We start from the raw sequence: 57060 nt of genomic DNA on the forward strand, positions 1-57060 counted from the left end.
CAGCAACGCCGAGGACACCACGACCACACTGAGCGAGGTGACCACGCGCATCCGGTGGGTCCGGATCTCCCGCAGATTGAGCACCCGGATGCGGGTGAAGCCGGCGAGGAAGCCGGCGACGAGACCACCGGCGCCTGCGCTCACGCGATCTTTCCGTCCCGAACGGTGATCGTGGTGTCGGCGACCGCCGCGGCGTGCTCGTCGTGGGTCACCATGACGACCAGCCGGCCACTGTGCTCATCATGGGCGCCGGAACCGTGGGCGACGTCGGAGAGCAGTTGCAGCACAGACTGACCGGTGGTGGAGTCGAGATTGCCGGTCGGCTCGTCGGCGAGCAGGATCGCCGGCTCCATGATGAGCGAGCGGGCAATCGCCACGCGCTGCATCTGCCCGCCCGACAGCTCCGACGGCCGGTGGTTGATGCGGTCACCGAGACCGACCCGCTCCAACAGCTCGACCGCGCGGGGTTTGGCCCGGCGCAGCGACTTGGAGTCGAGAAGTTGGGGCAGCGCAACGTTTTCCCACGCCGACATCGTCGGGACGAGATTGAAGAACTGGAAGATGAAGCCGACGCGATGCCGCCGGAACTCGGAGGCGGCGTTGTCGTCGAGGGCACCGAGATCGACGCCGTCGACGCGGATGGAGCCCGATGTGGGGGTGTCGAGTGCGCCCATCACGTGCAGCAACGTCGATTTTCCGGCGCCCGAGGGGCCGACGATCGACACGAACTGCCCGCCGGGCAGTGCCAGGTTCACCCCGTCGAGGGCGCGTACCCGCTCCTGTCCCAACTGGTATTCACGGACGACGTCGACTGCCTCGACGAGGTTGCGCTCCCCCACGGCCATGGGTCGATGGTAGCGAGCGCGGTGGCGCGGGCGTCGGTGTACGTCGGCCCCGGATCAGCCGGTGAACCGGCCGGTGGCGAAGAACTCGTCGAGCACCGTGGTCGGTGCGGTGAGGTCGAGCTGCTGAGCGGTGAGCCAGTCGTCGTCGAAATATGTTGTGCTGTAGCGCTCTCCGGGATCGCACAGCAGGGTGACGACGCTGCCGGACTGTCGTCCGCCAACCATCTCCGAGACCAGTTTCAATGCGCCCCACATGTTGGTGCCGGTGGACCCGCCCACGCGGCGGCCCAGACGTTCGCTGACGCAGCGCGCGGTGGCGATGGAGGCGGTGTCGGGAACCCCGATCATGCGGTCGATGACCTGGGAGACGAAGGAAGGCTCGACACGCGGGCGGCCGATTCCCTCGATGCGCGAACCGATCTCGGAGGTCAGGGTGCCGTCGCCGCTCTCGTAGGCGGGCAGGAACACCGAGTTCTCCGGGTCGACGACGGCCAGCCAGGTGGGGTGACGGCGGTAGCGCAGATAGCGGCCCAGGGTCGCCGACGTGCCGCCGGTGCCCGCGCCGACGACGATCCACGTCGGGATCGGGTGCTCCTCGTCGGCCATCTGCGCGAAGATCGACTCGGCGATGTTGTTGTTGCCACGCCAGTCGGTGGCGCGCTCGGCCATCGTGAACTGGTCGATGAAGTGTCCGCCGAGCTCGGCCTCGAGACGCAACGCCTCGGCGTACACCTGCGCCGGCCGTTCGACGAAATGGCAACGGCCGCCTTCCCTTTCGATCAGGGAGGTCTTGGCGGGCGAGGTCGACGACGTCATCACCGCGAGGAACGGCACACCGATCAGATGCGCGAAATAGGCTTCGCTGACCGCGGTCGATCCCGACGACGCCTCGATGACGGTGGTGCCCTCGGTGATCCAGCCGTTGCAGATCGCATACAGGAACAGCGATCGCGCGAGTCGATGTTTGAGCGAGCCGGTCGGGTGGGTGCTCTCGTCCTTGAGGTACAGGTCGACGCCGCCCGGCGTGCCGTCGGCGTCGGTCCAGCGCGACCACACGGGTAGCTCCACCCGCAGCAGATGGGTGTCGGCGCTACGGCGCGCGTCGGCCTCGATCAGCCGGACCGCGTTGTCGGCCCAGGAGCGGTCGGCGCGACGATCGATGTCGATGGTGCGTGCGGGGCTCATCGTCTCGGGTCGGCTCGGGTCAGCTGCCACGCAGCTTCGACTGCAGCTCGTCGTGGCGCTTGCGGCGCTGCTCGTCGACGGCGGAGATCTGGGTGTTGACGCGGGTGCGCAGCGACTTGAACACGACCATGCCCAGCGGCAGCGCGATCAGGACCCCGAACACCGGGGCCACCAGCAGTGGGACGTTGACGCCCGCGAGCTTGCCGATGCCGATGATGATCGCGGCCACCACGACCACCAACACGAGACGGGCCAGGGTGTACAGGCCGATGGACGCCAGGAGGCTGCCCATACCGACCTGCGGTTTACGCTCTTCACTCACGGCGACCAGCGTACGTTGTGGCGCGGCCCGGCGACCCGCCGCGGTCTGCCCGCTCGGTGAGGGGCGAGCGCCCGATCGACGCGAATCGACGCACAGTCGGGGCGAATGAGCGCACGGTCGGCGGGATTGAGCGCACGGTCGACGAAATCGGACGCCCGATGGGCGGATATGGGCGCCCGATCGACGCACAAGTGCGCCCGGTCGGCGTGCACGTCGAGGAGCGGTCGAGGGCCCACTTTGTACCAAGGGTGTCACCGGGGTCGGCAAAGGGGACGTAAAAGGCACTGGTCGGACGTGTGCGCAGGTCACAGGCTTCTTTGCACTCTCTTTACCTACCGCTGACGGTTCGAGTACCTGGGCGTTTTGCGTGTATTCATTGAGTCAGCGCGCGACTGCGCGCGAAGGGTCCGAGAGCGTCAGGTTCTCGGCACGGACACACGAGGGAGTCCTCCCATGACCGCAATTCACTCCAACCCGCTGTCGATGATCACCCCGGGCATGGCGAGCCAGCACACGCTGACCCCCGGACAGGTGGCGTCGATGTTCAATGTGAATCCCAAGACCGTCGCGCGGTGGGCCAGCTCGGGAATCCTCGGCTCGATCCGTACCCCGGGTGGGCATCGTCGCTTCCGCGAGGAAGACGTCGTCGCCCTGCTGAACCGCCGCGTGCCCTGAGAGACAGCACAGCCTCGGCAGGCTCGGTCGGTGTCGCCGTCCACACGACGCCGACCGGGCCACGCCATCGGCGCACACGCCGTACCACCTCAGTGCCGCCCGACACCTGCACTTTTGACGTCGGTCGGACGACGCATCTCGCGTCTACCGTCGCGTAATGTGGTGAGTGGGAGGTTGCCATGGCATTTCTGCTCACTTTGGTCGGCATCATGGCCGTCGGTTTTCTGTTGTGGCGCGTATTCGGTTCCAGCCTGATCGATGACGACGGCACACGCGTACCGGCCGTCAAACGCGGCCCAGTCGGCCCCGACGACGATCCCGAGTTCCTGATGGATCTCGACCGTCGCAGCCGCGGAACCAACGGGTCCGACCCGGACGATCACTGATCGGCCTCACCCCGATACCGACACGAATGCGCCCCCGGAGTCTTCCTCCGGGGGCGCATTCGTGTGCGTGCGGGCTACTCACAGTCCTGCATAGGAGTGCAGACCGGAGACCACCAGGTTGATGATGAACAGGTTGAAGAGCATCGCGACGAAGCCTGCGACGTTGATCCAGGCGGCCGCGGTGTTGCGCCAGCCGGCCGTGGCCCGCGCGTGCAGGTAGGCCGCGTAGATCACCCACGCGATGAACGAGACGGTCTCCTTGGGGTCCCAGCCCCAGAAGCGTCCCCACGCGGATTCGGCCCAGATGGCGCCGCAGATGACGCCCAGGCCGAACAGCGGGAAGCCGAAGACGACGCATTTGTAGGCGAGGCGGTCGAGGGCGTCGGCGCCCGGGATGTGCGCGACCAGCCGCATCACCGCACCCTTGGCACCGGTCTCGGTGCGTTCGAGGGACTCGGCCTTCTCGCCCCACTGCATTTTGACGAGATAGAGCATGCTCGACACCCCCGACACCAGCAGGACGCCGGAGCTCACCGAGATGATCGAGACGTGGATGGCCAGCCAGTACGACTTGAGCGCGGGCACCACCGGGGCGGCCTGGGTGTAGAGCTCGGTGCCGGCGATGAACATCAGCAGCGCGACCGGGACCAGCACGAACGACAGCAGCGGCCGGTTCGCGGGTTTGCGGAGCACGACGACACCGGCGACGACACCGGCCGCACAGGTCAGCGAGATGAACTCGTACATGTTGCCCCAGGGCGCACGATCGACGGCCATCCCGCGGCAGACGATGGATGCGATGTGCGCGGCCAGACCGACGAAGACCACCGGATAGGCCATCGCGCCCAGGGTCTCGGAGAAGGTCCGGCGGCTCCCGGTGTCGGAGATCTTGCCGGGGGTGCGTTCCCCGGAGGCACCGGCTCCGGCGGTGCCCGATCCGACGGACGCCCCGACGAGTTCCTTCGACGCCAGACGCCTGGTCCGCGCGCCGGCGAGGGCCGCGAGGAACAGCAGCATCGCCAGCACGTACACGGTGATGGCGGTACCGAACAGCAGGTCGGAGTACCGGGCGAGCGTCTCGTCGACGTGCTCTGTACCAGTGTTCATCGATTCACCTCATCAGTCCTGCGGAAGAACATGCGGCCGCCGTGGGTGCGCCCGTGTCAGAGTTTGCGCCATCTCGACATGCGTTTCGCCGAGCCACCGCCGGGCTCCACCAACCCGGCCGCCTGCTCGTCGAAACCCTCGCCCCAACCGGCCTGATCGGTCCGGGCGAGGCCGCCGATTTCTACTACCGTACGTCGTTTGCCGTTGTCGGTGCCCGTCCGGTCCGGATCGGCCGGCACCAGCCGCACCCAGATCCGGCGTCGGCGCACCAGCAGCGACACCAGCAGACCGATCAGCATCGCCACCGCCGACACCAGCACCCAGTCCTGGGCGGGGTCGTGCGAGACCTGCACCGACACCCAGCGCTGGTAGCCGTCGAAGCTGACGACGGTGCCGTCGGCCAGGGTCGTGCTGGCGCCCTTGGCGAGGTTCACCTGGGCCTGTCGTTGCAGCCTGCCCTGGTTGATGAGGCTCTGGTCGAGCGAGTAGGCGTTCTGCGGGAGGCCGGTGTCGAGTCCGGTGTCGCCCTTGTAGATGCGGATCGCGACCTGCGGGTCGTTGGGCACCGGCGACGACGAACTGAGCAGGGTCCCTTGGTAATCCGCGGTCGGGGCGAAAAGTCCCTCGATGGCGATCTGGTTCTTGCGGCGCACGTCCTCGTCGGGGTAGAGGCCGGCCGGGGTGTCGAAGCGCACCGCGCCCGAGGAGAGCATCGTCTGCAGCTCGTCGGGGATGAACAGGGCGGTCTGGGTGCGCTTCTCCCCGTTGGGGAAGGTGACGGTGAAGGTGGGGGCGAATCCGTTGCCGAGGACGTAGACGCGGTCGCCGGCGACCCGCAGCGGGTCGTTGACCTTCACCGACCTCTGATGCCAGTCACCGGCAGAGGTGCCGGCGCCCTTGGTGTAGGACATCTTCGCGTCGTACATGTCGGGCTGACCGTTGGGCAGGAAGGTCGCCGAGAACGCGTCGACCTTGAAGCAGAAGTGGTTGAGGTCGGTGCCGTCGACCATCGCGCCGGCCCGGAACGAGTCGTACACCGCGGTCGAGGTGTTGCACAGGCCCTCGCCGTCGGCGACGAGACTGCGGGTGCCCTCGTAACCGTAGAGCTTGCCGAGCGCGATCGACACCAGCAGGGCGAGGAGGGCGAAATGGAAGACCAGGTTGCCGAATTCGCGCAGATACCCCTTCTCCGCGGAGACCTCGACGACCTTGCCTGTTGCCGCGTCGTCGCCCGCTGCTGCGTCATCACGGACGACGATGTTGCGGCGCCAGCCCCGCAGGTTCGTCGAGACCCGCTCGGCGATCTCCTCGGGATCACCGTCGACGGTGGTGGTGAGGTGACGCGGCAGTCGACTCAGATTGCGGGGCGCGGCAACCGGTTTGGCGCGCAGGCTCTTGGCGTGCTCGATCAGTCGCGGGGTCAGGCAGCCCACCAACGACACGAACAGCAGCACATAGATCGCGGTGAACCAGGCGCTGGAGAACACGTCGAACAGCTGCAGCTTGTCCATCCACGTGCCCAGGGTGCCGTGGTCGGAGATGTACTTGAGCGTCTTCTGCTCGTTGAGTTCGCGCTGTGGGAGCAGTGCTCCCGGGATCGCGGCGAGCGCGAGCAGGAACAGCAGCACCAGCGCGGTGCGCATCGAGGTCAGCGACCGCCACAGGTTGCGCAGCGGCCACAGCACCCGGCGCAGCACCCAGTGCGGGCGGCGCGGCGGGGTGGGCTGGGCCGGGTGGTCGGCGAGCGCGGTGTCGGCGCGGGTCATACCGGCAACACCTGATCGGTGATGAAGGCGTCGCGCACCCAGGCGATGAACTGATCCCACAGTCCGGTGACCAGCGCGATACCGACGAGGATCAACATGACACCTCCGAAGACCTGGATGGCGCGGGCATGATTGCGCAGCCAGCCGAGGCTGCGCAACGCCCACGCCGAGGAGAACGCAAGTACCACGAACGGGATACCCAGACCCAGGCAGTACGCGATGATCAGGGTGACGCCCTTGGCGGCGGTCGCCCCCTCGGTACCCGACGCGGTGGCGATGACCGCGGCCAGCGTCGGCCCGAGGCACGGCGTCCAGCCGAGCGCAAAAACCGCACCGAGCAACGGGGCACCGACGATGTTGGACACCATCCGCGGGGCCATCCGGACCTCGTGCTGCATCATCGGGATCAGACCGATGAACACCAGCCCCATCACGATGGTGACCACCCCGCCGATGCGTTGCAGCAGTTCGTGATTGACGATGACGGTGCTGGTGAAACCGATCACCGTCGCGGTGGCGGCGACGAAGACGACGGTGAACCCGAGGACGAACAGCAGGGCGGCCACCGCGACGCGCGAGCGACCGCGTTTGGCGGGTTCGCCGACGGTGACCGCGGGGGCCTCGGCACCGACGAGTCCGGCGAGATACGACAGATACCCCGGGACCAGTGGCACCACGCACGGCGAGGCGAACGACACCATCCCGGCGACCGCCGCCGCGGCCACCCCGAGCAGCAGCGGCCCGGAGGACACCGTGTCGGCGAAGGTCTGTCCGATACCGCTCACTGGGGCACCTCGGCAGACGACGGAGCGGCAGACGCAGGGGTGGGCGCCGGAGCGGTGGACGACGGGGCGCCGGAAGCGGGTGCCGTCGAGCTGCCCGGTGCCGGGTCCTCGGCGATCACCTTGCCGACCATCGCGCCGAGTTCGTCGGCGCTGACCGCGCGCAGGAACACCGCGGCCGGGCGATGCTGCCGGTCGAGCACGATGGTCGTCGGCACCACCGACGTCGGGGTGGTCAGCGCGGCCAGCGAGGCCCCGGCGAAGTCGTAGATCGACGGGTACCCGACGTGGCGGTCGTCCACGAAATCCTGTGCCGATTGCTGATTGTCGCGCAGATTGATGCCGAGGAAGTTGACGCCCTGGTCCTTGTACTGCTCGTAGACCTGCTCGAGGGCCGACGCCTCACCGCGGCACGGGCCGCACCACGAGCCCCACACATTGATCACGACTGCTTTGTCGGCGAACTCGGGGCCGCTGAGCGACAACGGCTTTCCGGTCGTCAGGTTCTCGCCGGAGACGTCGGCGATGTGTTTGCGGTCGGCCTGATCGTAGGTGATGACGGTCTGCCCACCGGGTGAGACGAACTGGAAGGTGTCGCCCTGCGAGACCGCGTCGTCGCCGGTACCGCACGCGGTCAACGCCACCCCGAACGCCAGTGAAACCAGCAGCGCGGCAACGATTCTCACGATCGGCGCGTTTGCGACAAGTCGGGCGCGGGGTCGCGAGGGGTGCCGGTGGCCTCGTTCCGACGGGGTCGGACACACGTCACGACCACCACGATCTCGCACCCTCACGCGTTCAACACTCTCCTGCTCAGGCCCCGGTCACGAGTGGATCCGACGCACCGGCCGGCTCGGAATAGATGATGTCGACGAGGGCGTCGTCGTCGTAGATGAGGCTGGTCAACGACGCGAGCGAGCACTGGCGACGACGCGGATCGTGCCAGAGGCGCTGGCCCTCGAGGAAGCGGCGCAACGTGTACACCGGCAGCTGATGACTCACGCAGACGGCCTCGTGGCCGCGGGCGGCGTCGCGGGCCTTGTTGGCCGCGGCCAGCATCCGGTGCGCGAGCTGGATGTACGGCTCGCCCCACGACGGGGTGAACGGGTCGCGCAGCTTGGGCCAGTGCCGCGGCTTGCGCAGCGCGCCGTCGCCGACCGAGACCTTGAGTCCCTCGAAGATGTTGTCGGCCTCGATGAGTTCGTCGTTGGTGAGGATCGGCAGGTCGTGGGCGGCGGCGATCGGTCCGGCGGTCTCCTGTGCGCGCTGCAGCGGGGAGGCGAATACCGCGGTGATGTCGTGGTCGGTGAGCGCGTCGGCGACCTTGCGGGCCTGCGCGCGACCGGTGTCGGAGAGATGGAAACCGGGCAGCCGTCCGTAGAGGATGGCGTCGGGATTGTGCACCTCACCATGGCGCATCATGTGAACGATCGTGTGCATCAGCTCTCCCCGGGAGTGGGCGCGGTTGCCGCGGCCCGCGCAGCGGCCGGCAACGCGTCGGCAATTCGAGTGAAAGCATCCTCGTCCAGCGCCGCCGAGACAAACCAGGCCTCGAACGCGCTGGGCGGCGGGTACACACCGGCGTCGAGCAGTGCGTGGAAGAACGGTGCGAAACGCCAGGTCTGGGTGGCCTTCACGCCCGCGTAGTCGACGATGCTGGTGTCGGCGGCGTCGTCTGTGGTGAAGAACACACTGAGGAGGTTGCCGGCCTTCTGTACGCGGTGGGCGACCCCGGCGGTCTGCAGGGCGTCGGTGAGCAGGCCGGCGAGGCGGTCGGCGTTGGCGTCGAGGGCCGAATAGACCGCCGCGTCGGCGGTTCGCAGCGTGGCCAGGCCGGCGGCGACGGCCACCGGATTCCCCGACAACGTGCCCGCCTGATAGACGGGGCCGGTCGGGGCGAGTCGCTCCATGACGTCGGCGCGACCGCCGAAGGCGGCGGCGGGCAGGCCACCGCTCATCACCTTGCCGAAGGTGTAGAGGTCGGCGCCGACACCCTCGAGTCCGTACCAGCCGGCCGGGCTGACCCGGAATCCGGTCATCACCTCGTCGATGATCAGCAGGGCACCGTGACGGCGGGTCAGCTCACGCAGGCCTGCGTTGAAACCGTCGACCGGGGCGACGGCGCCCATGTTGCCCGCGGCGGCCTCGGTGATCACCGCGGCGATGTCGTCACCGAACTCCTCGAAGGCCTTCGCGACGGCCTTGAGGTCGTTGTAGGGCAGCACGAGGGTGTCGTGGGCGGCGGCACCGGTGACGCCGGGGCTGGTCGGCAGGCCGAGGGTGGCCACACCCGAGCCGGCGTCCGCGAGCAGTGCGTCGACGTGGCCGTGGTAGCAGCCGGAGAACTTGATGATCTTGGGGCGGCCGGTGAAGCCGCGGGCCAACCGGATCGCCGACATGGTCGCCTCGGTGCCGGAGTTGACCAGCCGCACCCGCTGCACCGGGTCGACGCGGTCGATGATCTCCTCGGCCAGCTCGATCTCGGACTCGGTGGGCGCGCCGAACGACAGTCCGCCCGCGGCGGCACGCTGCACGGCCTCGACGACGGCGGGGTGGGCGTGACCGAGGATCATCGGCCCCCACGACGACACCAGGTCGACGTAGTCGTTGCCGTCGACGTCGGTCAGCGTGCAGCCCGTGGCCGACGCGATGAACCGGGGATCGCCGCCGACGGCGGAGAACGCACGCACCGGCGAGTTGACCCCACCGGGGATCGCATGTTGCGCCCGTTCGAACAGCTCACTGGACTTCACGGCGACGTCGGCGGATCTGCTCACGGCCTCCAGTGTTCCAAATGGCACCGAGTGAGAGAAATTCGGCCTGGTCAGGGCGCTGCCGGGGCGTGCTCACCGCCCCAGCGCGGCCTCGATCCGCGCCGCGATGACCTCCTGGCCGCGGGCGTTGGGATGCACCGTGATCCGCGCCGTGGTGCCCTGCTGCGGTTCGATCCAGCGCGCCGCACCCGCGCACGCGTCGTGGCCCTGCGACACCTGCGACATGTCGACGAAGGTGACGCCGGTCTTCTCGGCGGCGCGACGCACGGCGTCGTTGAGGTCGGCCTGCAGTCCACGCAAATACGGCACGTCACCGGGCGCGACACGCATCGCCGGGTAGCAGCCCTGCGTGGCGGGCAGAATCCACGGATAGCCCACGATGACGACGCGGGCGTTCGGGGCGCGGGCGCGAATCCGGGTGAGGCCGTCCACGAGAGCGGGGTAGATGTCGGCGTCGATGGGTGCGGTCAACTCCGAGCCGTATCGATCCCGGCACGGTGAGCCCGTGGGGACGCCGGTGCTGTCGGCGATCACGTCACCGCACTTGCTGATCGCCCCGCCGAAGGTGTTCTCGTCGTTGCCGCCGAGCATCAGCGTCACCAACCGGGTTTGCGGTCCGAGTGCGTCGAGTTGTGGTGGTATGCCGAAGTATTGGCTCGTGGTCAGGTCGGCGGTGTCGGCGCCCGAGCAGCTCACGTCGGTCAGCGGTAGGCGGCGTTGCGCGGCGACGAGGTGCGCGAAGTTGATCGCCGACCGCTGACACAGGAATGGTGAGTCCGCTTGCACCGGAAGCGCTCCGGCGCCCGCGGCGTAACTGTCGCCGAGGTTCACATATGGGGTCGCGGCCGGGGCGGTGCTGGTCGAACCCGGGGCCGACGAGGACGACGACGGCGCGGGAGATCCGTCGTCGGCGCCACAGCCGGCCACGAGGACCAGCAGCGCCGCGAGCATCGTGGCGAGCACCCCGCGCCTCATGCGTCGGCCCCGAGCATCATCAGCAACAGTTCCGCGCGGGTGCGGGCGTCGGCGAGGTCGACGGCGAGCATGTCCTCGACGCGCTCGATCCGGCTGCGCAGGGTGTGCCGGTGCACGCCGAGCGCGGTGGCCGCACTCCCCCAGTTGCCGTTGGCCTCGAGATACGCCAGCAGACTTTGATGCAGCGCGGTGCCCTGGAGACGATCGTGGTCGAGGATCGGCGCCAGACGCCGATCGTGGTTGTCGGCCAACGCTTGTCGCACCGGGTCGACCGCCAGCAGCGACTGCGCGTCGTCGAGGTCGACGAGTTGCCCCACCGCGGCCGAGCGACAGGCCATGCGGGCCTGCGTGACCGACGCGGCGACGGCGGTGGTGTCGGGCACCTCCGCCGCGTCGGCCAGGCGGACCGGCGGGCCGATCCCACCGCGCACCGTCGCGGCGGTCGCGAGCACGTTCAGCAGGCCGATCGCCACATCGACGGTGTCGTCACCGCGCAGCAGGGTCGTCACCTCGGCCCCGGCACGGTGCACGAACACCGGCCGCCACCGGCGTTCGAGTTCGTCGGTCAGGCGTGCCTGCCCCCGTTCGGCATCGGCGTCGTCGGCGAAGGTGAACACGACCGCCCGTACCGCGTCGTCGGGGCCGGCGGCTCGCCGCAACACCCGCAGGGCGGTGGGCCCGACGACCCCGTCGAGCGCCGAGCCGAGCACGTCGGTCTGCAGCAGCGCCATCTCCCGACGCACCTCCTGCGGTTTGGCGTACTCGATGGCCAGCAACGAGGTGGCGTGGCCGACGAGCATCCGATTCACCTCGTCGAGCGGCGCACCGACGACCCCGAGGAATCCGAATGTCCTTGTGGCCGAGCCGATCCGGGTGACCATGAAGGTGACGTCGTCGGCGACGAACACCGCGCCCGCCGACGCCGGGTCGCGGGCGACGAGGGCACGGACCCGGGCGAGATCGTCGGGGTCGGGCGGGGCGGGCGCGGACGCCACCTCGGCGTGGTTGGCGTCGAGGAGCAGCACCCGACGCTCGATCGCGTCGCCGAGTTCACCGACCACCGCGGCCGGGCCGCGGGCCACCGCCGCACGTGTCATGCGGGGTTGCGCGCGGGTCGCCGACACCAGGCGGGCCGAGCGGCCGGCGGCGATCTGGTCGAGCAGGGCGCGGGTGATCGCCGAGAACGGGATGTGCAGCGGAACCTCGAACAGAGGAAGGCCCACGTCGTCGGCGGCGCTGATCATCGCCTGCGGTATGGCGTCGAAACCCAGGCCCACCCCGAAACCGAGCGCGGCGACACCGACCTCGTCGAGCGAACGCACGTAGCGTTGCTGTTCCGCGGGGTCCTCGGTGAGCCGGAGCCCGGTGGTGAGCAGCACCTCGCCGCCCACCATCCACTCGGCGGCGGTGAGCAGTTCGGAACTGACCGCACTGTCGATGGGGCGTTCGAGGCCCGCACCGCCGGCATGCAGCACCAATTCGAGGCTGCGTTGGGCGATCAGCCACCGAACCGACGTCGACACCCGTTCACCGTACGCCCGGACTGGACATTCTGGAGTGTCACCGGGAAATCGATGGACACATTGTCAGGCGCGTGAACCGGGTCACTGGGCGAACACTGATCACCAGCAGCGTCCAGTGCGGCCGCGCACTCCAGGCCCCCACAACAACAGGCCCCCCAACATCGAGCACGAGGTGACACCCGATGACCGCTTCCGCCACCGAAATCGTCTACCGCCTGCCCCAGGAGCGGCGGCTGGTGACCGACCTGCCGGGCCCGCGGTCGATCGAGCTGGGTGCCCGCCGATCCGCCGCGGTGGCGGCCGGGGTCAGTTCGATCCTGCCGTCCTACGCCGCCGACGGTGACGGCGGCGTCCTCGTCGACGTCGACGGGAACTCGCTGATCGACCTCGGCTCCGGTATCGCGGTCACGTCGGTGGGCTCGGCCAACCCCGCGGTGGCCGCCGCCGTCGGCGCACAGGCCGCCCATCTCATCCACACCTGCTTCATGGTCGCGCCCTACGACAGCTACGTCGCGGTGGCCGAGAAGCTCAATGCGCTCACCCCCGGTGATCACGACAAGCGCACCGCCCTGTTCAACTCGGGTGCCGAGGCCGTCGAGAACGCGGTGAAGATCGCGCGCCTGGCGACCGGGCGTGACGCGGTGGTCGCCTTCGACCACGCCTACCACGGCCGCACCAATCTGACGATGGCGTTGACCGCGAAGAACATGCCGTACAAGGCGCATTTCGGTCCGTTCACCCCCGAGGTGTACCGGATGCCGATGAGCTATCCGTTCCGCGACCAGTTCGGTACGGACGGGAAAGCCGCAGCCGAACATGCGATCTCGGCGATGACGACGCAGATCGGCGCCGACTCGCTCGCCGCCATCATCATCGAACCCATCCAGGGCGAGGGCGGATTCATCGTGCCCGCACCGGGATTCCTGACCACCCTGGCGCAGTGGTGCCGCGAGAACGGCGTCGTGTTCATCGCCGACGAGGTGCAGGCCGGATTCGCCCGCACCGGAACGTGGTTCGCGTGCGAGGAGGAGGGCGTCGTCCCCGATCTGATCACCATGGCCAAGGGCATCGCCGGCGGCATGCCGCTCTCTGCGGTGACCGGCCGCGCCGAACTCCTCGACGCTGTACACGCCAGCGGGCTCGGCGGCACCTACGGCGGAAACCCGGTCGCGTGCGCCGCGGCCCTCGCCGCGATCGAGCAGATGGAGACCCTCGATCTGGCCGGGCGGGCCCGCCACATCGGCGAGGTCATCACCTCCGTGCTCTCCGAAACGGCCGATGAACTTGCCGCGCAGGGCAAGTCGGTGATCGGCGAGATCCGCGGGCGCGGTGCCATGATCGCAATCGAACTCGTCCGCCCCGGCGGGCAGGAAGCAGATCCGGCGCTCACCAAGGCGGTCGCCGCCGCGTGTCACGCCCAGGGCGTCATCGTTTTGACCTGCGGCACCTACGGCAACGTGATCCGGCTCCTGCCGCCGCTGGTGATCGGCGACGACCTGCTCCGCGAGGGCCTCGGCGTCCTGAGTGACGCCATCAGGTCTCTCGCCTGATCGACCCCGCGCGATCATACCCCAACCGTCCACATCCGAAAACCGCTGCGAGACAAAGGACACCGTATGCACCCGCTCGATCCACTCTCCGCCGACGAATTCCGGGCCGTCTCCGCGGTTCTCTCGCGCGAGCAGGGGGTCGGCGACGGATGGCGGTACGCCTCCATCGAACTCGCCGAGCCGGGTAAGGCAGAGCTCGCCGCGTACGAGGCCGACGGCACCGTCCCCGCACGGCGGGCGATCGTCATCTGTCTCAACAGTTCCGAGAACCTGACGTACAAGTCGGTGGTCCGCCTCACCGACGAGACCGTCGAGTCGTTCGATCTGGTCCCGGACGTGCAGGCGAACTTCACCGTCGACGAGTTCGAGGAATGTGATCGGGTGTTGCGGGCACACCCGGAGGTGCAGGCGGCGCTGGCACGACGCGGGATCACCGACCTCGACCTGGTCTTCATGGACACCTGGACCTACGGCGGTGCGCTGATCCCCGAGGAGTTCAAGGGACGGCGCCTGGGCTGGTCGGACACCTGGGTCAAAAACGCCGAAGGCGCCAATCCGTACGCGAATCCCGTGTCGGGGCTGCACTGTGTGATCGACGTGAACACGATGGAGTTGCTGCGCATCGAGGATGCGGCCGCCGGGAGTGGGGCCGATGGCTCCGGCAGCTTCGAGCGTCCGCAGGTGATGGGCGAGTATGTGCCACGCCACATCCCACAACGCATCCGCGACACCTTCAAGCGCCCGCCGCTCAAGCCACTGGAGATCGCCCAGCCCGAGGGGCCGTCGTTCACCCTCGACGGCAACCAGCTGACGTGGCAGAACTGGTCGCTGCGAGTGGGTTTCAACTATCGCGAGGGCATGACCCTGCACTCGGTAACCTACAACGACGCCGGACGCGAGCGGTCGGTGGCGCATCGCATGTCGTTCGCCGAGATGGTGGTGCCCTATCGCGATCACTGCGAGGACCATTACCGCCGTACGGCTTTCGACATCGGCGAGTGGGGTCTGGGCTTCATGACGACCTCGCTCGAACTCGGCTGCGACTGCCTCGGCGAGATCCGCTACCTCGATGCGGTGTTGCACAACAGCGCCGGTGAGCCCTACACCATCACCAACGCCATCTGCATCCACGAGGAGGACAACGCCGTCCTCTGGAAGCACGTCGATCACGACGCCGGCGCCGAGGTCCGACGCATGCGGCGGCTCACGGTGAGTTTCCATGTGACCGTGGCCAATTACGAATACCTGGTGTACTGGCGGTTCTACCAGGACGGCAACATCGAGTGCGAGGTCCGCGCCACCGGCATCATGGTGACCACACCGATGCCGCCCGGGGTGACCAGCAATCCACACGGCACCGTCATCGACGATCGCACGTATGCACCATTCCACCAGCACTTCCTCGTCGCGCGGCTCGACCTCGACATCGACGGCACCGACAACACCGTGTTCGCCTCGGAGACCGTAGCCGAGCCGATGGGCCCGGGGAATCCGCTCGGATTGTCTCTGACGCAACGTAATACGGCACTGCGCACCGAGAACGAGGGCATGCAGGACCCGGACTTCGCGACGCAGAAGAGCTGGAAGATCGTCAACACCAACCGCACCACCGAACTCGGTCACCATCCGGCCTACAAGCTGTCCCCGACCGGCGCGTTCCCGGCGATGTTCGATCCCGCCTCGCCGGTCTTCCAGCGCGCCACCGTCATCGGCCACACCCTGTGGGTGACGCCGAACAATGCCGACGAGCGTTGGCCCGCAGGGGAATTCGTCAACCAATCCGAGCGCGACACGGGTTTGGCGGAGTGGACCAAGAACAATCGGTCGATCGAGAACACCGACGTCGTCCTCTGGTATGTGTTCGGCATCCACCACATCACCCGTCCCGAGGACTGGCCGGTCATGCCGGCCGACGTGGTCTCGTTCTGGCTCAAGCCTTTCGGCTTCTTCGACCGCAACCCGGCACTCGACGTCGAGCCGTCGCCATCGGCGCACTGCCACGCGTCGAACACCGAGCACCACTGAATCGGCAAACACCACCGAACACCGGCGCATCCAGCATCGCAGCGAGAGGACCTTCCATGAGCACCACCGAGATCATCGACACCCAGGCCGTTCTCGACGGCGTACCCACCGGCTTGTGGATCGGCGGTGAGTCGGTCGACGCGTCGGATGCGGGCACGTTCACCGTCTACGATCCGGCGACCGAGGAACCGTTGACCCAGGTGGCCGATGCGACCGTCGAGGACGCCCGCCGGGCACTGGACATCGCGACCTCGGTTGCCGACGACTGGGCGGCGACCCCGGCTCGCGAACGTGGCGAGATCCTGCGTCGCGCTTTCGGTCTCGTGGCCGACCGCACCGACGATCTCGCGATGCTGATGACCCTTGAACTCGGCCGCGCGCTGCCCGACAGCCTCGCCGAGGCGCGCTACGGCAACGAGTTCCTGCGGTGGTTCGCCGAGGAGGCGGTACGCATCGACGGCCGGTTCACCCATTCGCCCGCCGGGACCGGCCGGATCGTGGTCACCCACGCCCCGGTCGGGCCGTGCCTGGCGATCACGCCGTGGAATTTCCCGCTGGCCATGGGAACGCGCAAGATCGGTCCCGCACTCGCCGCGGGCAACGTGATGCTGGTCAAGCCGGCCCATGAGACGCCGTTGACGATGCTGGCGCTCGCCGAGATCTTTGCCGAGGCCGGCCTGCCCGCGGGCGTGCTGTCGGTGTTGCCGACGATGCGGGCGCGGGAGGTGTCGTCGGCGATCATCGGCGACGACCGGATTCGCAAGATCAGCTTCACCGGCTCGACCCCGGTCGGCAAGAACCTGCTCGGCCAGGCCGCCGAGCGGGTACAGCGCACGTCGATGGAGCTCGGCGGCAACGCGCCGTTCGTCGTGTTCGACGACGCCGACGTCGACAAGGCCGTCGAGGGTGCCTTCCTGGCAAAGATGCGCAACGGCGGCGAGGCGTGCACAGCGGCCAATCGCTTCCTGGTGCAGTCCGGTGTGGTCGAGGAGTTCACCGAGAAGCTTGTCGAGAAGATGTCGGCGGTCCGGATCGGGCCCGGCTACGACGACGGCGTGACCCTCGGCCCGCTGGTCAGCGCGGCGCAGCGCGACAAGGTCGCCGAGGCCGTGGAGAACGCCGTCGCCCACGGCGGCAGGGTTCGCCTGGGCGGCAAGGCTCCCGGCGGAAAGGGCTTCTTCTACCCGGCCACCGTCGTCGACAACGTCGACGCGTACGCGCCGGTCACCCGCGGCGAGATCTTCGGCCCGGTGGCCGTGATCAGCTCCTTCGACTCCGAGGACGAGGCGATCAAGGCCGCCAACTCTACCGATTTCGGTTTGGCCGCATACTTCTTCACCCGCGACCTGGATCGGGCACTGCGCGTGTCGACGGCGCTGGACTCCGGCATGGTGGGGGTGAATCGCGGAGTGATCTCCGACGTCGCCGCACCGTTTGGCGGCGTCAAGGAGTCCGGCATCGGTCGCGAGGGCGGTTCGGAGGGCATCGAGGAGTATCTGACGGTCAAGTACGTGGCCTTCACCTGATCCGCGCGAAGTGATCATTCGAGGCCAAAGAGACAATTAGTACGGCTAATAGTCTGCGCTATGCTACATCGCATGCGGCTTCGGGTGGTGGCATCAATCGTGGCAGTGGTTCTCGCGGTGACCGTCGGCGGCCTGGTGTCGTCGCCGGCCCGCGCGGACAACGGCTCCTCGGATTGGGGCAGTTCGGGTCTGGGCAGCTCGGATCTACTCTCCCCCACCAGCCTGTTCCTGTGGCAGAGTCCACCGACCCGTTACATCGTCGTGCTGGGGGCCAAGATGGGAACCTTCGGTCAGACGCCGACGATCCTGAATGAGCGCCTCGACACCGGCGCGGCCTTGGCTCGTTCGCATCCGTTCAATCGGGTCATCGTCTCCGGCGGCGATACCTGGTGGCTGCCGGTGTCGGAGGCACAGTTCATGAATCTCGGGCTGATGAGGCGCGGTGTGCCGATGTGGCAGATGGTCAACGAAGGCCGCTCCACCGACACCGTGGAGAACGCCACCTACACCGTCGCCATGCTCAAGGCCATGGGCGCCACCGGCGCGCTGATCGTCACCAACGCGTTCCACATGCCCAGGGCCATGGGCGATTTCCGGGCGGCCGCGGCCAAAGAGCACGCCGCTCTGCCGTTCCAGCCGAGCTACGCCTGATCGTCTTTCGCCGACCGGGCGCTCGAATCCATCGACCGTGCGCTCATTTTCGTCGACCGTGCGCTCACGAGTCGTAGCCGCCGCGTGTGCGGATGGCCTCGGCGATCTCGTTCACCACGCCCATGGGATGGGTCCTCATCCGATGCTTGTTCGCGCGGATGACCTTCCAGCCGAGTCTCGCCGACTCCGCGTCGCGCGCGGCATCGCTCGCTCGTTGTTCGGGACTGGAATGGTATTCCTCACCGTCGTACTCGATGCCGATCTTCAGCTCAGGGTAGGCCCAGTCGTGGCGGGCAACGAGGATGCCGTACTCGTTGAAGACCTCGTATTGCACGACCATCGTGGGAAGTCCGGCGTCGTCGAAGAACAGGCCGCTCGAACTCTCCTGCGGCGACTCCGAGCGTGAATTGATCCGCGGGATGAGACCTTTCAGCTGGCGTACGTATCGGACGCCCTTCTGCGTCTCGGCGTAGTCGGCGAGTTCACCGACGTCGTATGCGGTGGCCGCGGCGAGCGCGTCGAGATGGCCGATCGCGCGCATTCTCGGCTGAATCCTCCCGACGTCGAAGGCGGTCCGGATCGGCGAGGTGACCGCGATGCCATCGATGACCTCGATGTGTTCGGGCGGCAGATCCACCCTGCGGGGGATGGAGCCCCGCGCCGCACGGCCGGAGGCGCTGGCACCTCGGATGAGCAATATCGGGAAATCCGAATCGAACCACCGGGAACCGTGCATGACCATGGCTGGCCTGACCGCCGACCACGGGATCTCCCTGCGCCGCAGAGGCGATCGCGATCACCCGCTGACGTGCAGTGAGCATCTCGCCGCGCCCGATGTGCGCTTCGCCGCGAAGGAGCCGGAATTCCGCGGCGAATCGTTCAGGCGACATTCCCGGTTCCGAGAGGGCGTCGCGTCGAAGTACGAGTTCGGGTGTCGCTGTGGGTTCATCGATGGTCATGGGAGATTCGACGCAGCCGTCGCCTCGATGGTTCCGTCGAAATCGGCACATGTGCGGAAGAGTGGGCTCGGGGGACGCCCGGTCGGTGAATTCGAGCGCACGGTCGACGACTTTGAGCGCACGATCGACGCGTTTGAGCGCACGATCGACGCAATTGGGCGCACGGTCGACGCACAACGGCGCCCGATCGACGAGTCGATGGGGCGCCGTTTCGGCCGGGACGGCTCAGCGCAGCAGTGCGCGGCTCATCACCACACGCTGAATCTGGTTGGTGCCCTCGTAGATCTGGGTGATCTTGGCGTCGCGCATCATCCGCTCGACTGGGAAGTCACGGGTGTAGCCGGCACCACCGAAGAGCTGCACGGCGTCGGTGGTGACCTCCATGGCGACGTCGGAGGCGAAGCACTTGGACGCCGAGCTGATGAAGCCGAGGTTCTTCTCGCCACGCTCGGCGCGGGCGGCGGAGGTGTAGACCATCAGCCGGGCGGCCTCGACCTTCATCGCCATGTCGGCGATCATGAACTCCACGCCCTGGAACGAACTGATCGGCTTGCCAAACTGCTTGCGGTCCTTGACGTAGGCGATGGCGTTGTCGAGTGCCCCCTGCGCGATGCCGACGGCCTGCGCACCGATGGTCGGGCGGGTGTGGTCGAGGGTCTGCAGCGCGGTCTTGAAGCCGGTGCCCTCGTCGCCGATGATCCGATCCTCGGGAATAGTGCAGTCCTCGAAATACAGTTCGGCGGTGGGCGATCCCTTGATGCCGAGCTTCTTCTCCAGCGGGCCGACGGTGAAGCCCGGGTCGTCCTCGTGGACCATGAACGCCGAGATGCCGTTGGCCTTCTTCTCGGGGTCGGTGACCGCCATGACGGTGTACCAGGATGACTTGCCGCCGTTGGTGATCCAGCACTTGGAGCCGTTGAGCACCCAGTTGCTGCCGTCCTTGCGGGCGCGGGTCTTCATCGACGCCGCATCCGAACCGGCCTCACGCTCGGAGAGGGCGTAGGACGCCATCGCCTCACCGGAGGCGATCGACGGCAACACCTTGGCCTTGAGATCGTCGGAACCATTGAGGATCAGTCCCATGGTGCCGAGCTTGTTGACGGCCGGGATCAGCGACGACGACCCACACACCCGCGCAACCTCTTCGATGACGATGCAGGCGGCCACCGAGTCGGCACCCTGTCCGTCGTACTCCTCGGGGACGTGAATCGCGTTGAATCCGCTGGCGACGAGCGCGTCGAGGGCCTCCTGCGGGAAGCGCGCGTTCTCGTCGACGTCGGCGGCGTGGGGTGCGATCTCCTTCTCCGCGAGCGCACGGATCGCCTCACGGAGCGCGACGTGCTCCTCGGGCAGTTCGAAGACGTTGAATCCGGGATTTCCAAAGGCCATGGGGGCTCCTCCTCGATGCGCGCGAAGTGGCGCGCGACGGTGATCGATGCTCGTCGGGGTACCGGTCGTGCGATGGATGCGGGCACCTCAGACGACGACACTGAGTGCCAGGATACTCCGTCGGTAGTGCAGATGTCGACACTACGTGCCACTCGCGTGAAGGGAGCGCGTCGGTGGAGTGCCGTCAGGTCCGGCGGGATCGGTGGGCCCGGATCTCCTCGGCGACTGCGCGGGCGATCTGATCGGCACCCGCGTCGATCGGGTGCGTGACGACGGTGATCGCGGTCGCGGCGTGCTCGTCGCCACCGGCGTCGGCACCCAGTGCCAGCCGGATGCGGCGGAGTTCGCGGCGGAGCGTGGTCACCGTGGCGTCGGCGTCGCCACGAATCATCGACCGCAGCAGGTAGTTGTGCACCGAGGTCACCGCGGCGGCGAAGGCGACGATGCGCTCGGGCGACTCGTCGGGCAGACGTCGGCGCAGGAACTCCTCGAAGACCCGCTGGTAGCGATAGGTGGTGACGAGTTCGCGGTCGCGCAGTGCCGGTACCCGGGTGACGACGTGGAGCCGCCGGACGGCGAGGTCGCGGGTGGCGAGGAAGTGCGTGAAGACGATCTCGGCGGCATCGCAGACGTCCGTCCACGGGTCCGGGCCGTCCACCGATTCGTCCGGTGCGAACTCGTCGGCACCGAGACGCTTGGCGACCTGGGCGATCAACGCCTCGTGATCGGCGAAGATCATGTCCTCCTTGGAGCGGAACTGCCGGAACAGCGTGCGTCGGGAGACCCCGGCGTCCGCGGCGATCTGATCGACGGTCGTCGACTCGTACCCGTACTCACTGAAGAGCCGGATCGACGCCGCGACGACCTGGGTGCGTAGATCAACCGGATCGACCGTCGTGTCACTCGGTGCCATCTGTTCAGTATGGCGCGCGATGCCGCGAGTGCGACAGTCGACGGCTTGCGGAAGCGGAAGCCACCGGTAGCATCTTTCCCATGTCAAATCCTGAGTTCGTCGTACGGAATCCAGGGCAATGGGGTACGCCGGCGATCCCGGCCCACCCGTCGACCATGGCGCCGCCCACCTTCCACGCGACGATTCCGGTGGACTCCCAGGTGCGCCGGCGCTTGACACGGGCGACACTGCTGACCCGGACCCGCTGCAACCTCCTGGCCGCCCTGGCCTTGGTGATGCTGATCGTGCTGATCGGCCTTGCCCTCGCACTCCCGACCTCGGCGAACCCGCTGGGATTGGCTCCCATGCTCGTCGTGGCCATCGTCATCGTGCTCCTGGGGCCGGGAGCGAGGTGGCGGCGAGTGCTCCCCGATGGCTCCGCGCTGTCGTCGGAGATCACGCACAGCCGGATACTCGTGGACTATGCGGGCCTGATCAACGGCGTGGACATGACACAGATCAGCGACGTCACCTATCGCTGCGGCATCGTCGTCCTGCGCACCGATCGCGGACTTCGGCTGACCGTGCCGGTGGAGTTGCTGCCACCGCATCTGGCAATTCAGTGGGCTTCCGGCGCTCGGTGAGGTCGGGCGCGGCAGGGTCATTCGGACCGCCGACCGGGGCGGCTTTTCGGGGCGGAATGCGGTCCAATCGTGATGTGGCCTACCAGTTCTCACCGTCGTCGTTCTCACCGACCGCACCCCCGCCGTACGCGGGGGCCGGACCCGACGGGGTGCTGCGCGCACACCTGATCGCCAACGACGCGCTCGGTCCCCGACTGTGCCGGGGCGCCCTGCTCACGCCGGGATGGATGCTGCGGCAATCATTGCCCGCCGCCGTCGGCGCGCTCGTCGCCGCAGTCGCCGCATCCTCCACCGACTCCTGGCCGGTGGCGGTGGTCACGGTGGTTGTCGTTCTCGGCCTGTTTCTGCTCGCCCAGGCCACGATGCTCACACTGGGCATCGTGCTGGGCCAACGCCGGATGCGTCGCATCATGCCCGCCGGGACACCGGTGGGCGCGGAGTTCACCCCGTTGTGGATCGGGCACCGGGTGGGAGCGACGTACTCGCAGATTCCGCTCGAACGGTTCGATCGGGTCGTGATCAACTCGCGGGTGGTGCTGCTCTGCACGGGTCGGCGCACCGTCGTGCTGTTGCCGCGGGAACTGGTGCCACCGCAGGTGATCGCCGATTACCGGGCCCGCTACGGGCGGCGCCGGTCCCGGCGCCGTTGACCGGGATGCTCAGTCGTGCTAGGCGTCTTGACGCAACTCGAATTTGAGGACCTTGCCGGTGGAGGTGCGCGGTAGCTCGTCGGCGAAAACGATGTCGCGCGGCACCTTGTAGCCGGCCAGCAGGGTCCGGGCGTGGTCGATGAGCTCCTCGGCGCTCAGCTGCGCCCCGGGGTTGAGCAGGACGTAGGCGCGCGGACGCTCACCCCACTTCTCGTCGGGAACGCCGATGACAGCGACGTCGAGGACCGAATCATGGCTCACCAGAGCCTGTTCGACCTCGATGGTGGAGATGTTCTCGCCGCCGGAGATGATGATGTCCTTGGCTCGATCGCGCAGCTGGATATATCCGTCGGGATGCATCACCCCGAGATCGCCGGTGTGAAACCAGCCACCGGCGAATGCCTCCCGGGTGGCGGCCGGGTCCCGGAAGTAACCGGCCATCACGTTGTTGCCGCGTAACACGATCTCGCCCATGGTTTCTCCGTCGGCGCGCACGTCGACGAGCGGCAGGACGTCACGTTTGACGACGCGCGCCGCCTCGGCCTGCACCATGCCCACGCCCTGTCGGGAGAGCTTGGCCGCGCGCGCATCGGCGAGCAATTCGGTCCAGGCGTCCTGGAATTCGCAGATCGTGTACGGGCCGTAGACCTCGGTCAGACCGTAGACGTGGACCACGGTGATGCCGAGCGCCTCGAGCTGACCGATGACGGTCGGGCTCGGTGGCGCGCCCGCGGTGGTGATGTGCAACGGCCGGTCGACGCGATGTGCGCGAGGCGATCCCGCGATCGTCGTGCACACCGTGGGCGCCCCGCACAGGTGGGTGATGCCGAGATCGTCGATGGCGTCCCACACGGCGTCGGCACGCACCGCTCGCAGGCACACATGGGTCGCCGACGCCTGGGTGACCGCCCACGGGGTGCACCAACCGTTGCAATGGAACATTGGCAGCGTCCACAGGTAGCGGCTGTGACCGGTGAACTGGTTGTGGAAGGTCTCGCCGAAGGAGTTCAGGTACGCCCCGCGGTGGGTGTACATGACGCCCTTGGGTTTTCCGGTGGTCCCCGAGGTGTAGTTGATGGTGATGACGGTGTCCTCGTCGTCGACGGTCCACGGGATGGGATCGCTCTCGACGTCGGGACCGTCGGCCAGTGCCAGGAAATCGGCATAGGTCTGCAGGCCGGTGATCCCCGACGCGCCGACATCGCCTGGCGTAGGACCGAATTCGGGGTCGGTGATCTCGACGGTGGTGGCCACCTCGGGCACCTCGTCGGCGATGAGCGAGACGGTGTGCCGGAATTCGGCGTCGAAGAACAGCGTGGTGACGCCGGCGTGATTGAGGATGTAGACCAGTTCGGGTCCGGCCAGGCGGGAGTTGAGCGCGACGAGCACACCGCCGGCCAGCGGCACCGCGTAGTGCGCGACGAGCATCTCCGGGATGTTGGGTGCGAGATAGGCGATCCGCTCCCCGCGCGTGATCCGGCTCTTGAGGACCCGGGCGAGGCGCTGCACCTCGTCGGCGAACTCCGCGTAACTCGCACGACGACGCCCGTAGATGATGGCGGTGCGGTCGCCGAAGACCGTTGCGCTGCGTTCGAGAAACCGCAGCGGACTCAGTTCGGACCGGTTGGCGGTGCCGCAGTCGATCCGGCCGAAGTCGGCGTCGAGGGCCAGTGCCTCGGCAAGGGTCGTATCGGTGTCCGAGACAGACATCGTCTCCTCCAGATCGTCGTGCCGCGGCCGGTGCGAACACGGGTGAGGGCCGCGACGTTTGTCGTCCCGCAAGCTTATGGATCACACTAGTGCCGGTACCACCCCCGAAAGTAGGTGGTTTCGGCCCCGGTGGCGATATCGAACCGACAGGTGCGGGCGGCAACGAGAAGGGGTGAGGAGGCAAAGGACGGAGGAGGCAAAGGACGATGGTCACCGACCCCCGGCGTCCCGACGACGCCGACGCCGTGCGTGCCGAGCTGCGCCGGGTACATCGCACAACGGGCCTGCCGGTGCTGTTCGGCGGGCTCGTGGACGGTCCGGGCGCACTGCTGTCGGGTTTCGTCGGAACCCGCACCGGGCTGCTGCGTGATCTCCTGATCGGTTCCGATCGTGGACTCGGCGGCCGGACCATCGTCGAGCGCCGTCCCGGCGCCGTCGCCGACTACTTCCACTCGACCGAGATCACCCACGACTACGACCGTGAGGTGTCCGGGGAGGGCATCGAATCACTGGTGGCCGCCCCCGCGGTGGTCGGCGGGCGCACCCGGGCGGTGATCTACGGCGGCCTGCGCGCACCCGAGCGCATCGGGGATCGGATCGTCGCACGGGTCGCGGTGGCCGCGCGTCGGCTCGCGCACGAGATCGAGGTCCGCGACGACGTGGATCTGCGCGTGAAACAGATTGAGACACATTCAGATCCGACGACGATGCCGGCGTCGGTGGCCGACGGGATCATCGAAAGCTATCTGGCGCTGCGGGATATCGCCGACACCACCACCGATCCGGTGATGGCCGAACGGCTGCGCGGCGTCGAGCGGCGGCTGCGCGAGCTGCGATCGGGGGCCGAATCGAGACCCGCGGTCTCGTTGTCGACCCGCGAGACCGACGTGTTGGCGCACCTCGCACTCGGCTGCAGCAATGCCGAGATCGCCGATCGGCTGTCGTTGCGGCCGGAGACGATCAAGGGGTACGTGGGCAATCTGATGCGCAAACTCGAAGTACACAATCGTCGCGAAGCGGTGGTGCAGGCGCGGCGAATCGGGTTGCTGCCCTGAGCCACCCGTCGTCATACGGGGCATCGGCGACTGTCGGTTTCCTGGCAATGTGGCCTCGGGGGTGGCCCGAGCCGACCACGCGCGCCTACGGTGCGAGAGGGTCGGGGAAGGCACGAGGGGGCATACGTGGGGTACACATCCGCGGCCGGAGATCGATCGGGTCAGGCGGCCGGGCGCATACTGGCGGCGGTGTCGACGGCGCTGATCGGTGCGGGAATCGCTTCCGCGGCAACACATGCTGCGCCACCCACACCGGTCGCCGAAGCGACACCCGCGGCGTCGACCGTCGCGATTCGACTGTCCGCGGGCTCGGTGGCCAACATTCCGGTGAACCTGGCGCAGACGATCGCCAACATGCCGGCCTACGAGTATCAGGGCGTGAACCTGACCACTGCGGCACTGGAGGATTCGGGCAATTGGTGGCTCTACATCCCCACCAACGTCGTCGGCTTCGACGAGCAGGACAAAGAGAAGCTCAAGGGCATGACCCTGATGATGGTGCCGATTCCGTTGGTGGCACAGGCGAATGACGATCAGTGGTGGCTGTCGCTGGCGGCGTTCGCTCCGATGACCCCGGACTGTACGGGCATTCCGGGCCCCTGCTCGGACGTCTTCTATTTCACCCAGTACGGCCAGGTTCCGACGTGGCGACTGGTCCTCGGCTACACCTTTCCGACCGTCCGCAACACCATCGACCCGACGGATCAGACATACACGACCGCTGACGGCCGGGTCGTCGACATCCAACCGGATTGGTCAGGCAAAACGTACCGACTCGACCCGTTCGGGCCGTGGAAGGCCGTCTGGCAGACCCTCACCCAGACCCCGACCGGCTACGTCGCGGCGCCGTCGGGTGGCCAGTGGTCCACGGCGTTGACCGCGTTGGGGGCGGCAACGTGGCAATCGCTCAACCCGATGGTGCCGGGCACCTACTGCCTGCCCTGCCAGATCGGCGGCGCCGCGGTCGGCGCGCCGGACTCGCTGCCGAAGATCTATCTGTTCGGCAAGTACTACACGTTGTTCGACTTCGGGCAACCACTCACCGCGCACGACTGGGTGACCCATCGGCCCGACTACGACGAGACAACGCGCCCGGATCATGCGGTCACCGGCAACATCTGGACGAAACAGTCCCAGCAACAGATCGGCACCGACCTCGCCGCGGCCACCACACCGCAGGCGTTGCGGGCAAGTGTCGCGCAGTTCGACGCGACCCTGCAGGCGGTACGCGTCCAGCTCGGGGAGAACATCGGCGCCAACATCAAGGGACTCGAACAGGCCCTTCCGGTGGCCGCGGGGTCGGGACGGCAACTGCTCGACTCGATCGCCGATTCATTTGCGCCACAGACACCTGCGCGCACGGCGACCACGCATGTCACGGTGACCACGCATGTCACGGTGACCGCGAACCGGGCGCTGCACGGTACCGATGCCCCGACCGCACCCGTCCGGGTCGCCGCCGCGGGCGGCAGGCATCGGATGCCGGAGACGGCCACGCGGACCACACGCACCGTGGGAGCGTGAGAGCGCACACCAAATCACCCCTCTCGGGCGCGCCGGGTCCGTACCGTGGAGTCATGTCCACACCCACGCAATCGCCGACCGCGAACCCCGACGACACCACCAGCAGTCGCAGCACCGCGGAACCGACGGAGGTCGACGTCCCCGGCCGCGAGGGATCGACCGAACTCGATGAGGCGACCCGAGAGTTGCTCGTCGAGGGCCTGCGACGCACGCTCGACGGCCGCTGGCGGGCCACCCGCGACAGCGTGCGCGAGCGCGCCAACCGCTCCGACCTGCTACCCGACCCGTCCCGCACACTCGACGAGGCCCGCGCCCGCGTGCTCGAGGAGATGCGCGACCTGTCGTCGCAGGGATTCGCGGCGGCCGGTTTCGCGAGCGATCACGGCGGCACCGGTGACGTGGGCGCGTCGATCACCGCCATCGAGATGCTCGGCTACGCCGATCTGTCACTGATGGTGAAGGCCGGCGTGCAGTGGGGTCTGTTCGGCGGGGCCGTGGAGAACCTGGGCACCAAGCGCCACCACGACAAGTACGTCTCCGACATCATCAGCCTCGATCTGCTCGGCTGCTTCGCGATGACCGAGACCGGCCACGGCTCGAATGTGCAGGCGTTGGAGACGACGGCCACCTACGACCCGCAGACGCAGGAGTTCGTCATCGACTCCCCGACCCCGTCGGCACGCAAGGACTACATCGGCGGTGCCGCACAGCACGCGCGGGTGGCCGCGGTCTTCGCCCAGCTGATCACCGCCGGGGCGGGCCAGGAGCCGGAAAGCCATGGGGTGCACTGCTTTGTGGTGCCGATCCGCGACGACAACGGCGACGACCTACCGGGTGTGACGACCAGCGACTGCGGCTACAAGGGCGGCCTCGCCGGCGTCGACAACGGACGAATCCTGTTCGACCACGTCCGGATTCCGGCGGAGAACCTCCTCAATCGCTACGCCGACGTCGACGCCGACGGCACCTACCGCTCCCCCATCGAGAACCCTAATCGGCGGTTCTTCACCATGCTCGGCACCCTGATCCGGGGTCGGGTCTCGGTGGCGGCGACCGCAGGCGCAGCCGGACGCAAGGCACTGGCGCTCGCCACGAAGTACGGGACGGTCCGCAAACAGTTCGAGGCACCCGGCGCCGACGACGAGATCACCGTGCTCGACTATCTGGGCCATCAGCGAAAACTGTTGCCGCTCATCGCGAAATCCTATGCCATCACGTGCACCCAGAACGAGCTCGTCGCCGAGCTGCATGAAGTGCAGTCGGCCGCACCCGACGATTCCGACGCCGGACGACAGCGCCAGCTCGAGAGCTCGGCGGCCGGGTTGAAGGCCTACGGCACCTGGCACGCGTCGCACGCGATCAACGTCAGCCGCGAAGCCTGCGGCGGCGCAGGCTATCTCGATGAGAACCAGCTCTCGATCATGCGCGGTGACATCGACGTGTTCACCACCTTCGAGGGTGACAACACGGTCCTCACCCAGCTGGTCGCCAAGGAACTGCTCTCCGCCTACGCCGACGACGTGCAGGGCCTCTCGGCCGGCGGGTGGGTACGATTCATCGCCGGGATGGCGCGCGACGTCGTCGTCGAGAAAACCGCTGCGCGCCAGGTGATCCAAACCCTGCTGGAAAGCTCCGACGAGGACACCGAGAAGTCGACGCTGACCGATCGCGGCACGCAGATCCGCTTGTTCCGCAACCGCGAGGATCATCTCGTCCGCACCTGCGCACAGCGGCTACGACGGGCCACCGACGACGACAACGACGCCTTCGAGGTGTTCAACAACGCCCAGGATCACCTGTTGAAGGTCGGGCGGGTACACACCGAACGCGTGGTACTCGAATCGTTCATCGATAGTGCCCCGTGGAGTGGTGGACTTCGGATACGCGTGGACTCACGCGTAGTGATCAACGAGTCAGGTGAATGCTAGGCGTTTTGGTGGGATTGTTCCAGTGCTGTCGCGGCGGCGTGTTGCTTGGTGGTGAGGACATTCTTGAGTTCGACCATCGACACGTCCGACAGGTAGCGGCGGGTGACTTGCCATTCGTCGTGGGCCTCGATCACCACCGCGGTCGCTAACCGCAGAAACGCCGCCGAGTTGGGGAAGATTTCCACAACATCAGCCCGGCGCTTGATCTCCTTATTGAGACGCTCGATCGGATTGTTCGACCAAATCTTCTGCCAGTGCGCCTTGGGAAACGCACTGAACGCCAACACATCCGGCTTGGCTTCCTGCATCATCGCCGCCACCTTCGGAAACGACGCCTTCAGGGTGTCGGCCACCTGGTCCCACTGAGCGGCGATGGCCTCGGGTTCGGTATGCGCGAAGATCGTCTTGACCGCCGCGGTCACCACCGGCGCCTGTTTCGCCGAGACCGCCCCGTGCAGGTTGCGCATGAAATGCACCCGGCACCGCTGCCACGAAGCGTTCGTGAATTGTTGTGCTGCAGCAGCTTTCAAACCAGCATGGGCATCGGAGATCACCAACGCCACTCCCGACAGGCCACGCGCTTTCAACGAAGCGAAGAACTCCCGCCAAAACTCGTAGGACTCCGAATCACCGACGGCGGTACCGAGCACCTCCCGGGAACCGTCCATCGACACCCCGGTGGCCACCACCAGTGCCTGAGAGACCACGTGCGCCCCCACCCGGACCTTGCAGTAGGTCGCATCAGCGAACACGTACGGAAATGTCGTATGAGACAGGGAGCGTTCCCGGAACCGCTTGATCTCCACATCGAGGTCGCCACAGATACGGGAGACTTCGGATTTGGAGATCCCGGTGTCCACCCCGAGGGCTTTGACCAGGTCATCGACGTTGCGGGTGGATACCCCGTGCACGTAGGCCTCCATGATCACCGCATGCAGGGCCTTGTCGATGCGGCGGCGGCGTTCGAGCAGCACCGGGAAGAACGATCCCGCCCGCAGTTTGGGGATCTTCACCGACACATCACCGGCCGGGGTCGACACCGTCTTGGAGCGGTGGCCGTTGCGGTGGGTGGAGCGTTCCGCGGAACGCTCATAGCGGCCGGCGCCGATCTTCTCGCATGCCTCAGCCTCGATCAGAGCTTGCAGGCCGGCGCGCGCAAGTTCGGCGAACACCGCGCCGGAATCGGCGGAGGTGAGTGCATCAAGCTGGGCGAGCAGGGCAGAATGGTCGTGGGTCATCGCGTATCTGTGTCCTTCTGTGAGTCACTTTGGTCGGTAACTCATTGACCAGTACGCGATGGCCCACCCCAACCCTGTACGACACGCCGCAACAGGGCGTCCTGCCGTGGCTGACGTCAGGCCCGAAACCCCACCACTCCAGGGGACTCACCCCGTTCATCGAGGCGATCAACGACTGCGACTCGAAGGCAGCCGCCGAACTACTCGGCAAGGTCTGCGATCTGTTCGTGTACTCGGCGCTCGAGGACGACCTGGCGTGGTTCCTCATGCACCGACACGTGTCGGTGGAGCGCGCCAAGGCGATCCGGCGCGGCGTCAACGAACTGTGTCTCGAATTGCGGCCCTACGCAGATATTCTCGTCGATGCCTTCGGCATTCCGGAGAACCTCCTGGTGGCGCCGATGATCGAGAACGGGTAGTCGTGATGTCCCGGGACGTTGGTCGGTCGGGTGATGTTCGGCTGGTATGACGTGTGCGCCACGGCGGGGTGATCAGCCGGGGTGATCAGTCCGTGCCGGAGGCCCGCGGTGGCAGGCCGAGCGCGACCGCGGTGTGGGCTTCGGTGAGCTCACGCCGGAACCTTTGCACGTCCCGCGCCCACGCCTGGGCGAGCGAACCGTCGGCGAGTTTGAGTCCGATCCCGCGCCGACGACGAGGGACGCCGTGGAGTTCGCCCAGGGCGCGAGCGCTCTCCCAGTCCTTGGCGTCGGGGCCGTTGTTCTCGGGGTAGATGGTATCGATCTCGTCGAGTGCGATGATCCGAACACCTTGTCGCAGAGTCAGTTCGGTGAGTTCAACGGACACATGCCTACGAGCGGCGATCACCTGCACGACCGAGAAGCCGATGATGATCAACCCGAAGATGATCAGCACCGGCCAGTGCACCTGCCCGGGGCCGCTGATCTCCATCGCGAGGACCGCTCCGATCAGCACCGGCCCGATGGCCACCACCCACCAGCTCCCACCCGGCTCGGAGAAGAGCACCTCGCCACGATCCTCGGGGATGGGATGGGGGTCGGGGGTGGGATGGGGGTCGGGGGTGGGGTTCTCGGTGTCGGGATTCTCGGGGTCGGCGGGCTCGGGGTCGGCGGGCTCGGTGTCGGGGGTCGACTCGATGGCATCGGCCTCGGTGTCCGGCAGGTCGGGCTCGGCGGGGTCGTCGTCGGGCACAGGCGGGCGATCGGTCACCGCCCCGACCGTCCACGCTTCTTGCCCGCAGGCTTTGACGTCGGAGTTTTCTTCGCCTGCCCCTCCTTGGTGTCCACCGGGTCCTTGCCGGTGAACCAGGCGTCGCCTTCGGGTCGGTAGGCCAGCAGGGAGCCGAACAGGCCGATGACCGCAACCAACAGCGCGAACGCGAGCAACGGCACCAGGAAACTCAGGATGAGCAGCATGATGACCGCCACGAGAGTCAGCGCGGCGAGCGAGGAGCGCCAGCGTTCGTCACCGGTGTAAGCCTTGGTGCCGATGAACGCCTCGGCGGCGCCGATCGCCGCGATCAGGACGCCGATGCCGACCGGCAGCAGCGTCGGACCGGTCACGATGACCGCCAGCACGGCGTAGACGACGCCCAGGGTCACCAACAGCGCACCGGCCAGCAGCCAGCAGCGATACGCCCAAACAACGACGCGAGGGCGTTGGGCGGGATCAGGTTTCGTCACGGTGGCGCTGTCCTTTGTCGAGCGAGACGGTGTCGTCGGGGTGGCTGTCGGTGTTGCGGTGGTTGTCGGATGTGTTGTCGGGCGTATCGACGTCGCGCTGGGCGGAGTCGGGCGGCGAGGGGTTCGGGGTCGAGGGATTCGGCGGGTAGCCGGTCGACGGCGGGTACGGGCCCGGCGTCGGATAACCCGGAGGCGGATATCCCTGAGAGGGCGGATAGCCCTGCGTCGGTGGATAGCCCTGCTGGGGGTAGCCCGGTTGGGGTGGATAACCAGGCGTCGGTGGGTACGGACCGAACCCCGGCACCGGTGGATACGGCGTACCGACCATCCGGGGTGCACGGCGGTACTGCGCCATCTTCTTGCAGTAGGTGTCGGACTCGCGGCGCAGCAACAGCACCACAGCACCCAGGGCGGCCACGCCACCGATCACGTTGGGGATCATCGCCCAGCGCGGCGCAACATCGCCGAACAGGGAGAAAAACGTGCTGATCACCAGGTACAGGCTGATCGCACCGAGGATGAAGCGCGCCCAGTTGTAGCCCTTGCGGGTGAGGATCAGCAGCGCCACCGCGACGCCGATCTCGACGATCGTGGTGACCACGACCAGGCCGACGATCACGCCGCCCGAGGTGATCATGTCGTACTCGGCGGAACCCGGGGTGTAGCTCTGCTTCGCGACCTGGTGATACATGTCGCGGGTGGTCCCGAAGGTGGCGATGACGGTGACGACGTGTGCGACGATCACCACGAGCCACAGCTCGGAGGCGATCACGATCGACTCGACGAGCTTCGGTTTCGCACCCTCCGGGGAGTCGGGCTGCGGCCCGGTGCCGTGGCCCGGGTCGATGGATGCTGACATGGGTACCAGGGTAATGAACCCGGTGCCGACAGCGCCCTTCCTCCCGCCGACAGCGCCCTCCTCCTCGTCGACAGCGCCCTCCCTCCCGCCGACGGCGCTCCCGCTGACGCCGACAGCGCCCGACGCGCTCCGACCACGTCAGTAGGCTCCCCGAGCATGGAGGGCGGCGGCGATCTCCCTGATGATCCCCATCGGGTCTCGGAGCCGAACCTTGTCGATGTAGATCATGATCCATCCGGCCGCCTCCAGCATCCTGCGGCGCCGTTCTCCGTACGCCACCTGGTCCGGCGTCGAATGGAACTCCTCGCCGTCGTACTCGATACCGATCTTGAGTTCCTCATAACCCAGGTCGATTCGCGCGTAGACAATCCCATCGGCGTCGGACACCTCGATCTGGATGTCGGGAGTGGGTAGCTGCCCGCGGACGGCGATCAGAAAGAGCCAGGCCTCGGGCGGGGACTCGAATGCCGGATTGATGTACGGCAACATTTCCCGAAGCTGACAGACACCACGTCGTCCGGGCCGGTCGTCGACGTATCGACCCAGCTCGGCAACAGAGAAGTCGGTTGCACGGGCCAGGGCACAGAGATATCCCAACGCGCGCCAGTCGGGAGCAACGCGCCCGATGTCGAATGCGGTTCGCACCGGCGAGGTCACGAGCACCCCGTCGACGTCGACGATGTCGTCGTCGGTGAGGTCGGTCCGGGTGATCTGCGTGAGGCCGGTCCCACGGTTGCATCCCGTGGGATGACGGATCAGTTCGATGGCGAAATCTGCTTCATACCAACGACTTCCATGCAGAATCGTGGCGGCCGTCGCACTGACGATCGGCTGACCGCCGGTGTTGGCGACAACCGCAGCGATCCGCTGCGTCGCTGTGAGAAATGTGTCGCGCGGAACCAGTGCGTCGCCGTGCAGTCGCCGCAGGCCGACGTCGAGTTCGTCGGCTGTCAGCCCGGAGCGTGTCAGCGCCTTCTGTATTCGTTTGTCCGAGGTGCCCGGTGTCGTGAGTCTTCGTCGCATAGGGGTTCGACGCACCGCACGGGCAAATAGGTCCATCGCATGGCCGATTTGTGGAAGAACTTCAGCGCGGTGGACAGGAACGCGGGCGCTGTCGACGAGGAGAAGAGCGCTGTCAGCGTTGAGACGGGCGCCGTCGACGAGGAGAAGAGCGCCGTCGGCGGGGAGGAGAGCGCCGTCGGCGTTGAGACGGGCGCTGTCGGCGGGAAGAAGAGCGCTGTCGGCGGGAGGGAGAGCGCGCTCAGCCCAACCGCGCGGCGACCTCCGCGGCCCAATAGGTCAGGATGATCTTGGCGCCCGCACGTCGGATCGAGGTGAGGGACTCCAGAATCGCGGTATCGCGGTCGATCCAGCCGCGTTCGGCGGCGGCGGTGATCATCGAGTACTCGCCCGAGATCTGGTAGGCGGCAACGGGAACGTCGGACATCTCGGCCACGTCGCGGACGATGTCGAGGTAGCTCATCGCCGGCTTCACCATGACGATGTCGGCGCCCTCGTCGAGGTCGAGTCGCACCTCGCGCAACGCCTCGATCCGGTTGGCACCGTCCTGCTGATAGGTTCGCCGATCACCTTGCAGTGACGACCCGACCGCCTCACGGAACGGCCCGTAGAACGCCGACGCGTACTTGGCGGCGTAGGCGAGAATGCCGGTGTCGGTGAAGCCCTGCGCGTCGAGCGCCTCACGGATGGCTGCGACCTGACCGTCCATCATCCCGCTCGGCCCGAGCAGATGAGCACCGGATCGCGCCTGTGCCAACGACATCGACACATACCGGTCGAGCGTGGCGTCGTTGTCGACGCGACCCGCCCCGTCGAGCACGCCGCAGTGGCCGTGGTCGGTGAACTCGTCGAGACAAGTGTCGGCCATCAGCACGGTGCGATCACCGAGGTCTGACCTCAGATCCGACAGTGCGCGGTTGAGCACACCGTCGGGGTCGTCGGCGCCCGAGCCGACGGCATCCTTGTCGTCGGCCGCGGGCACCCCAAACAGCATCAGCCCGCCGACGCCGGCGCGCACGGCCTCGTCGGCCGCCTTGCGCAACGAGTCCAGGGTGTGTTGGACCACGCCCGGCATGGACGTGATCTCGCGCGGCGCGTCAATGCCGTCGGCGACGAACATCGGCAGCACGAGATCACTTGGGGCCAGCGTGGTCTCGGCGACGAGACGACGCATGGCCGCACTGGTGCGCAGTCGGCGGGGACGGATCACCGGGGCCATCGTCACCCTCCTAGGACCGCGACCGCCGCGACTTCTTGCGCGGCGGGGGCAACGCCCCCTCGGCCCGCAGTCGGGCGGCATGCTCGGCGAGCGCGTCGACGAGTTCCGGGATGGACGCGTTCTCCGGCTGCACGTCGACGCGAAGCCCGAATTCGGTTGCCGTTTCCGCGGTCTTGGGACCGATGCACGCAACGATGGTGCGCGCGTGCGGCTTTCCGGCAATCCCGACGAGATTGCGGACCGTCGAGCTCGAGGTGAAGCAGACCGCGTCGAAACCACCGGTCTTGATCATCTCGCGGGTCTCGGCGGGCGGCGGGGCCGCGCGCACGGTGCGGTAGGCGGTGACGTCGTCGATCTCCCAGCCACGCTCACGCAGCCCCTCCGAGAGGGTCTCGGTGGCGATGTCGGCCCGCGGCAACAGGATTCGGTCCACCGGATCGAACACGTCGTCATACGGCGGGAAGTCCTCGAGCAGACCCAGTGAGGACTGCTCCCCCGACGGCACGAGTTCGGGGTTGATCCCGAAGGCCCGCACCCGCTCGGCCGTGGCCTCTCCGACGCAGGCGATCTTGACCCCGGAGAACGCTCGCGCGTCGAGTCCGAACTCGGCGAACTTCTCCCAGACCGCGCGCACCGCGTTGGTGGAGGTGAACACCACCCACTGGTAGCGTCCGTCCACCAAACCCTTGACAGCCCTTTCCATCTGGGCCGGGCTGCGCGGCGGCTCGACCGCGATGGTCGGTACTTCCTTGGGGATCGCGCCGTGTCCGACGAGGCGTTCGCTCATGTCGGCGGCCTGGTCCTTGGTGCGTGGCACCAGCACCGTCCAGCCGTAGAGCGCGCGCGACTCCCACCAGGAGAGCTTGCCGCGCTGGCTGACGACCTTGCCGACGGTGAGGATCAACGGACCGGTCAGCGCATTGCCCTGCTCGTTGAGCGTGGCAAGCGTCGCCTCGATGGTCCGCTGCGCGCAGGTGGTGCCGTTGATGGTGATCGCGACCGGTGTCTGCGGGGCCAGCCCGTGCTCGGTGAGCGCGCTGGCGGTCTCGGCGAGATGCCCGGACGTGGCGTGCAGCACCAACGGCCCCGGCGACGCGGCCAGCGCCGCCCAGTCGACGCCCTCGGCGCGGACGTCGGCGACGGTGTGGCTGGAACCGAGCGGCATGCCGGCATAGCTGGGCACCACCGACGCGGCGGGCAGACCCGGCAACACCTCGAAGGTGACCGACGTACGCGCCACGGCGTGAACCTCGGTGAGTACCGAGTCGGTGGTCAGCGGGTCCCCGGAGACCACGCGCACCACGTCGTCGCCGGCCTTGGCGGCCGCGACGAGGGTCTTGGCGACCTCGCCGGGATCGCCGAGCGCCGGGCGTACCACCTGGTCGGCATCGGTATCGGCGTGGTCGGCCTCGCCGTGATGGTCGGCGGCCGACTCGGAGTCGGCAAGTTTGGCCTCGGCGGGCTTGGCCTCGGTCGCGGCGATGTCGGTGACACCGTCGGCGACCGCATCGGAACCGGGCTTGTCGGCGCCCGATTTCTCGGTGCCCGACTTTTCCGCGCCCGGCTTTTCCGCACCGGCTTTGTCAGCGGTCTGTTTGGCCGGTTTCCGCCGGTCGTCGGCGGGCTCCTCGCGGTGCGCGGCACCGATCATGGCGACCACCGCGGCCGGTACGTCGGGGTCGACGTAGGCAGTGGTCGCGGAGGTGATGACGCTCCGTGCCCGGACGGTCAGCAGGTCCGGGTCCCCGGGGCCCGATCCCACGAAAAAGATCCGCCCCGGATTGGCCTTCTTGGTCGTACGGCTCATGCGTTCGCACTCTCCTGCCCTCATCCGCTGAGAGCTGTGTGTTCCTCACCGGAACTAGGGAGAGTCGACGAGCTCGCCCGCTCCCAGTTCCAGCAGTTCGGCCGCGAGATCCCTGCCCAGTTGGTCGGCACGATCCACCGGACCCACCACCGAAGCGCGGATCACATCGGATCCGTCCTCGGCCGCCACCGCCGCCCGTAGCGACAGTTCGACGAAGATGCGCCCGTCGTCATCGAGCGACTCGACCACCTCGGCGATCGCCCCGACCGGAGCGGTGCACCCGGCTTCCAGCGCCGCGAGCACCGCGCGTTCGGCGTCGACCGACGCACGGGTGGACTCGTCGTCCAACTCGGCGAGAGTTCTCACCAGTTGGGCATCGTCGGAGCGACACTCGACGGCCAGCGCCCCCTGCGCCGGTGCCGGCAACAGGACCACCGGGTCGAACGCCTCGGTGACCTCATCGGCCCTTCCGATTCGAACGAGTCCGGCACGCGCGACGACGACCGCATCGAGTTCGCCGCTGGCGACTTTGCCCAACCGAGAATCAAGGTTGCCTCGTAGGGGGCGGATTTCCAAACCGAGACCCAATGCTTTAAGCTGTGCCGCCCGCCGCGGGGCCGAGGTACCGATCGTCGATCCCGGCGGCAGCTCCCCGAGTACCTGCCCACCCTTGCTGACCAGGGCATCTCGCGGATCCTCGCGCGGCGGGACGGCCGCGATGACCAGCCCCGGATCGGGTGCCGTGGGCAGATCCTTGTAAGAGTGCACGGCGACGTCGATACGCCCGTCGTGCAGGGCGTTGCGCAACGCGGTGGTGAACACGCCGACACCGATCTCGGCGACCGGGGCCGCCGACGCGTCACCCGCGGTCTTGATGATCACCGATTCGGCCGGATGCCCGGCCGCGATGAGGGCGTCGATGATCGTCTGGGTCTGGGTGCGGGCCAGCAACGACCCCCGGGTGCCGACGCGAATGACGGCCCGGTTCTGCGAATCGCTCAACGTTCTCCCTGGTCGGGGGTGGAATCGAGACCGGTGTGACGTGCATCCCCAGCTTGGCCCGGATTCCCGGTCTGGCCCGAGTTCCCTGCTTGGCCCAGCCCGGTCTCGGGGGCACTGACGGCCTCGGCCGAGCCCGGCTTGAGCTCGAACAGCTCACGCAGCGCCTCGGCGTAGTGATCGCCACCGGGCGTCGAGGCGAGTTGCTTGACCCGCACCGTCGGCGCGTGCAGCAGCTTGTCGACGACCCGGCGCACCGCCTTGGCGACCTCGTCGCGCTGCGGATCGTCGAGCCCGGGGAGTTTGGTCTCCAGGCGCAGGATCTCGGCCTCCACCACGTCGGCGGCCCGCTGCCGCAGCGCCGCGACGGTCGGGGTGACCTCGGCCTGGCGCTGTGCGGTGAGGTAGTCGGCGAGTTCGCCGGCGACGATCGACCGGGCGGCGAGGGTGTCGTCCTCGGCGGCCTTGGCCTCGGCGTGCCCGCGGAGTCCGGCGATGTCGACGACGTGCACGCCGGGCAGACGCGCGGCGGCCGGATCGACGTTGCGCGGCAGTCCCAGATCGCAGATGACCAGCGGGTTGTCGGCGTCGGCTCCGCGCGCGGCGAGGGCCGAATGCACGTCACCGACCCCGATCACCGAACCGACCGAACCGGTGCACGCTACGACGACGTCGGCCTCGGCCATCACCGCGGGCAGGTCGTCGAACCCGACGCCGTCCACATCGATGCCGTGGTGAGCGGTGACATTGCCGGCCAGGTGCTCGGCATTGGCCACGGTGCGGTTCACCACGGTCAGGTGGGTGACGCCCTCACGGGCGAGTTGCGCGGTCGCGAGTCCGCCCATCGCCCCGGCGCCGACGACGACCGCCGAGGTCATGGGGCTGTTGAGCAACGACTGGGCACGGTGCAGGGCCACCGACACCACCGACGCACCGGCCCGGTCGATACCGGTCTCGGTGTGCACGCGCTTGCCCACCCGCAGCGCCTGCTGGGCCAGTTCGTGCAGGACGCGGCCGGTGCTGCGGTTGGCGTCGGCATCGAGGTAGGCGTTACGGATCTGGCCGAGGATCTGCTGTTCGCCGACGACGAGCGAGTCGAGACCGGCCGCGACGGTGAACAGGTGCTCGACGGCGGCCTCGGAGTAGCGGACGTAGGCGTGGCGGGTGAGGTCGTTGACGCTCATGCCCGAGTGGTCGCCGATGACCTTGCCGACGGCCTCGAGCGCGGGGTGGAAGGCGTCGACGACGGCGTAGATCTCGACGCGGTTGCAGGTGGAGACGAGCATCGCCTCGGAGATGGCCAGCGAACCGAGCAGTTCGTCGACGAGTTTGGGCCGGTCGTGGTCGGAGACCGCGATCCGCTCGAGCACCTCCACGGGTGCGCTCCGATGCGAAACACCGAACAACAAGACACTCACGCCGTCACCGTTTTCATATCCCCTACCGGTCCGCCACTGCGCGCAACTGATCGGCGTTGCGCGCGCCGAGGGGGCCGCGCGACGCCGTGAAGGCCAATACCTGCAATTCCAAGGCTAGATCAACCTGACGGACGACGACATCGGAGTCGACGACGAGACCGACCGGCGTCACGTTGAGAAGCTGTCGCACGCCGACCGCGGAAAACGCGTCAGCGACGCGTTGTGCATGCTCATCGGCGGTGGCGACCACGCCGATGTCGACCGATCCGAGCGACGGATCGGCGCACACGGTCTCGATGTCGTCGAGCGCGGCCACCACCGGCGTGTCGGCGGTCAGGCGCCGACCGATGGTGTCGGGATCGTCGTCGAACAACGCGGCGACGACGAAGCCGCGTCCGACACCGGTGTGGGCGAGCAGCGCGCGGCCGAGACGGCCGGCGCCGGCCAGGACGACCGTGGCGATGGTGTCGGTGTGCAGCGCGATGGAGATGCGGGCGGTGAGCTTGCCGACGTCGTATCCGACGCCACGCACCCCGTTGGCCCCGACATAGGACAGATCCTTACGGAGGATCGCCGGATTCACACCCGCAGCGGTGGCCAGCTGGCCACTGGAGGCGACGAGAACGCCGCGCCGGGAAAAGGACCGCAGAACGTAGAGATAACTCGCGAGACGGGCGACGGTGGGGTCGGGGATGTCACCGGACTCCGAACTGACGCTCACTGCCGCACACCCACTCCCACACACCCGGGCGGGCGGCCGTCGTCGCCCGCGTCGATGCCGATCAGCGTATACCCGGGTCACGTCGCGGCCGGGCACGACCCCGCTGATCTCCCCGCCCGCGCCGAGATCAGCGTCGGGCGAGATCGGCACGCAGCCGGGGCTCGTCGACCTCCCAATACCCGTGTTCCTCCCCGTCGAGCAGGATCACCGGCAGCCGATCGCCGAACTCGGCACGCAACTCGACATCGCCGTCCGCCGCGGCGGCATCGACGTCGACGATCTCGAGATCGGCCCCCTCCTCCGCGCAGATCCGCGCCAGATCGTCGGCGGCGCGCGCACACGCCGCACACCCGTCGCGGCTGAGCAGGGTGATCGTCATGATGGGCTCCTTCCGACACCGGCCCCCGGCAGGGACGACATACCTCTCATCATCGACCCCACGGGTCGAGGACCACCAGTCTGCCGTCGTGGCGCCGCGGCCCCCCGCTAGGCTGTACCCGTCGAGCCCGAACCGCCCGTACGGGCCGTCGCGGAGGTGTGAACTGTGGGTGTGACCGCTGACGGTGACACGAATTCAACCGGGGACACGAATTCAACCGGGGACACGAATTCCAGCCGGGACACGAACCCCACCGGGCTGCCCGGTGCCGACACGAGTCCCGCGGAGCCGTCCGGCGACGATTGGGAGGCCTACGCCGACCTCGTCGACGGTGGTGTACACGCCGAGGACGATGATCACGGCGACGATCCCGACGACCACGACGCCGACGACGAAAGCCATCGGGTCACCGCGTGGCTCACCGAACGTGCCAGTGCCGCCGGTGGCCGCTTCCGGCAGACCGCACAGGAGTTGCGGCAGTCACTCGCCGGTGAGGCCAGCGCGAAGGCCGCCGTCGACTCACTGCGCGCACGCCCACCGGCCGACGACAGCCCGGAGGCACCCCGCGATCTCACCGCCGCCGCATTCTTCGACGTGGACAACACGCTGGTGCAGGGCGCCTCGATCGTGCATTTCGCGCGCGGCCTGGCCGCCCGAAAGTACTTCTCCTACAGTGACATCGTCGATTTCGCGTGGACCCAGGCGAAGTTCAGGATCACCGGCAAGGAGAACGCCAACGACGTCGCCGAGGGGCGCGAGAAGGCGTTGAGCTTCATCGCCGGACGCCCCACCTCCGAGCTCGTCGAGCTCGGCGAGGAGATCTACGACGAGTACATCGCCGACAAGATCTGGCCGGGCACAAAGGCTTTGGCGCAACGCCACCTCGACGCCGGTCAGCAGGTGTGGCTGGTGACGGCCACCCCTGTCGAGCTCGCCCAGACCATCGCCACCCGACTCGGACTGACCGGCGCGCTCGGCACCGTCGCCGAGAGCCACAACGGGGTGTTCACCGGACGCCTCGTCGGCGACATCCTGCACGGCCCCGGCAAGGCGCATGCGGTGCGCGCGTTGGCCATTCGCGAGGGATTGAACCTCAAGCGGTGTACCGCCTACTCCGACTCTCACAACGACGTCCCGATGCTGTCGCTGGTCGGCACCGCGGTCGCCATCAACCCCGACGCCGATCTGCGTGACGTCGCCAAGGTCCGCGGCTGGGAGATGTACGACTTCCGCACCGCCCGCAAGGCCGCGAAGTACGGCGCCGGAACGGCATTGGCCCTCGGCGCGGCGGGCGGCGGGGTGGCCGCGGCCACCCGGCTGTGGCGGCGGCGCTGAACCCACGGGCCACTCGACCTCCGACCACCCACGGCCCCGACCCGTGGCGGCCAGAGTGCGGCGGTCAGAGTGCGACGACCTCGCTGGCCGGGTCGATGAGGACCTTCGCGTGATGTTCGGCCGAGCCGAGTGCGTCGAAAGCCGCTGCGACACCGTCTAGTCCGATAGTGGCGGTGACGAGCGGGGTGACGTCGACGTCACCGCCGGCGATCATCTGCAACGTGTCGTGGAACTCGGCCGGATCGTAACCGAAGACGAACCGCAGCTCGAGTTCCTTGTTGATGCCCATCGCCGGGCGGAAGGCGTCGGATTCCATACAGACCCCGACGACCACGATCCGCGAGCGCAGCGGCGCGCCGGTCATCACGTGCTCGATCATGCCGGGCACACCGACACATTCGAAGACGACCGGCCCCTTCGGGGTGGCCCCGAGTTTGTCGGCGAGATGAAAGACCGAGGCCCACGGCACCACCGGGATTCGGCGCAGCGTGCGCATCCCGTCGAAGGCGGCACCGAACAGATCCGAGGCCCGCGACATGTACCGGCCCTTGTCGACGACGGCGTCCCACGGCGAGTCCACGGTCGGGTCGATGACGACGTCGGCACCGACCTGTCGCGCGAGATCGCGCCGGCCCGCCGAGAGATCGCTGGCGATGACGGTCCGCACCCCGGTGGCCTTGAGCATCAGGATCACAGCCAATCCGATGGGGCCGCAACCGATCACGACGGCGACGTCACGACGGCCAACCTCACCGCGGCGCACCGCGTGATAGGCGACGGCCATCGGTTCGGTCAGGGCCGCCTCATCGAGAGAGACGTTGTCGGGGACCTCCATCGTCATGTCCTCGGACACGATGACAAAGTCGGCGTACGCGCCGGGGGCGTGTTCGGACAGACCCGTCAGGTGCGGATCCGAGCCGTGGCGCACCATCGGCAGCGAGACCACGGCGGTGCCCGGCTCCCATTTCTTGCGGCACTTGGGGCCGTAGGCGACGACCTCGCCGACGAACTCGTGGCCCATGATCACCGATTGTTCGGACCGCATGAACGCGTCATAGCCGACGGCGGCGGCCACGTCGGCGGTCTCGTCACCGTGCAACCGGGCGTGCAGATCCGACCCGCAGATGCCCGCCCGGCGGACCCGCAGCAACACCTCTCCCCGACCCGGCTCGGGTGCACTCACGTCCTGCACACTCAATTGCCCCTGGTGACAGACGACGGCGCGCATCAGGCGAAGATCCTTCCGGAGATCGCGGCGAACTCGGCGTCGGTGACGACCCCGGCGTTGCGCAGTGCGGTCAGCGACACCATGAGTTCCGACCGCGCATCGCCGGCCGGTGCCGGGGGCGCTGGTGCCGCGGCCGGTGCGGGTGCCGGGGGCGCGGGCGCGGGCGCGGGTGCGGCCGGTGCTGCGGCACCCTGGGCAGCCCAACGCTGCTGCTGGCGGCGCTGGACGCGCCCGTGTACCGAACTGGCGACGGCCGCCCGGCCGGCGGTCCTGAGCAGACTCATGTCATTTCCCTTCGGTGGCTTCGAGTGAGTCGGTGGCATCGGGGGTATCGGTGGCGTCGAGGGCATCGAGGAGTTCGTCGACGACGATGGGCCCCTCGGCGACGACGATCCCGCCGTCGGCCTCCCAGCGGCGCACCGGCTCGACGATGGACAGGTCCTCGTAGACGACGACCACGGCCACGCCCCCGGGTCGCAGGGTCTGTGCCGCGGTCGCGACGTCGTCGGCATCGATGAGTCCGGTTGTGGCACCGGTGAAGTCGGGCATTCCGGCCTCGGCGGCATCGATCACCGCAACCGCACCGTCGGCGGCGCGCCGGACGAACTCCACGTCGAGGATTCGGATGCGCCCGGCGTCGGCGAGACCGGCGAGCGAGGTGAATCCGGCGGCCGGAAGCGGAAGCGATTCGAAGGTGACGACGACGTAGTTGAGCGGACCCAGTTCCGCATCGAAGGACATGCGCCCAATCTATACCGGCCCGCATACGCCCGGATGCGGGCTTCGAGGGACCGCGTCAGCCGAAGTAGACGCTGCCGCGCCGCGAGAGCATACGGAACAGCGTCTGCTGGATCTCCTCGCGAACGTGGTCGGTGAGGTCGAAGACCACCATCGGGTCGTCGGCGGAGGAGGCGTCGTAGCTGTCGGTCTCGATGGGCCGACCGAAATGGATGTGCCACTTGGACGGCAGCGGGATCAAGCCCAGCGGGCCGAGCCACGGAAAGGTCGGTGTGATCGGCACGTACGGCAACCCGAGTACGCGTGCGAGCGGCTTGAGGTCGCTGATCATCGGGTAGATCTCCTCGGAACCGACGATGGAGACCGGGACGATCGGCGCGGCGTTGCGCAGCGCCGTGGTGACGAAACCCCCACGGCCGAATCGCTGCAATTTGTAGCGATCCTTGTAGAGCTTGCCGATGCCCTTGTATCCCTCCGGCCACACCGCGGTGAGCTCGCCCTGGCGCAGCAGGCGGTCGGCGTCGGCGGTGCATGCCAGGGTGGCGCCGATGCGGCGTGCCACCTCACTGACGCCCGGCGAATCGAATGCCATGTCGGCGGCCAGGATTCGCAGATAACGGCCGGTCGGGTGATTGTCGCGGACGGCCAGCGAGGTCATGATCGCGTCGATCGGGATCGACCCGGCGTGGTTGGCCACGAGCAACGCCCCGCCGTCGACGGGCAGATTCTCCACCCCGGTGACCTCGACCCGGAACCACTTCTCGTAGACCTGGCGGATCGCGGGGAACCACACCGACTCGGTGAAGTGCGGATCGAAACCGAAATCGTCGACCTCGTAATCCCCGGTCATCCGCTCACGGATGAAACCCGCTGTGGCGGTGAGGGAATCAGCGACGGCGTTGCGGATACCGCCGAGACTGAACAGCGGCGAGGGCCGCACGCGCCCGTGCTCGACGCCGAGACTGTCGTCCACGGCGATCTCGTCGCTGATCGGTGTCACCGACGCGGGCTCCCGACCGAAACCGTCGGTGTTGGGATGACCCGGAATGTCACGACGTGCCGGCTCGGCCGGACGGACCGGGCCCGGCTGCTGACTGGGATGGCGTCCCTTGCCGGCGTCGAGACCGGGCTGCCGCTCGGACGAGGGTGCCGAACTCGCATAGAGCTGAATGACCTTCGCGGTGCGCGTATCAGGTACCGGACCACCCGCCACGCTCTCACCCCACAACCTAGATTTCGACGTGCCCAACGGAAATTGTCTTCACGGTCTTACCCGACAACGATAGCCCTGCCACGGGCGGTGCGTTCGACGCCCGACGAACTGCTGACCACCCATGGTACGCGGGTTGCGAAGGGGTTGCATGTCCTACGCGGACACTCGCCGAGAATCGTGACATCGCTTGTCACACCGGACTTTCCCGTCACATCCATCACCTCCGGCGCGCACCCGACCCGACGGTCACCGCAACTGCAGGGCGGTCCGCACGACGCTGCGTTCGAGTCCGCGCCACCGGTCGGCGCTGATGACCGGGGTGACCCCGCTGCGCGCGATGTAGTCGTCGAGGGTCTCCAGGGTGGTGTAGCGCGGCGCGAATCCCAGTTCCGATCGCATCCGGGTGGTGTCGAGCACCCGCCCGTAGGTGAGGAACTCGGTTTGCGAGCTACGGAGTTTGGCCGACCGGAGATCCTGCAGCACCCCGGTGATCGGTGCGAGCAGACGCCCGGGCACGGGCAGTTCGAGATGCCCGGTGCGCCGCACCGCCTGCGTCAGGGTGACCACGCCGTCGCCGGCGACGTTGAACGTGCCCGGCCGGCTCGCCAGAGTCGCGTGTTCCATCGCCGCGAGCGCATCCTCCTCGTGCAGGAACTGCAGCCGTGGCTGGAACCCGAACACCGTCGGCACCACCGGCAACGAGAGATACGAACTGATCCGGGTGTTGATCCGCGGCCCCAGCATCGCCTGCAGCCGCATGATGGTAACCTCGATGTCCTGGCGCCTGCGCCCGAGTCCGCGGAAGTAGCCCTCGACGTCGAGCAGATCGCGGCCATAGCTACGGGTGGGTTCGCGCTTGGCGGGGATCTCCTCGGAGAAGTGCGACGGATCGCTCGCGCTCGCACCGTAGACCATCGCCGTGGACCGCAGGATCACACGCTTCACCGACGGACTGCGCTGACAGGCCGCGCACACCTGCATGGCGCCGACGACGTTGAACTCCTTGATCGCGGCGGAGTGCGGCGCGGTGTCCATGATCGACGTCGCGGCATGGACAACGGTGTCGACGTCGTAGTTGGCGATGGCCTTGGCGATCGCCGGCCTGCGGATGTCGAGGCGTAGGAACTCCGCGCGACCCATCCGTCGCATCAGGTCCTTGCGCGGCACGCGCGAATCGACGGCGATCACCCGCCGGATCTCGGGGTTGGCGGCGAGCCGGGCCACCAGGTAGCCACCGAGGAAGGTCGAGGCACCGGTGACCAGTACGGTCCGCGGCGTCGGATCGGTCGCGTCGGTCATGGCTTCAGGCTAACCCGAGAGACCAGCAGTCCACCGGGCGAGCAGTGCACCGGGCGAGCGGTTTGCCGTGCACGGTGTCGCGCTGCCCTGGTCGCGGAACGACAAGAACCCGCGCGAGGCGGGTTCTTGTGGTGCGTGGCCGGGCCACACCGGATGCTGCGGCGCCGAAGCCCTCGAGAGGGCCCGGCGATCAGCTCACTTACCGAGTTTGCGACGCTGCACCCGGGTACGACGCAGCAACTTGCGGTGCTTCTTCTTCGACATGCGCTTGCGGCGCTTCTTGATCACTGAACCCATGGGGTGCTTCCTCACTTCACGTGCAATGTTCATCGAGCCCGCAAGTGCTGCGGGACGGTCGCCGTGCGTCGTGACCGCCGTCGTGGTGAATCCCGACGGATATCCGACGCGGACGGGCGAGCCGGTGCGGCGTAGCCGAAGTCCCACCTTACCGGCCGGACCCCGTCAAACCGAAATCACCGGAGTCCGACCATCGCGGCGTGGAGCGGGCCGCACGCCCGAGGGTCTAGCCGGCGTCGAAGTAGGACGTCTCCAGGTAGTCGTGCACAGCCTTGGCGTGCACACGGAACGACCGGCCCACGCGTACGGCAGGCAGCTCACCGTTGTGGACCAGGCGGTAGACGGTCATCTTCGAGACCCGCATCAGCGATGCGACCTCGGCGACGGTCAGGAACTGCGACCCGGAAGCCGCGTTGCCGACCGACGCCGACCTGTCTCCTGGAGTCTCTGCAGGTGCCATGAAATTCTCATACCTCCGGAGCACGCGTCGCGGCCGCCGGCTTCCCCTCCGGCGGACACCAGACACGCACGTGCTTAAAGGAGCTTAGCGTGGCTGATGTGAAAAAAGCGACGTGAGTGGCCAGGAAACTACCTTTTTGCCGTACTCAACCACAACATACTGGGGTTTCTCGAGGAACAACCACTAATCGTGGGGCCGACGGGTCGGCGTGTCAGGACTATGAACCCTCAACGTCAGCTCGACGTCCAGCGCGCGCGCTGGCCTCGGCGGCCGCTTCGGTCGCCTCGTAGAACGCCCCGCGCAACCCCTGCGTCTCCAGGGTGCGCACCGCCGCGGCGGTGGTTCCGCCCGGCGAGGTGACCGCCGCGCGGAGATCCACCGGGGAGAGCCCGGAGTCGCTGAGCAGTACGCCGGCACCGCGGATGGTCTGCACGACCAGGGTCGTGGCCTGTGCGCGAGTCAGGCCCAACGAGACCGCGGAATCGATCATCGCCTCGGCCATCAGGAAGACATAGGCGGGCCCGGACCCGGAAATCGCGGTGACCGCATCCATCTGCTTCTCGGGCACCACCGCGACGCGGCCCACCGACTCGAGGAGCCCGACGACCGCCCGCAGTTGCTCGTCGTCGACGTGGCGTCCGGCCGCGACCGCCGACATGGCCTCATTGACCAGCATCGGGGTGTTGGGCATGACCCGCACGACCGGCGACCCCGCCTGCAACATCTTCTCGTATCGCGCCAGCGGAATGCCCGCGGCGAGCGTCACCGTCACGCGCTCGGACTCCGCGTCGTCGTCGGCGGCGGCGAGTTTGCGCAGCACACCCTCGACGTCGTCCGGCTTGACCGCCAGGAAGACGAACTGCGCCGAACTGACGGCAGTGGTGACGTCATCGGTGACGAGGACCCCGTACTCGTCGGCGATCTCGGTGGCCCGCTCGGGGACACGTTCGACGACGACGAGGTTCTTTGCTTGTTTTCCGGCCGCGATCAGCCCGGCGAGCAGGGCCTCGCCGATCTTGCCGCCGCCGACGATCGCGATGCGCTCGGTCACTGGTGGGGTGTGCCTTTCTCGTTCACAGGTCTGCTGGGGTCGGGTTTGGTGTGTCAGGAGTCTTCAGCACTCAGCCGGCCGGGATCAGGGCGAGCTGGCGCGACTGCGCCACGACCGCACCCGTCGAGTCCACCACGAGGTGGTCCTCCTCGAACATCCCGGGGCCCACCTCCAGGCTCGTCGCGGCGAATCGCAGCCAGCCCGGGGCGGGCTCACGACGGATGTAGGTGGTCAGCTGCACGGTCGGCGCCCAGCCGAACACCGCGAGGTTCATCACGACCGGCGGCGAGATGTCACACACCAGCACCGCGAAGTCCGCGTCGGGTTCGGCGCCCTTGGGACGGCACCAGCCGCGCACCACCGGATCGCCGGTCTGCCCGCGGGCCGCCGGGAAACTGTGCGTGTCGAGAGCGGTGTCGAGCGCCGCTCCGAGATGGATGATGTCGGCCATCGGCGAGTCCCGGATGTGGAGGGCGTCGGCGGCCGGGGTCGGGGCGAGGTCGTCGAGCACGTGCGGAGACGAGTGCCGCGAGGCGCCGGTGTCCGGGCGGGCCAGCGTCACCGACGACGACACCATGGTCCGGCCGTTCTGGGCGAGATCGACGTGCAGCAGGGTCACGGTGCGGCCGCGTTTGCGGACGGTTGCGGTGACCTGCACCGGCGCCGGATCGGGCGCGGCGAGATAGTCGCTGGCGATGGCGACCGGCACGAGGTCGGCCGCGTGCACGGAGGTGTTCGGGCTGCTCGGTGCGAGATCGTCGAAGGCGCGTGAGGCCGCCCGCGCGATGATCATCTGCATGGTCCCGCCGTGCACCTTGGGGCCGATGGTGAACGCCGGATCGATCGAGGTGGTGTAGGTGATCGACGGTTGGTCCGCCGGTGCCGTCGGCGCCGCGACCGGACCGCCCATCACGGTGAGGTCGAGCAATTCGGTCAGCTTCGGGCTCATGTCACCTCCGGCAGTCACCGGGTCCGGCTCGTCTCGCGCTTGAGGTGCTGCCGGGCAAAATCTAGCGAACGCGCGAGCATCGCCTGCCGTTCGGGTTTGGTCCGCGCCGAGGAGGTGGTGACCTCGAGGATCACCGCGCCGGAGAAATCACTGCGGGCGATCCGGTGACACACCTGCGCGCACGGCTGGGTTCCGTCGCCGGGGATCAGATGCTCGTCGGTGGCGGCCCCGGAGCCGTCGGCGAGGTGCAGGTGCGTGAGGTTGGCACCCATCCGCTCGTACAGGGCCACGGCGTCGGTACCCGCGGTCGCGGTGTGCGAGAGGTCGAGGGTGTAGTGGTCGTAGCCGTCGTCGGTGGGGTCGATGGACTTGCCGAACGCCGACACCGCGGGGCCCGGCGTCCCGCCGCGGCGGACGAGGCGGCGCGCGGAGCGTTCGCCCGACCCGAACACGCGGTCGGCGCGCATCGGGAACATGTTCTCGACCGCGACCGAGACGTCCGATTCCGACAGCTCCCCCACCAGATCGTCGAAACCCTCGACATAGGCGCGCTGCCAGCGGAACGGCGGATGCACGACGACGGTGGCGGCACCGAGCGCCTCGGCGGCGTGCGCGGCGCGGGCGAGTTTGCCGAGCGGATCGCGTCCCCACACCCGCTGGGTGATGAGCAGGCACGGAGCGTGGATCGACAGGACCGGCACCTGATAGCGCTCGGAGAGGTGCTCGACGTGCCGGATGTCCTGGCTGACCGGGTCACCCCACACCATCAGCTCGACGCCGTCGAAGCCCAGGTCGGCGGCGTAGGCGAAAGCCGCCTCGGTGTTCTGCGGGTAGACCGACGCCGTGGAGAGTCCGATCGGGATCTCCCCGGCCACCTGCGAGGGACCGAGGGCTTCGCGCGACTCGCTCACGTCGACAACAGCACCAGCGGGCCGATCGTGACGATCAGCCCGACGGCGAGCGCGAGCAAGGTGGTGATCAGATCCGACGTCCGACGCACCAGATGGGTGAACGTGACGATGCCGAAGATCACCAACACCGCGAGCACCAGAGCGAAATACGGGTTCCACTTCCACAGCTCGGTGAAGCCCCAGAACAGACCCACGCCGATCGCCAACCCGGCGACGACCTCGGCGATCACCGCGAGCCACGCCAGCACCGGCTTGCGATCGGCCCACGACTCGCGTCCATCATCCTTGGCGGGCTTGGCTTTTCGTGTCTTGCGCGCCTTCGAGGCGCGATCTCGGGTCTCCGGGTCGGCGGTCTCCTCGGCGACGGCGACGGGTCCACTCTCGGCGGGGTCGGCGTCGGTGGGGTGGGCCGCGGCATGGTCGGCGTCGGCATGATCGTCGAGGACGCTCGCGGCAACGGTCTCGGCAGGCTCGTCGGTGGAGTCGGTGTCGCGGCCTGCCCGGCGGCTCGCGGCGACCAGCCCACCGAGTCCGGCGGCTGCGGCCCCCGTGCCTGCGGCGGGAGCCGAGTCGTGGCGCGCGTCATCGCGGTGCGACTCGGGGTCGCGGTGCGGTTCGGGCTCGTCGTCGGGGTCGAGGACGTTCGCGGCCACGGTCGGAGCGGGCTCGTGATCGGCCCGATCGAACGGCCCGTGCTCGGCACCGAATGATCCGCTGGGCGTGGCCAGATCGGCGCCCTCGACATCGTCGGCGTCGAGGACGTGCACGTCGTCGCCGAGCTCGCTGTCGTCGACGATCGGGATGATGCCGGTGACGGCATCGGCGGCGACGTCATCGGGCTGGTGGGTGATACCCGCGCGGCTCCCGGTGTCGGCGGGCTCGTCGGTGTCGGCGACCTGCGAGGTCGCAGAGCTCGTCGCGGCGGCCGCACCTGCAGCGGCCGCGCTCGTTGCCTCGGCGCCCTGTTTCTTGCCGCGACCGAACCAGCGGCGCTTCTTCTTCGGTTCCTCGTCGGTGTGCTCGACGTCGGCGAACGAGCGATAGGCCTCGAAGTCCTCGTCGAAGACCTCCTCGAACCGGCCGCTGCGGGGCGACGCGTCCTCGGGGGCGGCGGCCGCGTCGGCGTCGGCATCGTCGACGAGCGGGATGATGCCGGTGACCGCGTTCGCGGTGGCCGGGTCGTGGCTGGAGGGATCGGTGCCGGCGGCGTCAGGGCCGGTGTCAGCAGCGGTGACGGTGGCGTCGGATGCAACCGGCTGGTCTCGCAATCGACGCGAGACGTCACCAGAGGTGAAGTCCCGGGTCGGTGGCGGCGCGAAGCTCGGCATGCCACTCGCCGCCCCCGAACTCGCGCCACGGTTCACCCGCGGGGCGGGCTCGGTGACCGGACCGGTCGCCGGCCCACGTGCGGCGAGCGGGCTCTGCGACCGCGGAAACGCGCCCGAGGAGGGCGATGGCGACCAGGGTGCGGTCTCCGGGCCGGTCGGCGCAGGTGCAGGCGCGGCCGGGCTGCTCTGGGCGGGAGCGGCGGCGGTGCTCTGGGCTGGGGCGGCAGGGGTCTCGGAGGTGCCCGGGGTGTCAGAAGCGGCGGGTCCCTCGACCCGTGGGATCTCACCGGTCAGCTCGGACACCGAAACGGCACCGGCACGCCCCGCGCGCCGACGTCCCCGGTCCCGGCGTGCACCGGTGGTCGCGTCCGCCGCGTCGGCGGCCTGCGTCCGGGCGAGCAGCTCCGAGACCGAGATGGGCCGGGAGTCGGTCGCCCCGTCGGGGTCGCCGCCACCGGGGTTGCGGCCGCCGGGCTCGTTGCCTCCGGGTGTGTTCGCCATCGAAGTGCGCTCTCCGTCCTTACCAATCTCGCCGCGCCGCCGGAGGTGGCGGTACGGCGACTCGCGTCGCTCGCGTGTCAGTGGACGTCGCGTGCACCGATGCCTGATGCCGCCGGATCCGAGGTATCGGCCGGCTCCGCATCGAGGCGACGAAGGATGACCCCCTCCCGCAACGCCCACGGGCAGATTTCCAGTGTATCGACCCCGAGTCCGCGCATTGCCGCCTCGGCCACAAGTGCCCCGGCGACGAGCTGTCCGGCCCGATCGGCACTGACGCCCTCGAGTTCGGCCCGGTCGTCACGGGTCATGCGCGAGATGAAGGCGATGAGCTGCCGCAGCCCACCGGCGGTGAGGGTCCGCTTGACGCGCGGCCCGGCCCCCGACGGCGCGGCGCCGGTCAGGCGGGCCAGGCTGCGGAAGGTCTTCGATGTGCCGACCGCGATGTCCGGCCTGCCCGGTCCGAGGAGTTCCTTGGCGGCCGGCCGCATCTCGGCGTCGAGCCAGTCACGCAGGACACCGACGCGACGCCGGTCCGGCGGATCGTCGGGCAGCCAGTCGCGGGTGACGCGGCCGGCGCCCAGTGGCAGCGACAGCGCGACGTCGGGTTCCTCATCGACGCCGTTCGACATCTCCAGCGAACCCCCACCGATGTCGAGCGCGAGGATGCGTCCGGCGCTCCAGCCGTACCAGCGGCGCACGGCCAGCGACGTCAGCCGGGCCTCGTCACGACCGGTGAGAACCTCCACCTGGACGCCGGTCTTGGCCGCGACCCGCGCGAGGACGCCGTCGGAGTTGGTGGCGTCGCGGACCGCGGAGGTCGCGAACGCCATCATCTGTTCGCAGCCGGAGCTCTTGGCGATGAGGGTGAACTCCTCGATCGAATCGACGAGCCGTTCGGCGGCACCGTCGGTGAGACGCCCGTCGGCGTCGATGTGCTCGGCGAGGCGCAATACCGCCTTCGTCGAACTCATCGGGGTCGGATGTCCTCCGCGGTGGGCATCGACCACCAGCAGATGAACTGTGTTGCTGCCCACGTCGAGGACTCCTAAACGCACGGATACACGGTAGTGCGTCGCGGGTTCGGTTGTCTGCGGCGGGTCGCTGTGGTGCGGCGATCGGGCGGTGGCGGTTACCGTTGGCGTGTGCCCAAGCCCAGCGCAGCCCCGCGGATGACGCCCACTCCCGAGGTCGATCTCGACTTCCCCCGGGAATGGTACGAATTCGCCGATCCGGCCGATCCCGAACACGTCATCAACGCCGACCTCACCTGGCTGTGTTCGCACTGGACGTGCGTATTCGGCACGCCCGCCTGCCAGGGAATCGTCGACGGCCGCGAGACCGACGGATGCTGCACGCACGGCGCTTACCTGTCGGACAAGGACGACCGCAAACGGCTGGCCAAGGGTGTGGCGATGCTGACCGCCGACGACTGGCAGTTCCACAAGAAGGGGTCGGGTAAGGACCCGCTCGGCCCGCGCGGGTATCTCGTCGAGGACGAACTCGACGACGAGCCCGCCCTGAAGACCCGCCAACACAAGGGCGCGTGCATCTTCTTGAACCGTCCGGACTTCGAGCGGGGGCCCGGCTGTGCGCTGCACGCAATGGCACTGCGTCGCGGTCTCGAACCGCTGATCGTGAAACCCGATGTGTGCTGGCAACTTCCGGTGCGTCGTGAGCAGGATTGGGTGGAGCGGCCCGACGGCACCCAGATCCTCAAGACCACCATCACCGAATACGACCGCCGCGGCTGGGGCGAGGGCGGCCACGACCTGAAGTGGTACTGCTCGGGGTCCCCCGACGCCCACGTCGGGGCCACCCAGGTGTGGCAGTCCTACGAGCCCGAACTCGTCGAGCTGATCGGCCGCCCCGCCTACGAGGCGCTCGCCGATGCGTGCCGACGCCGAAACGGACTCGGGCTCATCGCGATCCATCCGGCGACCCGGGCCGCGACGAGCCGTCGCGACACCGACATCAAGTACGAGCTGCTCGACACCGATGCCGACGCCGCGGGCTGATCACGGCTCGAACTTGTAGCCCAATCCACGCACCGTCACAAGGTGTTTCGGCGAGGCCGGATCGGGCTCGATCTTCGAGCGCAGCCGCTTGACGTGGACGTCGAGGGTCTTGGTGTCCCCGACGTAGTCCGCACCCCACACGCGGTCGATCAACTGCCCGCGGGTGAGCACTCGCCCGGAGTTGCGGAGTAGATATTCGAGGAGATCGAACTCCTTGAGCGGCAACGTGATCGACTCCCCGTTGACCGCGACGGTATGGCGTTCGACATCCATGCGGACCGGTCCGGATTCGAGAACCGCCAAGGCGAGATCGTCGTCGCCGACATCTCCCCCGCGACGCAGGACCGCCCGGATGCGCGCGATGAGCTCACGCGCCGAATACGGTTTGGTGACATAGTCGTCGGCACCGAGTTCGAGCCCGACGACCTTGTCGATCTCGCTGTCGCGGGCGGTCACCATGATCACCGGCACGCTCGACCGGGCCCGCAGCGACTTGCAGATCTCGGTCCCCGACACCCCGGGAAGCATGAGGTCGAGTAGGACGATGTCGGGGCTGATGCGCTCGAACACCGAGATGGCCTGTGCACCATCGTTGACGACGCTCGCCTCGAACCCCTCCTTGCGCAGGAGGAAGGCCAACGGATCGGCCAACGACTCCTCGTCCTCGACGATCAGTACATGCGTCACTCGTGAAACTCCTTATTTCTCAGACATTCTCGTAGTTGCGGTGCTCACGTGACTTCATCGTCCTCCTTCGAAGAGGTCACGCGATCTGGGAATCGGCTCGGCGGGACTCCTTCTCGGATTCCTCGGACGCGTGCGCATTCTCGGCGTCGAGGTCCTGGGGAATCGAGAGGGTGAACGTCGACCCGGTTCCGGGTTGACTCCACAGGTTGATAGTGCCGTCGTGGGTGGCCGCAACGTGTTTGACGATCGCCAGGCCCAGACCGGTGCCGCCGGTCAGGCGTGAGCGCGCCTTGTCGACACGGAAGAAACGTTCGAAGACGCGCTGCTGATCGGACGGGTTGATGCCGATACCGCGATCGGTGACCGCGATCGACACCATCGGCACGCCCGCCGACGTCGTGACCCGTCGGCTCACCGAGACGGTCGTGTTCTCCGGCGAGTAGGCGATGGCGTTGACGATCAGGTTGCTCAACGCGGTCAACAGCAGCATCCGATCGCCGCGCACCCAGGTGTGGATGGGTTCGTCGGCACGCAGGACGATGTTGGCGGCCTCGGCGCTCACCGCGGCCCCGTCGATGGCGGAGTCGATGAGTTCGTCGACGTCGACGGCCGCGAAGTGCGGCTTCTCACCGCCCTCGAGTCGCGACAGCGCGATCAGTTCGGACACCATGTTGCCCATCCGGGTGGCCTCGGCGACGACGCGGTGGCCGAAGTGCTCGACGGATTCGGCGTCGTCGGCGGACTCGATCAGCGCCTCGGCCAGCAGACCGATCGCGCCGACCGGGGTCTTGAGCTCGTGGGATACGTTGGCGACGAAGTCACGGCGGGTGGCCTCCACCCGCAGGTTCTCGGTGTCGTCGGTGCCGTAGATCATCGCGTAGCGCTCATCACCGTGATAGCCGAGCCGGGCCAGACAGCGCACCGATTCGGCGCTGCGCTTGGTGGCGCGTCCGGTGGAGAGGAATCCCAGCGTGGAGGTCGGCGGGACGAAGTCGAACCGCGTCTGCTCGCCCGTCTCGAGGACGGTCAGCGATTGCTCCCACACCGGTTCGGCCAGCAGATGCTCGGACACGAGCCCGAGCTCGACGGCCCGATGGTTGTAGAGCACCACGTCGCGGAACTCGTCGACGACGGCGACGGCGACCTCGGAGTTGCGGACGATGAGGCTGAGCAGCCCGGCCTTGGTCATCTGTCCGTCCGGGGTGACCACGGGGAGATCGGATTCCCGCAAGGCCGCCGAGTCCGGGACCTCGCGCGGGCGGTCGGCGACGACGGGTGCGCCGCTGGGGATCACGTCGGCGTCGGAGTGGACGGATGCGGGCTGGACGGATTCGGGTGGCTCGGGCGCGGCAGCGCGGGTGAGTCTCCGAAACCACCGACCTCGTACGTCGCCACGACCGAGCTCGTACCCGAGCAACAACGCGAGCACAACTGCCACGATGGCCCCGGCAATGAATGCAGCGGTCACACTGGCAGCTTACGGTCCCGGAAACTCCGCGAACATTCCCGACGGCACAATTCGACTTCCGTTCACGCGGTGTTCCACCGAAACGTGACCTGAGGCACCGAAATGGCCGAGAAAAGACCCCCGACCGGGATTGCCGCGGCGCAGCCGATGCTCACCGGCGCGTGGTCGGGGTGGCGCAGGCGGATTCTCACTGCGGAACGGGGACCGCCATATCGGCGTATTCCGGGTGACGATCGATGAAGCGCCGCACATACGAACACACCGGCACGACCTGCTTTCCGGCTTTGCGGATGTCGTCGAGAACCGCTTGCACGAGCTGTCCGGCATATCCGCGACCGGAGTACGCATCCGGGATGACGGTATGGGTCAACACCACCTGGTACGGCTCGGAGACGTAATCGACATATCCCACGGTGATCTCGTCACCGTCGGAGTCGGTGGTCAGGATTGCTTCGTATCGCTCGCGCGCAGCCGAATGAGCAATGCGCAGGTGCCCCGGATCTGCCATGCACCCAATGTAGCGCCTGTCACACAAGCGTCGCCATGACGATTGTGTTACAGATCACAACACGCGGCTATTTCTGTCCCTGCGCCGCGACCGCTGCGGCTCCCGCCGCGGCGGCCTCAGGGTCCAGGTAGGTACCCCCGGGATTGAGTGGCTTGAGGTTCTCGTCGAGGTCGTAACGCAGCGGATTGCCCGTCGGGATGTTGAGACCGGCGATGTCGGCGTCGGAGATCCCGTCGAGGTACTTGACCAGCGCGCGCAGCGAATTACCGTGCGCCGCAATGAGAACGGTCTTGCCGGCGGTGATGTCGGCGGCGATGGTCTCGGTGAAATACGGGATCAGCCGATCGACGACGTCCTTGAGGCATTCGGTCAGCGGCACCTCGGCGAGGTCGGCGTACCGCGGATCATGGGTCTGGCTGTACGCGGCGTCGGGGTCGATCGGCGGCGGCGGGGTGTCGTAGCTGCGGCGCCAGAGCATGAACTGCTCCTTGCCGTACTTCTCGAGGGTGTCGGCTTTGTTCAGGCCCTGCAGAGCACCGTAGTGACGCTCGTTGAGACGCCAGTCGCGCACCACCGGAATCCAATGCCGATCGGCGGTGTCCAACGCGATCTGCGCGGTCGCAATCGCCCGGCGCAGCAGTGAGGTGTAGAGGACGTCGGGCAGCAGATCATGGTCGACGAGGAGCTCGCCGGCGTGCTTCGCCTCGGCCTCGCCCTTGTCGGTGAGCGCGACGTCGACCCAGCCGGTGAACTGGTTGGACGCGTTCCACTCGCTCTCGCCGTGCCGCATCAGGATCAGGGTGCCGTTGCTCATGGTCGATAGTTTGTCACACCGGTCGGGTGGGTTCAGCGCTTGCTCGGCCGCATTGCGTCGAGGCCGTCGACGGCCCAGATCGTCAGATAAGCCA

At 68.0% G+C, this 57060-nt stretch carries 58 protein-coding genes and 1 pseudogene (2 of these 59 running past the window's edge); 15 read left to right on the top strand and 44 right to left on the bottom strand.

The features are described from left to right. The 4 genes in view from QNM97_RS18420 to QNM97_RS18435 are tightly spaced (at most 54 nt apart) and all read right to left on the bottom strand, a layout consistent with a single transcriptional unit that may run on beyond the window. Positions 1-144: the 5' end (the start) of an FtsX-like permease family protein gene (locus QNM97_RS18420; protein WP_283819742.1), read on the bottom strand. 2421 nt of this gene lie to the left of the window's left edge; only the first 144 of its 2565 coding nucleotides appear in the window; it begins with the start codon at positions 142-144; its stop codon lies off the left edge, out of view. Beyond that, on the bottom strand, positions 141-845 hold the full coding sequence (locus tag QNM97_RS18425) for an ABC transporter ATP-binding protein (protein ID WP_283819743.1): 705 nt from the start codon (positions 843-845) through the stop codon (positions 141-143). The genes QNM97_RS18420 and QNM97_RS18425 overlap by 4 nt, the downstream gene beginning before the upstream one ends. A gap of 54 nt (positions 846-899) precedes the next feature. Then, a complete protein-coding gene (cds1, locus tag QNM97_RS18430) occupies positions 900-2030 on the bottom strand; it encodes an L-cysteine desulfhydrase Cds1 (protein WP_208796000.1) in 1131 nt (376 codons plus the stop codon). A gap of 19 nt (positions 2031-2049) precedes the next feature. Further along, positions 2050-2322, bottom strand: coding sequence for a DUF4229 domain-containing protein (locus QNM97_RS18435; RefSeq protein ID WP_283823247.1), 273 nt, complete (start codon positions 2320-2322; stop codon positions 2050-2052). A gap of 483 nt (positions 2323-2805) precedes the next feature. Here QNM97_RS18435 and QNM97_RS18440 point away from each other — a divergent pair, with 483 nt between their 5' ends. Beyond that, entirely contained in the window at positions 2806-3027 is a 222-nt protein-coding gene (locus tag QNM97_RS18440; RefSeq protein ID WP_079928894.1) for a BldC family transcriptional regulator, read from the top strand. A 179-nt stretch (positions 3028-3206) separates the two neighbouring features. Continuing rightward, positions 3207-3413 carry a hypothetical protein gene (locus QNM97_RS18445; protein ID WP_283819744.1) on the top strand — a complete coding sequence of 69 codons (207 nt, stop codon included), beginning with the start codon at positions 3207-3209 and terminating at the stop codon, positions 3411-3413. A gap of 78 nt (positions 3414-3491) precedes the next feature. Here the strand turns inward: QNM97_RS18445 and ccsB are convergent, their stop codons facing one another. The 8 genes from ccsB to QNM97_RS18485 all read right to left on the bottom strand — a co-directional run bounded on the left by ccsB (position 3492) and on the right by QNM97_RS18485 (position 12340). After that, positions 3492-4520 (bottom strand): c-type cytochrome biogenesis protein CcsB, encoded by a 1029-nt coding sequence (gene ccsB, locus QNM97_RS18450; RefSeq protein WP_283819746.1) that lies wholly within the window; start codon positions 4518-4520, stop codon positions 3492-3494. 56 nt (positions 4521-4576) lie between these two features. After that, the gene (gene resB / locus QNM97_RS18455; protein ID WP_283819747.1) at positions 4577-6286 is read right to left on the bottom strand and encodes a cytochrome c biogenesis protein ResB; all 1710 of its coding nucleotides are present in this window, start codon (positions 6284-6286) and stop codon (positions 4577-4579) included. After that, positions 6283-7071 carry a cytochrome c biogenesis CcdA family protein gene (locus tag QNM97_RS18460; protein ID WP_283819748.1) on the bottom strand — a complete coding sequence of 263 codons (789 nt, stop codon included), beginning with the start codon at positions 7069-7071 and terminating at the stop codon, positions 6283-6285. The genes resB and QNM97_RS18460 overlap by 4 nt, the downstream gene beginning before the upstream one ends. Continuing rightward, positions 7068-7754, bottom strand: a complete 687-nt coding sequence (locus QNM97_RS18465; RefSeq protein ID WP_283819749.1) for a TlpA family protein disulfide reductase — start codon at positions 7752-7754, stop codon at positions 7068-7070. Before QNM97_RS18465 ends, QNM97_RS18460 begins: the two co-directional genes overlap by 4 nt. Before the next feature lie 127 nt (positions 7755-7881). Further along, positions 7882-8508 (bottom strand): histidine phosphatase family protein, encoded by a 627-nt coding sequence (locus QNM97_RS18470; RefSeq protein WP_283819750.1) that lies wholly within the window; start codon positions 8506-8508, stop codon positions 7882-7884. Then, positions 8508-9845 (bottom strand): glutamate-1-semialdehyde 2,1-aminomutase, encoded by a 1338-nt coding sequence (hemL, locus tag QNM97_RS18475; protein ID WP_283819751.1) that lies wholly within the window; start codon positions 9843-9845, stop codon positions 8508-8510. The genes QNM97_RS18470 and hemL overlap by 1 nt, the downstream gene beginning before the upstream one ends. A gap of 69 nt (positions 9846-9914) precedes the next feature. Continuing rightward, positions 9915-10817 (bottom strand): SGNH/GDSL hydrolase family protein, encoded by a 903-nt coding sequence (locus QNM97_RS18480; RefSeq protein WP_283819752.1) that lies wholly within the window; start codon positions 10815-10817, stop codon positions 9915-9917. After that, entirely contained in the window at positions 10814-12340 is a 1527-nt protein-coding gene (locus tag QNM97_RS18485) for a PucR family transcriptional regulator (RefSeq protein ID WP_283819753.1), read from the bottom strand. The genes QNM97_RS18480 and QNM97_RS18485 overlap by 4 nt, the downstream gene beginning before the upstream one ends. Before the next feature lie 182 nt (positions 12341-12522). Here QNM97_RS18485 and gabT point away from each other — a divergent pair, with 182 nt between their 5' ends. The 4 genes from gabT (at position 12523) to QNM97_RS18505 (ending at position 18092) form a co-directional block, all read left to right on the top strand. Next, entirely contained in the window at positions 12523-13890 is a 1368-nt protein-coding gene (gene gabT, locus QNM97_RS18490; protein WP_283819754.1) for a 4-aminobutyrate--2-oxoglutarate transaminase, read from the top strand. 66 nt (positions 13891-13956) lie between these two features. Further along, positions 13957-15915, top strand: a complete 1959-nt coding sequence (locus tag QNM97_RS18495) for a primary-amine oxidase (protein WP_283819755.1) — start codon at positions 13957-13959, stop codon at positions 15913-15915. Between the two features lie 56 nt (positions 15916-15971). Further along, a complete protein-coding gene (locus QNM97_RS18500) occupies positions 15972-17441 on the top strand; it encodes an NAD-dependent succinate-semialdehyde dehydrogenase (RefSeq protein ID WP_283819756.1) in 1470 nt (489 codons plus the stop codon). Positions 17442-17513: 72 nt separating this feature from the next. Beyond that, on the top strand, positions 17514-18092 hold the full coding sequence (locus QNM97_RS18505; RefSeq protein ID WP_283819757.1) for a YdcF family protein: 579 nt from the start codon (positions 17514-17516) through the stop codon (positions 18090-18092). A gap of 64 nt (positions 18093-18156) precedes the next feature. Here the strand turns inward: QNM97_RS18505 and QNM97_RS18510 are convergent, their stop codons facing one another. From QNM97_RS18510 to QNM97_RS18520, 3 genes are all read right to left on the bottom strand, one after another. Continuing rightward, positions 18157-18729: an endonuclease domain-containing protein gene (locus QNM97_RS18510; protein ID WP_283819758.1), complete on the bottom strand. Its 573-nt coding sequence runs from the start codon at positions 18727-18729 to the stop codon at positions 18157-18159. 547 nt (positions 18730-19276) lie between these two features. Next, complete coding sequence (locus tag QNM97_RS18515; RefSeq protein ID WP_283819759.1) at positions 19277-20440, bottom strand: acyl-CoA dehydrogenase; 1164 nt, start codon at positions 20438-20440, stop codon at positions 19277-19279. A 184-nt stretch (positions 20441-20624) separates the two neighbouring features. Further along, positions 20625-21353 (bottom strand): TetR/AcrR family transcriptional regulator, encoded by a 729-nt coding sequence (locus QNM97_RS18520; protein WP_283819760.1) that lies wholly within the window; start codon positions 21351-21353, stop codon positions 20625-20627. An 80-nt stretch (positions 21354-21433) separates the two neighbouring features. Between QNM97_RS18520 and QNM97_RS18525 the strand changes: the two genes are divergently transcribed. Together QNM97_RS18525 and QNM97_RS18530 are read left to right on the top strand one after the other, a co-directional pair. Next, positions 21434-21976 carry a hypothetical protein gene (locus tag QNM97_RS18525; RefSeq protein ID WP_283819761.1) on the top strand — a complete coding sequence of 181 codons (543 nt, stop codon included), beginning with the start codon at positions 21434-21436 and terminating at the stop codon, positions 21974-21976. A gap of 74 nt (positions 21977-22050) precedes the next feature. Beyond that, positions 22051-22626: a hypothetical protein gene (locus QNM97_RS18530; RefSeq protein ID WP_283819762.1), complete on the top strand. Its 576-nt coding sequence runs from the start codon at positions 22051-22053 to the stop codon at positions 22624-22626. 18 nt (positions 22627-22644) lie between these two features. On the opposite strand, the gene QNM97_RS18535 is transcribed toward QNM97_RS18530, so the two are convergent. After that, a complete protein-coding gene (locus tag QNM97_RS18535) occupies positions 22645-24336 on the bottom strand; it encodes an AMP-binding protein (RefSeq protein ID WP_283819763.1) in 1692 nt (563 codons plus the stop codon). A 206-nt stretch (positions 24337-24542) separates the two neighbouring features. On the opposite strand from QNM97_RS18535, the gene QNM97_RS18540 reads away from it, so the two are divergent. The 3 genes from QNM97_RS18540 (at position 24543) to QNM97_RS18550 (ending at position 28843) form a co-directional block, all read left to right on the top strand. Beyond that, on the top strand, positions 24543-25391 hold the full coding sequence (locus QNM97_RS18540; RefSeq protein WP_283819764.1) for a helix-turn-helix transcriptional regulator: 849 nt from the start codon (positions 24543-24545) through the stop codon (positions 25389-25391). Positions 25392-25580: 189 nt separating this feature from the next. After that, entirely contained in the window at positions 25581-26915 is a 1335-nt protein-coding gene (locus tag QNM97_RS18545) for a hypothetical protein (RefSeq protein WP_283819765.1), read from the top strand. Positions 26916-26968: 53 nt separating this feature from the next. Then, positions 26969-28843, top strand: a complete 1875-nt coding sequence (locus tag QNM97_RS18550; RefSeq protein ID WP_283819766.1) for an acyl-CoA dehydrogenase family protein — start codon at positions 26969-26971, stop codon at positions 28841-28843. On the opposite strand, the gene QNM97_RS18555 is transcribed toward QNM97_RS18550, so the two are convergent. Next, positions 28840-30081, bottom strand: coding sequence for an IS256 family transposase (locus QNM97_RS18555; protein ID WP_283819767.1), 1242 nt, complete (start codon positions 30079-30081; stop codon positions 28840-28842). The two genes, QNM97_RS18550 and QNM97_RS18555, sit on opposite strands and share 4 nt — an antisense overlap. A 146-nt stretch (positions 30082-30227) precedes the next feature. Between QNM97_RS18555 and QNM97_RS18560 the strand changes: the two are divergent. Then, positions 30228-30500 (top strand): annotated as a pseudogene (locus QNM97_RS18560) (acyl-CoA dehydrogenase); the annotation flags it as partial. Between the two features lie 85 nt (positions 30501-30585). Here the strand turns inward: QNM97_RS18560 and mce1N are convergent. The 4 genes from mce1N to QNM97_RS18580 form a co-directional block, all read right to left on the bottom strand. After that, positions 30586-31269: a transport-regulating membrane protein Mce1N gene (gene mce1N / locus QNM97_RS18565; protein WP_283819768.1), complete on the bottom strand. Its 684-nt coding sequence runs from the start codon at positions 31267-31269 to the stop codon at positions 30586-30588. Further along, positions 31266-31742 (bottom strand): DMT family transporter, encoded by a 477-nt coding sequence (locus QNM97_RS18570; RefSeq protein WP_283819769.1) that lies wholly within the window; start codon positions 31740-31742, stop codon positions 31266-31268. The genes mce1N and QNM97_RS18570 overlap by 4 nt, the downstream gene beginning before the upstream one ends. Continuing rightward, the gene (locus QNM97_RS18575) at positions 31729-32601 is read right to left on the bottom strand and encodes a hypothetical protein (RefSeq protein ID WP_283819770.1); all 873 of its coding nucleotides are present in this window, start codon (positions 32599-32601) and stop codon (positions 31729-31731) included. The genes QNM97_RS18570 and QNM97_RS18575 overlap by 14 nt, the downstream gene beginning before the upstream one ends. 138 nt (positions 32602-32739) lie before the next feature. After that, entirely contained in the window at positions 32740-33624 is an 885-nt protein-coding gene (locus QNM97_RS18580) for a type IV toxin-antitoxin system AbiEi family antitoxin (protein ID WP_283819771.1), read from the bottom strand. Positions 33625-33663: 39 nt separating this feature from the next. Here QNM97_RS18580 and QNM97_RS18585 point away from each other — a divergent pair, with 39 nt between their 5' ends. Continuing rightward, complete coding sequence (locus QNM97_RS18585) at positions 33664-33909, top strand: hypothetical protein (protein ID WP_283819772.1); 246 nt, start codon at positions 33664-33666, stop codon at positions 33907-33909. Here the strand turns inward: QNM97_RS18585 and hemB are convergent. From hemB to QNM97_RS18615, 6 genes are all read right to left on the bottom strand, one after another. Continuing rightward, positions 33863-34840: a porphobilinogen synthase gene (gene hemB, locus QNM97_RS18590; RefSeq protein WP_283819773.1), complete on the bottom strand. Its 978-nt coding sequence runs from the start codon at positions 34838-34840 to the stop codon at positions 33863-33865. The two genes, QNM97_RS18585 and hemB, sit on opposite strands and share 47 nt — an antisense overlap. A gap of 10 nt (positions 34841-34850) precedes the next feature. Beyond that, complete coding sequence (locus QNM97_RS18595; protein ID WP_283819774.1) at positions 34851-36647, bottom strand: bifunctional uroporphyrinogen-III C-methyltransferase/uroporphyrinogen-III synthase; 1797 nt, start codon at positions 36645-36647, stop codon at positions 34851-34853. Positions 36648-36701: 54 nt separating this feature from the next. Beyond that, positions 36702-37649, bottom strand: coding sequence for a hydroxymethylbilane synthase (hemC, locus tag QNM97_RS18600; RefSeq protein ID WP_283819775.1), 948 nt, complete (start codon positions 37647-37649; stop codon positions 36702-36704). Beyond that, the gene (locus QNM97_RS18605) at positions 37646-39064 is read right to left on the bottom strand and encodes a glutamyl-tRNA reductase (RefSeq protein WP_283819776.1); all 1419 of its coding nucleotides are present in this window, start codon (positions 39062-39064) and stop codon (positions 37646-37648) included. Before QNM97_RS18605 ends, hemC begins: the two co-directional genes overlap by 4 nt. Positions 39065-39086: 22 nt before the next feature. Continuing rightward, positions 39087-39785 carry a redox-sensing transcriptional repressor Rex gene (locus tag QNM97_RS18610; protein WP_208794432.1) on the bottom strand — a complete coding sequence of 233 codons (699 nt, stop codon included), beginning with the start codon at positions 39783-39785 and terminating at the stop codon, positions 39087-39089. A gap of 127 nt (positions 39786-39912) precedes the next feature. Further along, positions 39913-40164 carry a glutaredoxin family protein gene (locus tag QNM97_RS18615; protein WP_283819777.1) on the bottom strand — a complete coding sequence of 84 codons (252 nt, stop codon included), beginning with the start codon at positions 40162-40164 and terminating at the stop codon, positions 39913-39915. Between the two features lie 165 nt (positions 40165-40329). On the opposite strand from QNM97_RS18615, the gene QNM97_RS18620 reads away from it, so the two are divergent. Continuing rightward, positions 40330-41499 carry an HAD family hydrolase gene (locus tag QNM97_RS18620; protein ID WP_283819778.1) on the top strand — a complete coding sequence of 390 codons (1170 nt, stop codon included), beginning with the start codon at positions 40330-40332 and terminating at the stop codon, positions 41497-41499. A gap of 64 nt (positions 41500-41563) precedes the next feature. Here QNM97_RS18620 and QNM97_RS18625 read toward each other — a convergent pair whose 3' ends face one another. From QNM97_RS18625 to QNM97_RS18680, 12 genes are all read right to left on the bottom strand, one after another. Further along, the gene (locus QNM97_RS18625) at positions 41564-42727 is read right to left on the bottom strand and encodes a zinc-binding dehydrogenase (RefSeq protein WP_283819779.1); all 1164 of its coding nucleotides are present in this window, start codon (positions 42725-42727) and stop codon (positions 41564-41566) included. Next, the gene (locus tag QNM97_RS18630; RefSeq protein WP_283819780.1) at positions 42727-43011 is read right to left on the bottom strand and encodes a hypothetical protein; all 285 of its coding nucleotides are present in this window, start codon (positions 43009-43011) and stop codon (positions 42727-42729) included. Before QNM97_RS18630 ends, QNM97_RS18625 begins: the two co-directional genes overlap by 1 nt. Position 43012: 1 nt before the next feature. Then, a complete protein-coding gene (locus QNM97_RS18635; RefSeq protein ID WP_283819781.1) occupies positions 43013-43468 on the bottom strand; it encodes a DUF6325 family protein in 456 nt (151 codons plus the stop codon). Positions 43469-43523: 55 nt separating this feature from the next. Further along, entirely contained in the window at positions 43524-44678 is a 1155-nt protein-coding gene (locus QNM97_RS18640) for a lysophospholipid acyltransferase family protein (RefSeq protein WP_283819782.1), read from the bottom strand. 246 nt (positions 44679-44924) lie between these two features. Continuing rightward, positions 44925-45977, bottom strand: a complete 1053-nt coding sequence (locus tag QNM97_RS18645; RefSeq protein WP_283819783.1) for an NAD-dependent epimerase/dehydratase family protein — start codon at positions 45975-45977, stop codon at positions 44925-44927. Between the two features lie 195 nt (positions 45978-46172). Continuing rightward, the gene (locus QNM97_RS18650) at positions 46173-46274 is read right to left on the bottom strand and encodes a 30S ribosomal protein bS22 (RefSeq protein ID WP_003402602.1); all 102 of its coding nucleotides are present in this window, start codon (positions 46272-46274) and stop codon (positions 46173-46175) included. A gap of 226 nt (positions 46275-46500) precedes the next feature. Next, positions 46501-46734, bottom strand: a complete 234-nt coding sequence (locus tag QNM97_RS18655; protein ID WP_006372728.1) for a helix-turn-helix domain-containing protein — start codon at positions 46732-46734, stop codon at positions 46501-46503. A gap of 217 nt (positions 46735-46951) precedes the next feature. Then, entirely contained in the window at positions 46952-47785 is an 834-nt protein-coding gene (gene proC / locus QNM97_RS18660; protein WP_283819784.1) for a pyrroline-5-carboxylate reductase, read from the bottom strand. A gap of 70 nt (positions 47786-47855) precedes the next feature. Then, positions 47856-48734 carry a thioesterase family protein gene (locus QNM97_RS18665; RefSeq protein WP_283819785.1) on the bottom strand — a complete coding sequence of 293 codons (879 nt, stop codon included), beginning with the start codon at positions 48732-48734 and terminating at the stop codon, positions 47856-47858. A gap of 14 nt (positions 48735-48748) precedes the next feature. Continuing rightward, positions 48749-49645, bottom strand: coding sequence for a sugar phosphate isomerase/epimerase family protein (locus QNM97_RS18670; RefSeq protein WP_283819786.1), 897 nt, complete (start codon positions 49643-49645; stop codon positions 48749-48751). Continuing rightward, a complete protein-coding gene (locus QNM97_RS18675) occupies positions 49642-51474 on the bottom strand; it encodes a DoxX family protein (RefSeq protein ID WP_283819787.1) in 1833 nt (610 codons plus the stop codon). The genes QNM97_RS18670 and QNM97_RS18675 overlap by 4 nt, the downstream gene beginning before the upstream one ends. A gap of 77 nt (positions 51475-51551) precedes the next feature. Beyond that, on the bottom strand, positions 51552-52529 hold the full coding sequence (locus tag QNM97_RS18680; protein ID WP_283819788.1) for a Ppx/GppA family phosphatase: 978 nt from the start codon (positions 52527-52529) through the stop codon (positions 51552-51554). 114 nt (positions 52530-52643) lie between these two features. Between QNM97_RS18680 and QNM97_RS18685 the strand changes: the two genes are divergently transcribed. Further along, on the top strand, positions 52644-53489 hold the full coding sequence (locus QNM97_RS18685) for a DUF3109 family protein (RefSeq protein ID WP_283823248.1): 846 nt from the start codon (positions 52644-52646) through the stop codon (positions 53487-53489). On the opposite strand, the gene QNM97_RS18690 is transcribed toward QNM97_RS18685, so the two are convergent. The 5 genes from QNM97_RS18690 to QNM97_RS18710 form a co-directional block, all read right to left on the bottom strand. After that, positions 53490-54176: a winged helix-turn-helix domain-containing protein gene (locus QNM97_RS18690; RefSeq protein ID WP_006372735.1), complete on the bottom strand. Its 687-nt coding sequence runs from the start codon at positions 54174-54176 to the stop codon at positions 53490-53492. It abuts the gene before it with no gap. A 76-nt stretch (positions 54177-54252) separates the two neighbouring features. Continuing rightward, positions 54253-55644 carry a sensor histidine kinase gene (locus QNM97_RS18695; RefSeq protein WP_283819789.1) on the bottom strand — a complete coding sequence of 464 codons (1392 nt, stop codon included), beginning with the start codon at positions 55642-55644 and terminating at the stop codon, positions 54253-54255. A 187-nt stretch (positions 55645-55831) separates the two neighbouring features. Further along, positions 55832-56152, bottom strand: a complete 321-nt coding sequence (locus tag QNM97_RS18700; RefSeq protein WP_208794408.1) for a GNAT family N-acetyltransferase — start codon at positions 56150-56152, stop codon at positions 55832-55834. Between the two features lie 67 nt (positions 56153-56219). Further along, complete coding sequence (locus tag QNM97_RS18705) at positions 56220-56966, bottom strand: phosphoglyceromutase (protein ID WP_208794406.1); 747 nt, start codon at positions 56964-56966, stop codon at positions 56220-56222. Positions 56967-56998: 32 nt separating this feature from the next. Then, on the bottom strand, positions 56999-57060 hold the end of the coding sequence (locus QNM97_RS18710; protein ID WP_208794404.1) for a DUF1361 domain-containing protein. It continues 592 nt past the right edge of the window; the window shows 62 of its 654 coding nt (coding positions 593-654); its start codon lies beyond the right edge, outside the window; its stop codon occupies positions 56999-57001.

Origin of the sequence: Gordonia sp. L191 (assembly GCF_030077625.1) — a bacterium.
GTDB classification, from domain to species: Bacteria; Actinomycetota; Actinomycetes; order Mycobacteriales; family Mycobacteriaceae; genus Gordonia; species Gordonia polyisoprenivorans_A.

Excerpts from the sequence above, each read along its gene's own strand:
- QNM97_RS18470 (WP_283819750.1), bottom strand. The coding sequence starts at position 8,508 with ATGCACACGATCGTTCACATGATGCGCCATGGTGAGGTGCACAATCCC.
- QNM97_RS18525 (WP_283819761.1), top strand. The coding sequence starts at position 21,434 with ATGTCAAATCCTGAGTTCGTCGTACGGAATCCAGGGCAATGGGGTACG.
- QNM97_RS18675 (WP_283819787.1), bottom strand. The coding sequence starts at position 51,474 with ATGGCGAACACACCCGGAGGCAACGAGCCCGGCGGCCGCAACCCCGGT.
- QNM97_RS18425 (WP_283819743.1), bottom strand. The coding sequence starts at position 845 with ATGGCCGTGGGGGAGCGCAACCTCGTCGAGGCAGTCGACGTCGTCCGT.
- QNM97_RS18625 (WP_283819779.1), bottom strand. The coding sequence starts at position 42,727 with ATGCGCGCCGTCGTCTGTCACCAGGGGCAATTGAGTGTGCAGGACGTG.
- QNM97_RS18630 (WP_283819780.1), bottom strand. The coding sequence starts at position 43,011 with ATGAGTCTGCTCAGGACCGCCGGCCGGGCGGCCGTCGCCAGTTCGGTA.
- QNM97_RS18480 (WP_283819752.1), bottom strand. The coding sequence starts at position 10,817 with ATGAGGCGCGGGGTGCTCGCCACGATGCTCGCGGCGCTGCTGGTCCTC.
- QNM97_RS18550 (WP_283819766.1), top strand. The coding sequence starts at position 26,969 with ATGTCCACACCCACGCAATCGCCGACCGCGAACCCCGACGACACCACC.
- ccsB (WP_283819746.1), bottom strand. The coding sequence starts at position 4,520 with ATGAACACTGGTACAGAGCACGTCGACGAGACGCTCGCCCGGTACTCC.
- QNM97_RS18650 (WP_003402602.1), bottom strand. The coding sequence starts at position 46,274 with ATGGGTTCAGTGATCAAGAAGCGCCGCAAGCGCATGTCGAAGAAGAAG.
- QNM97_RS18580 (WP_283819771.1), bottom strand. The coding sequence starts at position 33,624 with ATGCGACGAAGACTCACGACACCGGGCACCTCGGACAAACGAATACAG.
- QNM97_RS18700 (WP_208794408.1), bottom strand. The coding sequence starts at position 56,152 with ATGGCAGATCCGGGGCACCTGCGCATTGCTCATTCGGCTGCGCGCGAG.
- QNM97_RS18665 (WP_283819785.1), bottom strand. The coding sequence starts at position 48,734 with ATGAGCCCGAAGCTGACCGAATTGCTCGACCTCACCGTGATGGGCGGT.
- QNM97_RS18615 (WP_283819777.1), bottom strand. The coding sequence starts at position 40,164 with ATGACGATCACCCTGCTCAGCCGCGACGGGTGTGCGGCGTGTGCGCGC.
- QNM97_RS18445 (WP_283819744.1), top strand. The coding sequence starts at position 3,207 with ATGGCATTTCTGCTCACTTTGGTCGGCATCATGGCCGTCGGTTTTCTG.
- QNM97_RS18645 (WP_283819783.1), bottom strand. The coding sequence starts at position 45,977 with ATGACCGACGCGACCGATCCGACGCCGCGGACCGTACTGGTCACCGGT.
- cds1 (WP_208796000.1), bottom strand. The coding sequence starts at position 2,030 with ATGAGCCCCGCACGCACCATCGACATCGATCGTCGCGCCGACCGCTCC.
- QNM97_RS18505 (WP_283819757.1), top strand. The coding sequence starts at position 17,514 with ATGCGGCTTCGGGTGGTGGCATCAATCGTGGCAGTGGTTCTCGCGGTG.
- QNM97_RS18585 (WP_283819772.1), top strand. The coding sequence starts at position 33,664 with ATGGCCGATTTGTGGAAGAACTTCAGCGCGGTGGACAGGAACGCGGGC.
- hemB (WP_283819773.1), bottom strand. The coding sequence starts at position 34,840 with ATGGCCCCGGTGATCCGTCCCCGCCGACTGCGCACCAGTGCGGCCATG.
- QNM97_RS18520 (WP_283819760.1), bottom strand. The coding sequence starts at position 21,353 with ATGGCACCGAGTGACACGACGGTCGATCCGGTTGATCTACGCACCCAG.
- QNM97_RS18685 (WP_283823248.1), top strand. The coding sequence starts at position 52,644 with ATGACGCCCACTCCCGAGGTCGATCTCGACTTCCCCCGGGAATGGTAC.
- QNM97_RS18575 (WP_283819770.1), bottom strand. The coding sequence starts at position 32,601 with ATGTCAGCATCCATCGACCCGGGCCACGGCACCGGGCCGCAGCCCGAC.
- QNM97_RS18440 (WP_079928894.1), top strand. The coding sequence starts at position 2,806 with ATGACCGCAATTCACTCCAACCCGCTGTCGATGATCACCCCGGGCATG.
- QNM97_RS18540 (WP_283819764.1), top strand. The coding sequence starts at position 24,543 with ATGGTCACCGACCCCCGGCGTCCCGACGACGCCGACGCCGTGCGTGCC.
- QNM97_RS18495 (WP_283819755.1), top strand. The coding sequence starts at position 13,957 with ATGCACCCGCTCGATCCACTCTCCGCCGACGAATTCCGGGCCGTCTCC.
- resB (WP_283819747.1), bottom strand. The coding sequence starts at position 6,286 with ATGACCCGCGCCGACACCGCGCTCGCCGACCACCCGGCCCAGCCCACC.
- QNM97_RS18555 (WP_283819767.1), bottom strand. The coding sequence starts at position 30,081 with ATGACCCACGACCATTCTGCCCTGCTCGCCCAGCTTGATGCACTCACC.
- QNM97_RS18515 (WP_283819759.1), bottom strand. The coding sequence starts at position 20,440 with ATGGCCTTTGGAAATCCCGGATTCAACGTCTTCGAACTGCCCGAGGAG.
- QNM97_RS18655 (WP_006372728.1), bottom strand. The coding sequence starts at position 46,734 with ATGGCACCTGCAGAGACTCCAGGAGACAGGTCGGCGTCGGTCGGCAAC.
- QNM97_RS18705 (WP_208794406.1), bottom strand. The coding sequence starts at position 56,966 with ATGAGCAACGGCACCCTGATCCTGATGCGGCACGGCGAGAGCGAGTGG.
- QNM97_RS18635 (WP_283819781.1), bottom strand. The coding sequence starts at position 43,468 with ATGTCCTTCGATGCGGAACTGGGTCCGCTCAACTACGTCGTCGTCACC.
- QNM97_RS18435 (WP_283823247.1), bottom strand. The coding sequence starts at position 2,322 with ATGGGCAGCCTCCTGGCGTCCATCGGCCTGTACACCCTGGCCCGTCTC.
- QNM97_RS18595 (WP_283819774.1), bottom strand. The coding sequence starts at position 36,647 with ATGAGCCGTACGACCAAGAAGGCCAATCCGGGGCGGATCTTTTTCGTG.
- QNM97_RS18535 (WP_283819763.1), bottom strand. The coding sequence starts at position 24,336 with ATGTCTGTCTCGGACACCGATACGACCCTTGCCGAGGCACTGGCCCTC.
- gabT (WP_283819754.1), top strand. The coding sequence starts at position 12,523 with ATGACCGCTTCCGCCACCGAAATCGTCTACCGCCTGCCCCAGGAGCGG.
- QNM97_RS18500 (WP_283819756.1), top strand. The coding sequence starts at position 15,972 with ATGAGCACCACCGAGATCATCGACACCCAGGCCGTTCTCGACGGCGTA.